At 71.4% G+C, this 44,815-nt stretch carries 48 protein-coding genes and 1 tRNA gene (1 of these 49 running past the window's edge); 19 read left to right on the top strand and 30 right to left on the bottom strand.

What is annotated here, in order from left to right; translation table 11 throughout:
* Positions 1-375: 375 nt before the first annotated feature.
* A complete protein-coding gene (locus tag HHX31_RS31755) occupies positions 376-726 on the top strand; it encodes a hypothetical protein (protein WP_169953159.1) in 351 nt (116 codons plus the stop codon).
* A gap of 124 nt (positions 727-850) precedes the next feature.
* Here HHX31_RS31755 and HHX31_RS31750 read toward each other — a convergent pair.
* The 3 genes from HHX31_RS31750 to cysS all read right to left on the bottom strand — a co-directional run bounded on the left by HHX31_RS31750 (position 851) and on the right by cysS (position 3,348).
* Positions 851-923 (bottom strand) — tRNA-Thr (locus tag HHX31_RS31750).
* A 51-nt stretch (positions 924-974) separates the two neighbouring features.
* Complete coding sequence (gene rlmB, locus HHX31_RS31745; protein ID WP_169953157.1) at positions 975-1,931, bottom strand: 23S rRNA (guanosine(2251)-2'-O)-methyltransferase RlmB; 957 nt, start codon at positions 1,929-1,931, stop codon at positions 975-977.
* A 22-nt stretch (positions 1,932-1,953) separates the two neighbouring features.
* Positions 1,954-3,348, bottom strand: coding sequence for a cysteine--tRNA ligase (cysS, locus tag HHX31_RS31740; protein WP_169953155.1), 1,395 nt, complete (start codon positions 3,346-3,348; stop codon positions 1,954-1,956).
* 443 nt (positions 3,349-3,791) lie between these two features.
* Here cysS and HHX31_RS31735 point away from each other — a divergent pair, with 443 nt between their 5' ends.
* Entirely contained in the window at positions 3,792-5,318 is a 1,527-nt protein-coding gene (locus tag HHX31_RS31735) for a DUF2637 domain-containing protein (RefSeq protein WP_169953153.1), read from the top strand.
* A gap of 75 nt (positions 5,319-5,393) precedes the next feature.
* Here HHX31_RS31735 and HHX31_RS31730 read toward each other — a convergent pair whose 3' ends face one another.
* The 3 genes from HHX31_RS31730 to HHX31_RS31720 all read right to left on the bottom strand — a co-directional run bounded on the left by HHX31_RS31730 (position 5,394) and on the right by HHX31_RS31720 (position 6,813).
* The gene (locus HHX31_RS31730) at positions 5,394-5,663 is read right to left on the bottom strand and encodes a GlsB/YeaQ/YmgE family stress response membrane protein (protein WP_169953151.1); all 270 of its coding nucleotides are present in this window, start codon (positions 5,661-5,663) and stop codon (positions 5,394-5,396) included.
* Positions 5,664-5,854: 191 nt separating this feature from the next.
* Positions 5,855-6,313 (bottom strand): 2-C-methyl-D-erythritol 2,4-cyclodiphosphate synthase, encoded by a 459-nt coding sequence (gene ispF / locus HHX31_RS31725; RefSeq protein WP_169953149.1) that lies wholly within the window; start codon positions 6,311-6,313, stop codon positions 5,855-5,857.
* Positions 6,314-6,330: 17 nt separating this feature from the next.
* Positions 6,331-6,813: a CarD family transcriptional regulator gene (locus HHX31_RS31720; protein ID WP_030510364.1), complete on the bottom strand. Its 483-nt coding sequence runs from the start codon at positions 6,811-6,813 to the stop codon at positions 6,331-6,333.
* A gap of 257 nt (positions 6,814-7,070) precedes the next feature.
* Between HHX31_RS31720 and HHX31_RS31715 the strand changes: the two genes are divergently transcribed.
* On the top strand, positions 7,071-7,730 hold the full coding sequence (locus HHX31_RS31715) for a copper chaperone PCu(A)C (RefSeq protein WP_311932410.1): 660 nt from the start codon (positions 7,071-7,073) through the stop codon (positions 7,728-7,730).
* A 93-nt stretch (positions 7,731-7,823) separates the two neighbouring features.
* Here the strand turns inward: HHX31_RS31715 and HHX31_RS31710 are convergent, their stop codons facing one another.
* Together HHX31_RS31710 and HHX31_RS31705 are read right to left on the bottom strand one after the other, a co-directional pair.
* A complete protein-coding gene (locus tag HHX31_RS31710) occupies positions 7,824-8,513 on the bottom strand; it encodes a response regulator transcription factor (RefSeq protein WP_169953147.1) in 690 nt (229 codons plus the stop codon).
* Positions 8,510-9,619 (bottom strand): cell wall metabolism sensor histidine kinase WalK, encoded by a 1,110-nt coding sequence (locus HHX31_RS31705; RefSeq protein WP_249347225.1) that lies wholly within the window; start codon positions 9,617-9,619, stop codon positions 8,510-8,512. The genes HHX31_RS31710 and HHX31_RS31705 overlap by 4 nt, the downstream gene beginning before the upstream one ends.
* A gap of 184 nt (positions 9,620-9,803) precedes the next feature.
* On the opposite strand from HHX31_RS31705, the gene phoU reads away from it, so the two are divergent.
* Positions 9,804-10,463 carry a phosphate signaling complex protein PhoU gene (gene phoU / locus HHX31_RS31700; protein WP_169953146.1) on the top strand — a complete coding sequence of 220 codons (660 nt, stop codon included), beginning with the start codon at positions 9,804-9,806 and terminating at the stop codon, positions 10,461-10,463.
* Positions 10,464-11,119: 656 nt separating this feature from the next.
* Positions 11,120-11,998 (top strand): hypothetical protein, encoded by an 879-nt coding sequence (locus tag HHX31_RS31690; RefSeq protein WP_169953142.1) that lies wholly within the window; start codon positions 11,120-11,122, stop codon positions 11,996-11,998.
* A 52-nt stretch (positions 11,999-12,050) separates the two neighbouring features.
* Here the strand turns inward: HHX31_RS31690 and HHX31_RS31685 are convergent, their stop codons facing one another.
* From HHX31_RS31685 to mshA, 3 genes are all read right to left on the bottom strand, one after another.
* Positions 12,051-12,794: a phosphoglyceromutase gene (locus HHX31_RS31685; protein ID WP_169953140.1), complete on the bottom strand. Its 744-nt coding sequence runs from the start codon at positions 12,792-12,794 to the stop codon at positions 12,051-12,053.
* 39 nt (positions 12,795-12,833) lie between these two features.
* Positions 12,834-13,319 carry a YbjN domain-containing protein gene (locus tag HHX31_RS31680; RefSeq protein WP_169953138.1) on the bottom strand — a complete coding sequence of 162 codons (486 nt, stop codon included), beginning with the start codon at positions 13,317-13,319 and terminating at the stop codon, positions 12,834-12,836.
* A gap of 173 nt (positions 13,320-13,492) precedes the next feature.
* Positions 13,493-14,806: a D-inositol-3-phosphate glycosyltransferase gene (gene mshA / locus HHX31_RS31675; protein ID WP_169953136.1), complete on the bottom strand. Its 1,314-nt coding sequence runs from the start codon at positions 14,804-14,806 to the stop codon at positions 13,493-13,495.
* A 99-nt stretch (positions 14,807-14,905) separates the two neighbouring features.
* Here mshA and HHX31_RS31670 point away from each other — a divergent pair, with 99 nt between their 5' ends.
* From HHX31_RS31670 to HHX31_RS31660, 3 genes are read left to right on the top strand one after another with little or no spacing between them, the layout of a single operon-like run.
* Positions 14,906-15,682 carry an SDR family NAD(P)-dependent oxidoreductase gene (locus HHX31_RS31670; protein ID WP_169953182.1) on the top strand — a complete coding sequence of 259 codons (777 nt, stop codon included), beginning with the start codon at positions 14,906-14,908 and terminating at the stop codon, positions 15,680-15,682.
* Positions 15,679-16,488 (top strand): class I SAM-dependent methyltransferase, encoded by an 810-nt coding sequence (locus HHX31_RS31665; protein ID WP_169953134.1) that lies wholly within the window; start codon positions 15,679-15,681, stop codon positions 16,486-16,488. Before HHX31_RS31670 ends, HHX31_RS31665 begins: the two co-directional genes overlap by 4 nt.
* Before the next feature lie 29 nt (positions 16,489-16,517).
* On the top strand, positions 16,518-17,042 hold the full coding sequence (locus HHX31_RS31660) for a GNAT family N-acetyltransferase (RefSeq protein WP_169953133.1): 525 nt from the start codon (positions 16,518-16,520) through the stop codon (positions 17,040-17,042).
* Between the two features lie 16 nt (positions 17,043-17,058).
* Here HHX31_RS31660 and HHX31_RS31655 read toward each other — a convergent pair whose 3' ends face one another.
* Entirely contained in the window at positions 17,059-17,577 is a 519-nt protein-coding gene (locus HHX31_RS31655) for an O-acetyl-ADP-ribose deacetylase (RefSeq protein ID WP_169953131.1), read from the bottom strand.
* Positions 17,578-17,628: 51 nt separating this feature from the next.
* Here HHX31_RS31655 and HHX31_RS31650 point away from each other — a divergent pair, with 51 nt between their 5' ends.
* From HHX31_RS31650 to HHX31_RS31630, 5 genes are all read left to right on the top strand, one after another.
* The gene (locus HHX31_RS31650) at positions 17,629-17,985 is read left to right on the top strand and encodes a BlaI/MecI/CopY family transcriptional regulator (protein WP_169953130.1); all 357 of its coding nucleotides are present in this window, start codon (positions 17,629-17,631) and stop codon (positions 17,983-17,985) included.
* Entirely contained in the window at positions 17,982-18,896 is a 915-nt protein-coding gene (locus tag HHX31_RS31645) for a M56 family metallopeptidase (RefSeq protein ID WP_169953128.1), read from the top strand. Before HHX31_RS31650 ends, HHX31_RS31645 begins: the two co-directional genes overlap by 4 nt.
* 68 nt (positions 18,897-18,964) lie before the next feature.
* Positions 18,965-19,399 (top strand): helix-turn-helix domain-containing protein, encoded by a 435-nt coding sequence (locus HHX31_RS31640; RefSeq protein WP_169953126.1) that lies wholly within the window; start codon positions 18,965-18,967, stop codon positions 19,397-19,399.
* A 3-nt stretch (positions 19,400-19,402) separates the two neighbouring features.
* Positions 19,403-19,771 (top strand): hypothetical protein, encoded by a 369-nt coding sequence (locus tag HHX31_RS31635; RefSeq protein ID WP_169953124.1) that lies wholly within the window; start codon positions 19,403-19,405, stop codon positions 19,769-19,771.
* Positions 19,772-19,956: 185 nt separating this feature from the next.
* Positions 19,957-20,298 carry a DUF2516 family protein gene (locus HHX31_RS31630; protein WP_169953123.1) on the top strand — a complete coding sequence of 114 codons (342 nt, stop codon included), beginning with the start codon at positions 19,957-19,959 and terminating at the stop codon, positions 20,296-20,298.
* Positions 20,299-20,305: 7 nt separating this feature from the next.
* Here the strand turns inward: HHX31_RS31630 and HHX31_RS31625 are convergent, their stop codons facing one another.
* Positions 20,306-21,277 carry a magnesium transporter CorA family protein gene (locus HHX31_RS31625; RefSeq protein ID WP_169953121.1) on the bottom strand — a complete coding sequence of 324 codons (972 nt, stop codon included), beginning with the start codon at positions 21,275-21,277 and terminating at the stop codon, positions 20,306-20,308.
* Between the two features lie 91 nt (positions 21,278-21,368).
* Positions 21,369-21,785, bottom strand: coding sequence for a VOC family protein (locus tag HHX31_RS31620; RefSeq protein WP_169953119.1), 417 nt, complete (start codon positions 21,783-21,785; stop codon positions 21,369-21,371).
* 110 nt (positions 21,786-21,895) lie between these two features.
* Between HHX31_RS31620 and HHX31_RS31615 the strand changes: the two genes are divergently transcribed.
* Entirely contained in the window at positions 21,896-23,500 is a 1,605-nt protein-coding gene (locus HHX31_RS31615) for a DUF2207 domain-containing protein (protein WP_169953117.1), read from the top strand.
* A gap of 23 nt (positions 23,501-23,523) precedes the next feature.
* Here the strand turns inward: HHX31_RS31615 and HHX31_RS31610 are convergent, their stop codons facing one another.
* Complete coding sequence (locus HHX31_RS31610) at positions 23,524-24,465, bottom strand: asparaginase (protein WP_169953115.1); 942 nt, start codon at positions 24,463-24,465, stop codon at positions 23,524-23,526.
* 45 nt (positions 24,466-24,510) lie between these two features.
* On the opposite strand from HHX31_RS31610, the gene dtd reads away from it, so the two are divergent.
* Positions 24,511-24,936 (top strand): D-aminoacyl-tRNA deacylase, encoded by a 426-nt coding sequence (dtd, locus tag HHX31_RS31605; protein ID WP_169953113.1) that lies wholly within the window; start codon positions 24,511-24,513, stop codon positions 24,934-24,936.
* Between the two features lie 143 nt (positions 24,937-25,079).
* Here dtd and HHX31_RS31595 read toward each other — a convergent pair whose 3' ends face one another.
* From HHX31_RS31595 to HHX31_RS31555, 9 genes are all read right to left on the bottom strand, one after another.
* Positions 25,080-26,165, bottom strand: coding sequence for a folate-binding protein YgfZ (locus HHX31_RS31595; protein ID WP_169953111.1), 1,086 nt, complete (start codon positions 26,163-26,165; stop codon positions 25,080-25,082).
* A gap of 65 nt (positions 26,166-26,230) precedes the next feature.
* The gene (locus HHX31_RS31590; RefSeq protein WP_169953110.1) at positions 26,231-27,805 is read right to left on the bottom strand and encodes a fused response regulator/phosphatase; all 1,575 of its coding nucleotides are present in this window, start codon (positions 27,803-27,805) and stop codon (positions 26,231-26,233) included.
* Complete coding sequence (locus HHX31_RS31585; protein WP_169953108.1) at positions 27,802-29,550, bottom strand: ATP-binding protein; 1,749 nt, start codon at positions 29,548-29,550, stop codon at positions 27,802-27,804. Before HHX31_RS31585 ends, HHX31_RS31590 begins: the two co-directional genes overlap by 4 nt.
* Complete coding sequence (locus HHX31_RS31580; protein ID WP_169953106.1) at positions 29,550-30,545, bottom strand: ATP-binding protein; 996 nt, start codon at positions 30,543-30,545, stop codon at positions 29,550-29,552. The genes HHX31_RS31585 and HHX31_RS31580 overlap by 1 nt, the downstream gene beginning before the upstream one ends.
* A gap of 8 nt (positions 30,546-30,553) precedes the next feature.
* Complete coding sequence (locus HHX31_RS31575) at positions 30,554-30,937, bottom strand: anti-sigma regulatory factor (protein ID WP_169953180.1); 384 nt, start codon at positions 30,935-30,937, stop codon at positions 30,554-30,556.
* Between the two features lie 14 nt (positions 30,938-30,951).
* The gene (locus tag HHX31_RS31570) at positions 30,952-31,317 is read right to left on the bottom strand and encodes an STAS domain-containing protein (protein WP_211590595.1); all 366 of its coding nucleotides are present in this window, start codon (positions 31,315-31,317) and stop codon (positions 30,952-30,954) included.
* A complete protein-coding gene (locus tag HHX31_RS31565) occupies positions 31,317-32,153 on the bottom strand; it encodes an STAS domain-containing protein (protein ID WP_311932401.1) in 837 nt (278 codons plus the stop codon). Before HHX31_RS31565 ends, HHX31_RS31570 begins: the two co-directional genes overlap by 1 nt.
* Positions 32,154-32,238: 85 nt before the next feature.
* The gene (locus HHX31_RS31560; RefSeq protein WP_169953102.1) at positions 32,239-32,652 is read right to left on the bottom strand and encodes a Fur family transcriptional regulator; all 414 of its coding nucleotides are present in this window, start codon (positions 32,650-32,652) and stop codon (positions 32,239-32,241) included.
* A 381-nt stretch (positions 32,653-33,033) separates the two neighbouring features.
* Positions 33,034-33,525 (bottom strand): FABP family protein, encoded by a 492-nt coding sequence (locus HHX31_RS31555; protein WP_169953100.1) that lies wholly within the window; start codon positions 33,523-33,525, stop codon positions 33,034-33,036.
* A 202-nt stretch (positions 33,526-33,727) separates the two neighbouring features.
* On the opposite strand from HHX31_RS31555, the gene HHX31_RS31550 reads away from it, so the two are divergent.
* The gene (locus HHX31_RS31550) at positions 33,728-34,090 is read left to right on the top strand and encodes a DsrE family protein (RefSeq protein ID WP_142564919.1); all 363 of its coding nucleotides are present in this window, start codon (positions 33,728-33,730) and stop codon (positions 34,088-34,090) included.
* A gap of 31 nt (positions 34,091-34,121) precedes the next feature.
* Here HHX31_RS31550 and HHX31_RS31545 read toward each other — a convergent pair whose 3' ends face one another.
* The 5 genes from HHX31_RS31545 to HHX31_RS31525 form a co-directional block, all read right to left on the bottom strand.
* Positions 34,122-34,829 carry a type 1 glutamine amidotransferase gene (locus tag HHX31_RS31545; RefSeq protein WP_169953099.1) on the bottom strand — a complete coding sequence of 236 codons (708 nt, stop codon included), beginning with the start codon at positions 34,827-34,829 and terminating at the stop codon, positions 34,122-34,124.
* On the bottom strand, positions 34,819-36,093 hold the full coding sequence (locus tag HHX31_RS31540) for a MurT ligase domain-containing protein (RefSeq protein WP_169953097.1): 1,275 nt from the start codon (positions 36,091-36,093) through the stop codon (positions 34,819-34,821). Before HHX31_RS31540 ends, HHX31_RS31545 begins: the two co-directional genes overlap by 11 nt.
* 93 nt (positions 36,094-36,186) lie before the next feature.
* Entirely contained in the window at positions 36,187-36,741 is a 555-nt protein-coding gene (locus HHX31_RS31535) for a DinB family protein (RefSeq protein WP_169953095.1), read from the bottom strand.
* Positions 36,742-36,772: 31 nt separating this feature from the next.
* Complete coding sequence (locus HHX31_RS31530; protein WP_169953094.1) at positions 36,773-39,862, bottom strand: ATP-binding protein; 3,090 nt, start codon at positions 39,860-39,862, stop codon at positions 36,773-36,775.
* Positions 39,863-39,958: 96 nt separating this feature from the next.
* The gene (locus HHX31_RS31525; RefSeq protein WP_169953092.1) at positions 39,959-41,887 is read right to left on the bottom strand and encodes a hypothetical protein; all 1,929 of its coding nucleotides are present in this window, start codon (positions 41,885-41,887) and stop codon (positions 39,959-39,961) included.
* Positions 41,888-42,031: 144 nt separating this feature from the next.
* Here HHX31_RS31525 and HHX31_RS31520 point away from each other — a divergent pair, with 144 nt between their 5' ends.
* The 3 genes from HHX31_RS31520 to HHX31_RS31510 are packed head-to-tail and all read left to right on the top strand — an operon-like array spanning position 42,032 to position 44,291.
* On the top strand, positions 42,032-42,691 hold the full coding sequence (locus HHX31_RS31520; protein ID WP_169953090.1) for a hypothetical protein: 660 nt from the start codon (positions 42,032-42,034) through the stop codon (positions 42,689-42,691).
* Positions 42,688-43,365 (top strand): DUF4352 domain-containing protein, encoded by a 678-nt coding sequence (locus HHX31_RS31515; protein WP_169953088.1) that lies wholly within the window; start codon positions 42,688-42,690, stop codon positions 43,363-43,365. The genes HHX31_RS31520 and HHX31_RS31515 overlap by 4 nt, the downstream gene beginning before the upstream one ends.
* Positions 43,362-44,291 (top strand): hypothetical protein, encoded by a 930-nt coding sequence (locus HHX31_RS31510; protein WP_169953086.1) that lies wholly within the window; start codon positions 43,362-43,364, stop codon positions 44,289-44,291. The genes HHX31_RS31515 and HHX31_RS31510 overlap by 4 nt, the downstream gene beginning before the upstream one ends.
* Here the strand turns inward: HHX31_RS31510 and HHX31_RS31505 are convergent.
* Positions 44,245-44,815 carry the 3' end of a hypothetical protein gene (locus HHX31_RS31505; protein WP_169953084.1) on the bottom strand. It continues 755 nt past the right edge of the window, so only the last 571 of its 1,326 coding nucleotides appear in the window; the start codon falls outside the window, past its right edge; it ends in the stop codon at positions 44,245-44,247. The genes HHX31_RS31510 and HHX31_RS31505 overlap by 47 nt on opposite strands.

Here is a 44,815-nt window from a genome sequence, read left to right as displayed (position 1 = left end):
CCCGCGACGCATGTCAGGGCGGGGACCAGCTATGAACACGAGCTGGGAGCTACACCACCGACATCACGCCGGTCCTCCAATCTGCGAGCTCACTCGCCGCAAGCGACTTCGTGTCGCAACGTCTGCCGTCGACCCGCCCGAAGGGGAAGCGGGCCAAGACCTGCTCGGCTTGTTCCGGGTCGATGGCGGGCGGGGTGATCAGGCTTCCCTACGACCGGCAACGCTGAGCAGGTCCCTGGCGATCACCCTGGAGCAGCAGCGCCCCCGCCGGGGGCTGGGTTTGAATTGATCCCTCTATAGCGAAACTCTAGGTTCGGAGCCGTGACAGATGATCTGGTCAGATCGGCGAGATCGCCTACGAGGTTCCCGTTACGAGTGACATTCGTCGGGTGGTCTCTGATCGCCGCGGTGCTGTCGTGGGTCGCCGCGTTCTTCGCTTGGCTCCTGGTCAGCTTCTCCCTGGAGATGGACGAGTGCGGTCTTGATCCACTCACGGAGCACGAGACGGAGAAGTGCGCTCCCGTCAGCCAATGGGCAAGCGTCACAGCATTTGCCTGGGTCGTCAGTCCACTCGTCTGGCTGCTGGCCGGACTCTCTCTGTGGCTGGCGCCCAAGCGCCTCATCCGCACCCGACGGCTCGCGGCATGGGCCATGCCCGCACTGCCGGTCTTCGTCATCGCGGCCCAGGTGCTTGTGTCTGTGCTGTACGGACCGCTCCCTGCTTGAGCGATCGAACAACCGTCGCTCGGATGAGCCTGGCTGGTGACAAGCTGCGGATGTTGCTGCATTTCGCAGCTGTACGGAGATCACAAAGGCCCCTCGCGATGATCGCAAGGGGCCTTGAGCTGCGAGCCGCCTTGGGGAATCGAACCCCAGACCTTCTGTTTACAAGACAGATGCTCTGCCGATTGAGCTAAGGCGGCCTGTTACCCAGACGAGTTTAGTGGGCCGACGGCCTCACCGTCACGGTGAAATCACCGGCGGCGGTGGCGAGCGACCTCGTAGAGGGCGATCCCCGCGGCCACACCGGCGTTCAGCGACTCGGCGGCGGCGTTCATGGGGATCCGGGCGATCTGGTCGCACGACTCCCTGACGAGGCGGGACAGGCCCTTGCCCTCCGAGCCGATGACCACGACGAGCGGCTCGGTCGCGAGTTCGACGTCCGCGATGTCCACCTTGGCGGTGCCGTCGAGGCCGACCACGAACAGGCCCTCCTCCCGGTACGCCTGGAGCGTCTGGGTGAGGTTCGACGCGCGGGCGACGGGCAGGGTCGCGAGGGTGCCGGCCGAGGTCTTCCAAGCGCCGGCGGTGACGCCCGCCGAACGACGGGACGGGACGAGCAGCCCGTGCGCGCCGAAAGCGGTCGCCGAGCGAGCGATGGCGCCGAGGTTGCGCGGGTCGGTCACGCCGTCCAGGGCGACGATCAGCGGCACCTCGGCGGCGTCCCTGGCCCGCTCGACGAGCTGCTCCGGGTGGGCGTAGTCGTACGCCGGGACCTGAAGTCCGATGCCCTGGTGAACCGTGCTCTCGGTGAGCCGGTCGAGCTTGTCCCGCGTGACTTCGAGCAGCGCGATGCCACGGTTGGCCGCGATCTTGATGGCCTCGCGGACGCGGTCGTCGTTGTCGACCCGCTGCGCCACGTACAGGGCGTTGGCGGGGACGCCGGCACGCAGTGCCTCGACCACGGGATTGCGGCCGCCGATAACCTCGGGGCCGTCCTCCCTGCGCGTACGGCTCGGCGTGCGCGAGGACGAGGCGCCGCCCCGCGACTCCCGCTCGATCCGCTCGGCGCGGGCCTTGTCCTTGTACCAGTGCCGCATCTCCGCCGGCGGCGTCGCTCCCCTGCCTTCGAGGGAGCGGCGAACCTTGCCGCCCGAGCCCCTCGTGGACCCCTGCTTCTTCGACGGCTTCCCTGAAGCCCTACCCGCCATGGTCTCTAGCGTAGGGCCACGCCTACTGTGCCAGCTCCCATCGTGGGCCCTGCGGGGTGTCCTCAACCACGATTCCGGCCGCGGCGAGCTGGTCGCGGATCGCGTCCGCAGCCGCGTAGTCCTTGCGGGCTCGCGCGGCCTGCCGCTGCTCCAGCGCCACGGCCACGAGCGCGTCCACGACCTCACGCAGCCCGGAGTCACCGGTCGAGCGCCACTGCTCCGACCTGGGGTCGAGGCCGAGCACGTCGAGCATGTTCTGGGTCTCGGCGAGCAGCCGGGCGACCTGCTCCTTGTTGCCCTGGGCCAGTGCGACGTTGCCCTCGCGGACCACCTCGTGGATCACGGCGAGCGCCTGCGAGACGTTCAGGTCGTCGTCCATGGCGTCGACGAACGCCTGCGGCAGCGGCGCGGCGGCGTCCACGTCGTGGATCACCTCGGCCGCCCGCGTGACGAACCCCTCGATCCGGCGGTATCCGGCCGCCGCCTCCTGGAGCGCCTCGTCGGAGTAGTCGATCGCCGAACGGTAGTGCGCCGCGACCAGGTAGTAGCGCAGCTCGACCGCCCGCACCTTGCGGAGCATGTCGGGGATCAGCAGCGAGTTGCCGAGCGACTTGCTCATCTTCTCGCCGCCGAGCTTGAGCATGCCGTTGTGCAGCCAGTAACGCGCGAAGCCGTCGCCCGCCGCCTGCGACTGGGCGATCTCGTTCTCGTGGTGCGGGAAGATCAGGTCGACGCCGCCGCCGTGGATGTCGAAGGTGCCGCCGAGATACTTGGTCGCCATGGCCGAGCACTCCAGGTGCCAGCCGGGACGGCCCCTGCCCCACGGGGTCGGCCACGTGGGCTCACCGGGCTTGGCGCCCTTCCACAGCGCGAAGTCGCGCGGGTCGCGCTTGAGCGAGTCGGTGTCGGTGTCACCGGCCGCCCACATGTTCTCCAGCTTCTGGTTGGAGAGCTTGCCGTAACGGTCGGCGTAGGAGACCACGTCGAAGTAGACGTCGCCGCCGGCGGGGTACGCGTGCCCCTTGTCGATCAGCCGCCGCATCAGCTCGATCATCTCGGGCACGTGGCCCATGGCGCGGGGCTCGACGGTCGGCGGCAGGCAGCCGAGCTGGTCGTACGCCCAGGTGAAGGCGCGCTGGTTGCGCTCGGAGACGACGAACCACGGAACGCCTTCGGCGGCGGCGACCCTGATGATCTTGTCGTCGAGGTCCGTGACGTTGCGGCAGAAGGTCACGTCGTAACCCTCCCGCGTCAGCCACCGGCGGAGAACGTCGAAGTTGACTCCGGACCTGATGTGGCCGATGTGCGGCGGAGCCTGAACGGTCGCACCACACAGATACATCGAGACCCGGCCGGGCTCGACCGGTACGAATTCACGGACCGTACGCGTGCTGGTGTCGTAGAGGTGCAGGCTCACGAAGGCAAGGCTAACGCCTGACGGCGTGGCACAGGGCTACTTGGGCGTCTGTGAACGGCATGGTGTGACCGATCATGGAAACTTCTGGCACATAAGTCCCGATATAACCGGAGACAAAATCCGTCACGATCCCGTACGGCCGTCCGAGCGCCCGTCTCACAATACGCGCGGGGCCTGCCGGACACAGACCGTCACGGAGATCACGGAGACCACGCCGCGAGCGAGCGAAGGCGGCCTGCGGAAGACAGGGCGGCAGTGCCCCCGGACGTAGGCCGTGAGCGCCGCGTCACTCCCGCGACCTGCCGTGGTCCTGTTCCGCGCATACCGCGCAGACCGGGCGAACCGGCCCGGAGAATCCCGACAGAGCACCCGATTCCGACACGAAACGGGAGATCACGCAGGTGCGATCAATCGTCACTCCCATTCTGTAGGCTCGAAAGGCCATGGACGTGACTCCCCCCGGCGCGGCAGGCACGGCCTCCCGCCCGTCCCGAACCACCCCCTCCCGGATCCCGCTGGTGCTGCGCCGCCTCGCCATCGGCCTCGCGGGGGCCGCCCTCGCGGTGCTCGCCGGCGCCGCCTGCGCGCTGTCCTTCGACGACCTGCGCACTCTGGCGCTCTCCGGGCGGGCCGAACCCCGGCTCGCCTACCTTTACCCCGCGACGTTCGACGTCCTGCTGGTCGTCGCCCTGGTCAGCGTGCCGGTGCTCCGCGCCGCGCGGTTCCTCGTCCGGTTACAGGCGGGCTTCGTCCTGGTCCTGCTGCTGGTGTCGGCCGCCGCCGCGAACGCCGCCACCGCCGTCGGCGTCTCCTTCGATCCTGACGCCGCCGCTCTCGTCGTCGCGTTGCTGCCCTGGGTGATGCTCTCCGCCGGACTGTGGCTGCTGCTGCTCCTGCTCAAGCACGTGCGCACCAACCGGGCCGACCTGGACGGCGACTCCGACGATGATCTCGTGCCCTTCGTGGGCGAGCGGGAGCCCAGGGCCGCCGCCACCGCGCCCTATCCGGTCCCGGCGAACGAGCGGCCGGCGATCGCGCACGCCGTCACCGAGGAGCACGGCGCGCCGCCTCTGCAGCCGGTCCCCGAGGCCGTCGCGCCCCCCGGCTATGCCCCGCCGGTGCCGGTCAGCCCGGTCTCCGAGACCGTCGCGCCGCCCGAGTACGCCCCGCCGTTGCCCATCACCCCGCCGCACGCCGACGACGAGGCCCTTCGTCCCGCGACTCCGGACACCGTCGAAGAGGACGTACGGCTGCCGCAGAGGGCGGATACCGCCGCCACGGTCGAACCGGAGACGGACCAGGCACCGGACAGGGCACAAGCCGAAGCAACGGACCAGGCGACGCCGGACGAGGCCGAGTCCCTGCCGGTCGTCCCTCCGACCGCCGCGCCCGGCACGCCGCCCGTGACCGAGCCGGCACCTGAGCCCATGACAGACGCGACCGTGACGGATCATGCGGTCGCCGACGAGACGGCGCCGGGCGGGCGTGCTAGCGACGCGGAGCCCGCCGACACGACTCCCGGCTCAACCCCCGACAGGGCCACCGGCGCGGCGACCGAGCCGACCACCGAGCCGACCACCGAGCCGAGCACCGAGCCGACCGCTGAGCCGACTCCGGAGGCGGCCGCCGCTCCCGCGCCTGACGCCGACCCGGAGGACCGCCCGGCGCGGCAGCCCCGCAGGAACCGCCCGGTGCGCTGGGGCGACCTCGTACGGCCGCACACCGGCGACGTCCTCGTGCACCCCCGGCCGAAGCCGGAGGAGCCCGCCGGCGCCGAGCCCGCAGAGGACGAGTCGGGCGTCGACACCCAGCCGCTCCGCCAGATCAAGGACGTGCCGGATCCGGCCCACACTCGGGACAACGCCGATCCCGACGAGGTGAGCGGGACCGCGCAGGCGGCCGACGACGAGAGCGTTCCGCTCGCACCTCCATCCGGCCGGCTGCGCAGCACGCCACGCCCACCCGACTGACCACGAGCCGGAAAGCGTGCGGGCCCGCCCGGCTGGGGAGCCGGGCGGGCCCGCACGCGTTGATGGGGTGAGCTCTTACACCCGCGTACCTCGCTTGAGGCCGGCGACGATGCCGACACCGACGACGGCCAGTACGACCTGCATGACGAGTTCGATCCAGTCGATGCCATCCGTCGTGGCAACACCCATGACCTGGGCGATGGCGGTACCGATGAGCGCCGCGACGATGCCGACGACGATCGTCAGGATCCAGCCGATCGGCTGGCGGCCCGGCAGAAGCAGCCGGCCCAGAGCGCCGATGACCGCACCGATGACGATGGCGCCGAGAATGGACTCGATTGTCATATCGACCTCCCGTTGAGGGTGACCCTTTCATCCTCGAACAGTGGAGTACCCCATGCGACGGGAATATGCGCGCCATGAAAGAAAAAAGAGGACGGCGGCTCGATTCCGCGCCTGGTTCGAGCCGCCGCCCACGTGTTAGTGAGACGCGCCTGGTCTCAATCAGGTTGGCACGTCCGATTGGAACGGAACATTCACGCCTGGAGGATCAAAGCGGTCGCGATGGCCGCCACGCCCTCGCCTCGCCCGGTGAGCCCGAGGCCGTCGGTCGTGGTCGCGCTGACGCTCACCGGCGCCCCTGCCGCGGCCCCGAGCGCCTTCTCCGCCTCCGTACGGCGAGGCGCGACCTTGGGACGGTTCCCGATGATCTGGACCGCCACGTTGCTTATCTCGAATCCGGCCGCCCGCACCTGGCGGGCCGCCTCCTCCAGGAGGGTCACGCCCGCGGCGCCCGCCCAGCGCGGGTCGGATGTGCCGAAGAGCGCGCCCACGTCTCCGAGCCCGGCTGCCGACAGCAGCGCGTCACAGCAGGCGTGTGCCGCCGCGTCGCCGTCGGAATGGCCGGCCAGCCCGGTCTCGCCCGGCCAGAACAGCCCGGCGAGGTGGAGTTCCCTGCCTGACGCGAAAGGGTGGACATCGACTCCGATGCCCACCCTCGGTGATGTGATGTTCAGGAGTTCAGCACCTCGTCGAGCAGGGCCTCCGCCTTGTCCTCGTTGGTCTTCTCCGCGAGGGCGAGTTCGCTGACGAGGATCTGGCGCGCCTTGGCGAGCATCCGCTTCTCACCGGCGGACAGGCCGCGCTCCTTGTCGCGCCGCCAAAGGTCGCGCACCACCTCGGCCACCTTGTTGACGTCCCCCGACGCCAGCTTCTCAAGGTTGGCCTTGTAGCGGCGGGACCAGTTCGTGGGCTCCTCCGTGTGCGGCATGCGCAGCACGTCGAACACCCGCTCGAGTCCTTCCTGGCCGACAACGTCGCGCACACCGACGAGTTCGGCATTTTCCGCTGGCACCTGTACGGTCAGGTCGCCCTTGTCGACCTTCAGCACCAGGTAGGTCTTTTCCTCACCCTTGATGGTTCGGGTCGTGATGGCCTCGATACGAGCAGCCCCATGGTGGGGGTAGACGACAGTGTCGCCGACCTGGAAAGTCATGTGACGAGTACCCCTTCCGCTGTACTCCAGGGTACCACGCGGTTACCGCCTCCCGGAACAGTGAAAGAAACATAACTGCAGGTCAAAGCCTCGTTTTGGGACTTGACAAGCTATCCACTCTGTGAATCGCCCTATCGGACATACCGGGTGACCTGCGGTCCTGCGACGCGTGGACCGGGAGCCGACGCCGGACCGGTGACCGGCGCGGATAAGGTGATTGCTGCCCATACACGTGTGTACCAAGGAGACCTCGAACCGTGACCAGCAGCCGTCGCAGGGCGATCGCCATTGCCGGGCTCCTCGCCGCCGCCATCCCTGCACTGGCCGCGTGTGGCGCCGGTTTCGACGCCAACACCGCCGCGCCGTACGCCCCGAACGAGGCGGGTGTCCTCTACGACAGCGACGGCCCAGGCAAGGCCTACGGCAAGAACGGCGTGATGATCCCCCAGGCGTTCATCCTTGGGCCGGACTCCGGCGAGCAGCTCGCCGCCGGGGCGTCGGCGCCGCTCCACCTGACTCTCGTGAACAGCACGGAGACCGCCGACCAGCTCACCAGCATCGTCCCCGAGGAGCAGAAGGCCACCTCGGTCACGGTGCAGAGCCCCATCGACCTCCAGCCGGGCACGCTCGCCAAGACCCCCGGGGTCACTGTCGACGGCCTGAAGACGGCGCTGCGCGGCGGGGAGAGCATCAAGCTCACGCTCCACTTCAAGAACGCCGGCGACGTCGCTCTCAACGTGCCCGTCATCGCCCGCAGCCGCGAGTTCGCGACGCTGCCGCCCGCGCCGACGGCGGCGCCGTCGGCCGCGCCCACGAGCACGCCCGCCGCCACGGACACCCCGGCGGCGACGGACGCCGCGAACCCGGAGAGCACCGCGGCGCCGTCCGAGGGCGCGACCGCCACGGGCACCGAGTAACGGTCCGCAAGACGCCAGGAGCCCCCGTCCACGCCGGACGGGGGCTCCTGTGCCACGCGGAGGGTCCGTACGGACTCAGCGGTCCGTACGGACTCAGTCGTCGGAGGGGTCGAACTTGTAGCCCAGGCCGCGCACGGTGAGGATGCAGCGCGGGTTGGACGGGTCGGCCTCGACCTTCGCCCGCAACCGCTTGACGTGCACGTCCAGCGTCTTGGTGTCGCCCACGTAGTCGGCGCCCCAGACCCGGTCGATGAGCTGGCCGCGGGTGAGCACCCGCCCGGCGTTGCGCAGCAGCACCTCGAGCAGCTCGAACTCCTTCAGCGGGAGCTGCACCTGGCGGCCGCGCACGGCCACGATGTGCCGGTCGACGTCCATGCGCACCGGTCCCCCGGCCAGGACCGCCGACTCCACCTCTTCTACGTCGCCCTGCCTGCGCAGCACCGCGCGGATGCGCGCGACGAGCTCGCGGGACGAGAACGGCTTGGTCACGTAGTCGTCCGCGCCCAGCTCAAGGCCGACGACCTTGTCGATCTCGCTGTCCTTCGCGGTCAGCATGATCACGGGCACCTTGGAACGCTGCCGCAGCGAGCGGCACACCTCTGTTCCCGGCAGGCCCGGGAGCATCAGGTCGAGCAGGACCAGGTCGGCGCCGTTGCGGTCGAACGCGTCGAGAGCCTCGGGGCCGGTGGACGCCACCGCGACCTCGTACCCCTCTTTTCTGAGCATGTAGGACAAGGCGTCCGAGAACGACTCCTCGTCCTCGACGACGAGCACCCGAGTCACTTAGCGGCCTCCTGGGGGATGGTCGTGCTTGGTACCGGGACCGCCTGACCGCCGAACGCGGGAAGGCGAAGAGTGAAGGTCGAGCCGGAGCCTTCCTTGCTCCACACGGCGACCTCGCCGCCGTGCGCCACCGCGACGTGCTTGACGATCGCGAGGCCGAGTCCGGTGCCGCCGGTCGCCCGCGACCGGGCCGCGTCGACGCGGAAGAACCGCTCGAAGATGCGCTCCTGCGCGCTCTCCGGAATGCCGATGCCCTGGTCGCTCACGCTCACCTCGACGGTGTTCCCGGCCGGTCTGGCGCTGATCACGACGCGGGTGTGCTCGGGGCTGTAGGCGACGGCGTTGTCGATGAGGTTGCGCAGCGCGGTGACGAGCAGGTCCTCGTCGCCCCAGACCTTGAGGCCCTCGGTGCCGCCCGCGACGAGCGTGATGTCCTTAGCCGAGGCCTTCGTGTTGCACCGGTCGATGGCCTCGTGGACCGTCTCGTCGACCGGCACCTGCGCGGGCGCCGGCACGGGCTCGCCGCCCTGGATGCGCGACAGCGTGATCAGGTCCTGCACCAGGTGGGTCAGGCGGGCCGCCTCGTGCTGCATGCGGCCGGCGAACCGCTTCACGGCCTCGGGGTCGTCGGCCGCGTCCTGTATGGTCTCCGCGAGCAGGCTGAGCGCGCCGACCGGCGTCTTGAGCTCGTGGCTGACGTTCGCGACGAAGTCCCTGCGCACCGCCTCGACGCGCTGCCGTTCCGTCTGGTCCTCCGCCAGCACGAGCACCTGCCCGTGGGAGCCCAGCGGAGCCACCCGCACCGCGAACGACGTGGACTCCTGCCCGAACTTGCGCCCGGCGGTCTCTATCTCGCTCTCGCGGATCTCGCCGTCCCTGCGGACCTTCCTGGCCAGCGCGAGCAACTCGGCGGCCATCAGGGACTCGCCGCGTACGAGGCCGAAGGCGCGCGCGGCGGAACTGGCGCGCAACACCCGGTCCTCGCGGTCGAGTACGACCGCTGAGGAGGGCAGCACGGCGAGCACCGACGCCACCCCGGGAGGCAGGCCGTCGTCCACCGATTCCGACGCGCGGGGCCTGTCCGCCTGCCGCCGGATCGCGAGCATGACGAAGGAGCCGGCGACGAATCCGCCCATCGCCGCCAAGCTCGCCAGCAACTCGTTCACATTCAGCAGCCTAGGCGGCGTTTTGGGTTGTTCCACCTGCCCGACCTGGCCTAACTCTCTGTTTCCGGAAAAGTTCATCCGGCGGTTGGAATTCGTTCATCGGCCCGCGCGTAGCGTTGCGGCCATGCGCGACGCCTATCACGAAGAGCTTGCGGCCCTGACCGACCGCCTGGTGGAGATGACCCGCCTGGTGCGGTCGGCCATGTCGAGGGGAACGACCGCCCTGCTCGACGCCGACCTGCAGCTGGCGGAGAGCGTCATCTCTCAGGACAACGAGGTCGACCGGCTGCACCAGGAGCTCGAAGCCTCGATCTTCGAGCTGATGGCCACGCAGCAGCCGGTGGCGGTCGACCTGCGTACCGTCATCACCGCCCTGCGGATGGCCGCCGACCTGGAGCGTATGGGCGACCACGCCGAGCACATCGCCAAGCTCGCCCGCATGCGCCACCCCGAGTCCGCCATCCCGGCCGAGCTGCGCGACACGTTCGTCGAGATGGGCGCCATCGCCGAGAACCTGATCACCAAGGCGGGCAGCTGCATCGCGTCCCGCGACATCGAAGTCGCCAAGGAGCTGGAGGAGGACGACGACGCGATGGACCGCCGTCACCGCCGCCTCTTCCGCACCCTGCTCTCGAAGGACTGGGAGCACGGCATCGAGGCCGCGATCGACATCACGCTGGCCGGCCGCTATTACGAGCGATACGCCGACCACGCCGTACGTGTGGCCCGCGACGTCGTGTACCTCGTCACGGGCACGCGCGACGCGGACGCCCTCGCCGGCTGACACGGCGGCGTACGGGGACGCGATAGCCCCGGTCCTCGGGGGGCCGGGGCTTTCGCGTGCCCCTCGAATCGCCGGAATGCGCATCGTTTGTCGCACGTGGCGGATACTCTTCGCTCCCGTGCCGAGACGATCATGGATGCTTTGGGTGGCGGCGACGCTGACCTCAGTCGCTCCTTCCCTCTTCCTCTGGGTCATACGGACCCTTACCGGCGACGACGGCATCCGGAGCTACGTGTCGATGTCCATGGGCTCCTGCCTCGGGTGGGACATCCACAACCAGGTCTCCCCCTGGATGTATCCCATCAAGGCCGTTCCCCTCTTCTCGTACGGTGGGGCGCCGCTCATCGTCCTGGGCCTCGCGGGCTGGTGTCTGAGCCTGCGGATGGGGCGGGCCGGGCTCGGCAGGATCATCGGCCGTTGCGTCGCCGTCGTGCTGCTCGCCATCAACCTCCCCGACTTCCTGCTTCCCACGCTGGACGCGGCGCTCGGCCCCGCGTGCACGCAGATCTGGGGGCCGCCCGAGCTGCTGTCCCAGCGGTTCGCGTGGGGGCTCTACGACTGCGTTCCGCCGATCCTCGTCCTGTTCGCCGTACGCGCTCCCCGGCGCGTACGTACGGCGCGGCCCGCTCGCCCGTACGACCGCCGCCGTTCTGGCGGTGACCGCGGTCGTCCTGCTCCCTGCGGAGTCGGCCTCGCCCGGCAGGGTGAGCACCAAGCGGGAACTCGACTGTGCCGGATTCGGCGACGGCACGGTCAAGGGGCTGAGCGAGACGGACAAGCGCTTTCTCTGCGCGGTCCGCGGCTACGACCCTCCGTACGACTCCGGTGTGGCCGGGTGGGACGAGGTCTCCGACCAGGACATCATGGCCCAGGGGCACCACCTGTGCGCGCTGGCGACCCGGCACGGAGGCGACATCGGCGCCCGGGCCGTCCAAAAGGCGCCCCAGGCGTCCCTGGCGTATGCGCTCGCGCCCCTGTGCCCGGCAGTAGCCCGCGCGCAGCAGGCGGAGGCCGACCGGCGGCAGGCGGAATCGGACGCGTACGTCGCCAAGAAGGAGCGGGCCTGCGCGGCGCACCCGCGGCACCGGCCGAAGATCGGGCCCGTACGGCAGCGCCGGGCCACCTTGTGGACGGACTTCTGGACCATCGACGGCTGGGAGGACGGCTACGAGGGCGATCCCCCGGACCTGGTGGAAGACCTGGTGGGAAGCGGCCGGGGCGCGCTGGCGATCTGGGCCGCCGACGAGGGTGGCCATGCTTGTGTGACGGTCGAGTCCTACACCCGGCGTCCGCCGCTGGAGACCGGAGGCTGGGAGGAAGTGGTCGAGGTCGGCTACGAGAGCCCGACCGGGTCCCTGGAGATGCAGGGCATCGATGGACCGGTCACCGTACGCGGCCCGGGTTCCTACCGGGTCAGGGTCCACCTGCGCGGCCGCAAGCTCGTCTACCAGGTCGCCTATCCCCCGGACGGCGCTGTGGAACTCCTGGTCCAGGTGTTCCCCGGTAAGGCGAAGAAACCTGTCGTCTACAGATGACCGAAGGCCGCGCCCCGACAGCGGGACGCGGCCTTCGTGACAGAGGTGAGGGTTACTTCTTGCCCTGGTTGGCGACGGCCTCGATGGCGGCCTTGGCGGCCTCCGGGTCGAGGTACTCGCCCTTGCCCACGGGGCGGAAGTCGGCGTCCAGCTCGTAGCGCAGCGGGATGCCGGTGGGGATGTTCAGGCCCGCGATGTCCTCGTCGCTGATGCCCTCCAGGTGCTTGACCAGCGCGCGCAGCGAGTTGCCGTGCGCCACCACCAGCACCGTGCGGTCCGCGGCCAGGTCGGGGACGATCTCGTCGTACCAGTACGGCAGCATCCGCACGACGACGTCCTTGAGGCACTCGGTGCGCGGCAGCAGCTCCGAGGGCAGGAGGGCGTAGCGGCCGTCGCCGGCCTGGGAGTACTCGTCGTCGTCGGCGATCGGCGGCGGCGGCACGTCATAGGACCGGCGCCACAGCATGAACTGCTCGTCGCCGAACTCGGCGCGGGTCTGCGCCTTGTCCTTGCCCTGGAGCGCGCCGTAGTGGCGCTCGTTCAGCCGCCAGGAGCGCTTGACCGGGAGCCACAGCAGGTCGGCCGCCTCGAGCGCGATGTTGGCGGTCCTGATGGCCCGGGTGAGCACCGAGGTGTGCACCACGTCGGGCCGGATGCCGGCCTCCAGGAGCAGCTGACCGCCGCGCCGCGCCTCCTCCTCGCCGGTCGGCGAGAGTGTGACGTCCACCCAGCCGGTGAACAGGCCTTTGACATTCCATTCGCTCTCGCCGTGCCGCAGCAGCACCAAAGTCGCCATGCTGCCAATCCTATCGGCGTGCGGCAGACGTCCCGTTGGTCAGGACTCGACCACCCGCGCGAACGCCTGGAGGTTGGCCAGCGACTCGCCGCGCTTGACCCGCCACTCCCACTCGCGCCTGATGGACGTCGCGAAGCCCAGTTCGAGGGCGCGGTCGAACGACTCGTCCGAGTAGGTGAGCACGCAGCCGAGGACCCGGTCGATCTCCTCCTCGGTGACGGCGTCCAGGGGCAGCCGGCCCACCAGGTGCACGTCGCCCGTGGCGTCGACGGCGAAGTGGACGCCGTACATCGAGCCGTTCTTGTGCAGCAGCCAGCGGTAGAACTCGGCGTGGTTCTCGTCGGGCTGCCGGCAGAAGAACGCCTCGATGTTGAGCGCCTGGTCGCCGACGACGAGCCAGGTCAGAGTGGCGAGCTTGTGCTGGCCCGGCAGCTTGACCAGGAACGCGCCCGGCTTCGGCCGCTCGTAGGACAGCTCGGCGGACTCCAGCGCCGACGCGATGACGGCTTCCAGATCCGGTCTCATACGCCCCACCCTAAGTCGTGTTTCAAAAGCCATGCCCTGCTGCGCGGGGTCCAGGCGGCGCCTCGCGGCGTTGTCGTCGTCGCCCGTAGCCTCCGAGCTACGAGCTCCTCATCCGCCTTGCGATGCATCCACCTGGATCCCCGCTCGCGACGGACAGCACTTTTTCAACACTCCTACGAGTTCACCGCGATGGGGGTCCGGTGGAGCTGGGCCATGGCGCCGGCGTACACCTCCGCCAGCCGCGCGGCGGTCGCCGACCAGCCGAAGGCCGTGGCGTGCCCCACGGCGCCCGCGGCGAGCTCGGCGAGCCGGTCCGGACGCCCGGCCAGCCGGGCGAGCTCCCGCGCCCAGTCGTGCGGGTCGTGTCCGCTCACCAGAACACCGGACACGCCGTCCTTGACGGCCGTGCGAAGGCCGCCGACCGCCGCGGCGACGACCGGCGTGCCGCACGCCTGCGACTCCAGCGCGACCAGTCCGAACGACTCGTTGTACGACGGCACCACGGTCACGTCCGCGGCGCGATACCAGTCGGCCAGCTCCCGCTGCGGCGCGGGCGGCGCGAGCCGTACGACGTCGGCGATGCCCAGTTCGGCCGCGAGGTCGCTGAGCAGGGAGGGACGCGCGAGGCCGTTGCCGCTGGGCCCGCCCACGCAGGCCACGACGAGCCGCGACCGCAGCGAGGGATCCTCCACGAGCATCCGCGCGGCGGCCCTGAGCAGCACGTCGGGCGCCTTGAGCGGCTGGATGCGGCCCACGAACAGCAGCACATGCGCGTCCTGCGGCAGTCCGAGGCGGTGGCGGGCGGCGCCCTTGGACGCCGGCTGGAAGACGGCGAGGTTCACTCCGGGGTTGACGACCGCGACCCGTTCGCGCGGCGCCCCGTAGAGGCTGATCAGCTCCTCGGCCTCGGCGGCGGTGTTGGCGACCAGGCGGTCGGCGACGTCCACGACCTGCTCCTCGCCGAGCACGCGCATCGCGGGCTCGGGCTTGTCGCCCTCGGCGAGCAGGAGGTTCTTCACCTTGGCCATGGTGTGCATGGTGTGCACGAGCGGGACGCCCCAGCGTTCCTTGGCCAGCCACCCCACCTGACCCGACAGCCAGTAGTGCGAGTGGATCACGTCGTACCTGCCGGGGTCGTACATCGCCTCGGTGCGCAGCACACCGGACAGGAAGCCGCACAGCTGCCCGGGAAGGTCGGCGCGGTCGAGCTCCTCGTACGGCCCCGCCGTGACGTGACGGACGAGCACCCCCGGGCTCAGCTCGGCGACCGGAGGCAGATCGCGGGCGGTGCGCCGGGTGAATATCTCCACCTCGACGCCCATCGCCGCGAGCCGCTTGGCGACCTCGAGGATGTAGACGTTCATGCCGCCAGCGTCCCCGGTACCCGGCTGGTCCAGCGGGGACGTGTGCACGCTGATGGTCGCGACGCGGTTGACCCGACGCCGTAACACCGACACCCGAACCACCTCCGAAAGCGTTATAACCATCGAAATCATCACTGGATTCCCCGACATCGGTGAGTTCTGGGTCCTGAGAGGATGTCGGCTGCCCATCGGAGCGGCGTGGAAGGACGAGAAGCGGTGACGATGACCAATCCCGCGGCGGCCGAGCCCGCGGTCAGGACCGCGGTGGTGACCGGGGCCAGCAGCGGCATCGGCGAGGCGACGGCCCGCAGGCTGGCCGCGGAGGGATACCGGGTCGTGGCGGCGGCGCGGCGACGGGACCGGCTCGACCGGCTGGCGGCCGAGGTGCCCGGTGTGCGCCCGGTGACGCTGGACGTGACCGACCAGGCGTCGGTGGACGCGCTGGCCGCCTCGCTGGAGCGCTGCGACGTCCTGGTGAACAACGCGGGCGGTGCGTTCGGCGGCGAGACGGTGGCCGAAGGCCGGGTGGACGACTGGCAGCGGATGTACGACGTGAACGTGCTCGGCACCCTGCGCGTGACCAGGGCCCTGCTGCCGAAGCTGATCGAGTCGGGAGACGGCGTGCTGGTGATGCTCACGTCGACGGCGGGGTTCGTGTCGTACGAGGGAGGCGGCGGCTACTGCGCGGCCAAGCACGCGCAGACCGCGATGACCGAGACCCTCCGCCTGGAGCTGTGCGGCGACCCGGTGCGGGTCGTGGAGATCGCGCCGGGCATGGTGATGACCGAGGAGTTCTCCGTCACCCGGTTCCGGGGCGACGCCGAGCGCGCCGCCCAGGTCTACGAGGGCGTGCCCGACCCCCTGACCGCGGACGACATCGCCGACGTGATCGCCTTCGCGGTGACCCGCCCGTCCCACGTGAACATCGACAGGCTGGTCATCCGGCCGCGTGCGCAGGCGGCCCAGCACAAGGTGCACCGGGTCGCGCCCGCGACATGAGACCGGTCCGCCCCGTGGGGACGGTCACGCGGGGCACCACCGGGCACAACCGGCTGCGCCGCTGCGACCGCTGGATCGCCGCCGTGTACGGCCCGCTGCTGCGCTCGGCCCGCGCGGGGGCCGCGCCACTCGTGGTGGACCTCGGCTACGGCGCGTCCCACACCACGACGACGGAGCTGTTCACCCGGCTGCGCCGGGTCTGCCCCGCCGTCGAGGTGGTGGGCGTGGAGATCGCCCCCGAGCGGGTCGCCGCGGCGAAGCCGTACGAGCGGGAGGGGCTGACGTTCGTCAGGGGCGGCTTCGAACTGCCGGTGCCCCGCCCGCCGATGATCGTGCGCGCCTTCAACGTGCTGCGGCAGTACGGCGAGGCGGAGGCCTGGGAGCACTGGGACAGGCTGCGGGCCGCTCTGCATCCCATGGGCGTGCTCGTCGAGGGCACCTGCTCGGAGGTCGGCCACCGGGCGACCTGGGTGGCGCTCGGCGCGGGCGGACCGCGCACGCTCACCTTCGCGGCCCGGTTCACCGGCTTCGAACGCCCCTCCGACCTGGCGGAACGCCTGCCCAAGACGCTGATCCACCGCAACGTTGCCGGCGAGCGGATCCACGCGTTCCTGACGGACTGGGACCGCGCCTGGGCGACCTGCGCCTCCTTCGGCGCGTACGGCACGCGGCAGCGCTGGCTGCGGACGGCCGAACTGCTGGCCCAGGACTGGCCGGTGGAGACGGCGCCCCCCACCGGAGGCCGGGGCCGGTGGCGGCTCGGCGAGCTCACCCTGCCCTGGAGCAGCGTCTCCCCCCGCGGTTGACGAACGGAGCGGTTGGTAACGTCCGGGCCATGCGCTTCGTCCTCGACCCCGAGATGACCCCCGAGCTCTTCGAAGACCTCCTGACCTGCTGGGCGGAGGTCACCAACGAGGACGGCGCGGTGGGCTTCGTGCCTCCGGTGACGCCGGAGGACATCAGGCCGACGGCGGACAGGACGTTCGCCCGCACCCGCTCCGGCGGCGGGCCCGCGGCGCCCGACCGCCTCCTCGCCGGCTTCGACGACGACGGCGTGGGCGCCTGGCTCATCCTGGGCGACAACGGCTCGGGGCTGCGTACGCACTGGCGCTGGGTGCTGCGGGTCATGGTCCGCCCCAAGCACCAGGGCAGGGGGTACGGCAGGGCGCTGCTGCGCGCCGCCGACGACGCCGCCAGGTCCCTCGGCCTGGAGGCGCTGCAGCTCACCTGCCGCGGCGGCACCGGGGTCGACCGCTTCTACGCGAGCGTGGGCTACCGGGAGGTCGGCCGGGTGCCCCGCTCGATCCGGGTGGCCCCCGGTGACGACCGCGACGAGATCTACATGCTCAAGTGGCTCTGAAAGCTTGAGCCAATGGTTATCCGATGTCCCGCAGGGCCGACTCGAACACCGCATAGGCTGCGGTACTGAACAGCACGAAACGCACCTCTTCCACCACGGTGGGGGCCGCCTGCCGCACCGCGGTGATCGCGATGTGGGCGGCGTCCTCCATCGGCCACCGGTAGATCCCCGTGGAGATCGCGGGGAACGCCACCGTGCCGGCGCCCAGCGCGTCGGCGACGACGAGCGACTCCCGATAGCAGGAGGCGAGCAGATGGGATCGGTCCTCGCTCCGCGAGTGGACGGGCCCGACCGTGTGGATGACCCACCGCGCGGGCAGGCGCCCCGCGGTGGTCGCGACGGCCTGCCCGGCCGGCAGGCCCCTGCCGTACCGGGACGCGCGCAGCGCCCGGCACTCCTCCAGGATCGCGGGGCCGCCGCGCCTGTGGATCGCGCCGTCGACCCCTCCGCCGCCCATCAGGGACGAGTTGGCCGCGTTGACGATCGCGTCCACGCGCTGCTCTGTGATGTCTCCCTCGACCAGAACGATCTTCATGCCTCTCACCTCTCTACAAGACGTAGTACTACCCCGAGTAGGCTTGAAGGCGTGAAGGGATTGGGAGAGCTCGAACGCAGCATCATGGACATTCTCTGGGCGGAGAACGTCCCGTTGACGGCACGCGAGGTGGGCCGCCTCATCGAGGACCGCGACCTCGCGCCGACGACTGTGATGACCGTGCTCGACCGGTTGTCCCGCAAGGGCTTCCTCACGCGCACCCGGGACGGCCGCGCCTGGCGCTACCAGCCCGCCGCGAGCCGTGACGCGTACGTCGCCGAGCTGATGCTCGAAGCCCTGGACATGACCGGCGACCGCGACGCGGCGCTGACCCGCTTCGCCCGCGCCGTGTCCGGGTCGGAGGCCGAGATCCTGCTGAAAGCCCTGACGGAGCTGGAGGAAGAGTGATCGCGGCGGCGGTCCTGGCGACGCTCGCGCTGGTCTGCGCGGTCGCCGCGTGGCGGCTGACGCTGGCGCGCTGGACCTGGCGTGCCCCGCGCACGGCGATCCTCCTGTGGCAGTCGCTCGGGCTGACCTGGGGGCTCGCCTCCATCGGCGCCCTGCTCGCCTTCGCTCTCGACCCCTACCGCAAGGGCGTGCTCCACGGCCTCGCGGAGTTCCTGCTGAGCGTGGAGTTCGGCGTGCGGACGCCGTACGACTATCTCCGCCTGGCCGCGCTGGTCGCCGGCCTGTCGCTGCTCGCCGTGCTGATCGCCCTGCCGCTGGCGGCCGGGGCCCAGACGCTGCGCGCCCGCCGCCGTCACCGCCTGCTGCTCGCGCTGGTCGCCAGGGACGAGCCCGCCGTTCCCGGGGTGCGGGTGGTCGACTTCCCCGGCGCCGCCGCCTACTGCCTGCCCGGACTGAAGTCGCAGGTCGTCATCAGCGACGGGACGCTGCACCTGTTGTCGTCCGCGGAGCTGGAGGCCGTGCTGGCGCACGAGGCCGCCCATGTGCGCGAGCGCCACGACCTGGTGCTGCTGCCGTTCGCCGCGCTGCGCCGCGCGCTGCCCTGGTCGAAGCTGGTCAGCGACGCGCAGGCGTCGGTCGAGCTGCTGATCGAGATGGCCGCCGACGACCGCGCCCGGCAGCGGTGCTGCCCGCGCAGGCTGGCCACGGCCCTGCTGCGTTTCGGGACCTCGGCCGCGCTGCCCACGCCGCAGGGCGCGCTCGGCGCGTCCGCGTCGTCCGGCGTGATGGCCCGGGTCGACCGGCTCGTACGGCCCGAGGTGGCGCTTCCCGCGGCCCACCGCTTCCTGATCCTGGCCGGGTCGGTGGTGCTCGCCACCAGCGCCCCGCTGCTTTGGCTGCTTCCTGGGTGAACCTTGGGTGCTAGCTGGCGTTAGCCACTGAGTTTGCAATTGCAAGCAGTGCGAGGCAGACTGGGGGCATGGAACTGCCCAAGGTCGCCTCGCTCGGTGAGTACATCCGCCAGCAGCGTCAGCAGGCGAAGATCTCGCTTCGTCAGCTCGCCGCGCAGGCCGGGGTGTCCAATCCCTACCTGAGCCAGGTTGAACGGGGCCTGCGCAAGCCGAGCGCGGAGATCCTGAACCAGATCGCGAAGGGTCTGCAGATCTCCGCCCAGGCGCTCTACGTCCAGGCCGGCCTCATCGAGGACCGCGAGCCGCACAGTGACGTGCTGGCCGCGGTCCGGGCGGACGTCACACTCACCGGACGGCAACGCCAGGTGCTGATCGACATCTATGAATCGTTCCGCAAGGAGAACCAGGCCGACACCGCCCAGCCGCCGCAATCGGCTGAGCATTTGGGGGACGACCCGGTTCTCCCGCGCGACGGCATCGCACCGAATTCGAGGGAAGGATAGCCCATGACCATCACGACCCAGGCCAAGAAGATCACGGAGTCCAAGCCGTTCTACGCGCTCACCGGCGCCGGCGACTACGCCGTGGAGAAGGCCCGCGCCTACGCCGGCACCGTCCAGGACAGGGCCGAGGCCGTCGCCAAGGACCTGCCGGAGAAGGCCAAGGGGTACGCGGACGCCGCCGCCGCCCGCATCACCCGGCTGTACGACGACCTGGCCACGCGTGGCCGCAAGGTCGTCAGCCGCGTGAGCGGCGAGGCCGCACTGGAGCTGACGGAGGTCTCGGAGACCGCCGAGCCGGCGATCGCCGCCGAGAGCACCGCCAAGCGGACCTCGTCCGGCCGCACCCGCGCCACCACCGGGGCCCAGAGCTGATCCTCAGGCCACACGAGTGACACCGCGGCTCGCCTTCCCGTAGGGGAGGCGAGCCGCCGCCGTCACCGCCCGCTTTCCGTACGGGCTGGACGTTCCCCCGGAGCCCGGCCTCGCGCACCGGCCCACGTGTCGGCGCGGCCCATTAGTCTGGGGGCGTCAGCGACCGTGACCATGTGGGAGAGTCCATGCCCGGGCCCGTGTACGGCATCCTCGATATCGTCTTCTGGCTGCTTTCCATCGGGGCCTTCATCCTGTCCGGCTGGGCGCTGGTGCACGCCCTGCGGATCCCCGCGCGCGCCTTCCCGGCGGCGGGCAAGCAGACCAAGCCGCTCTGGCTGATCATCCTCGGCCTCGCGACGCTGTTCACCTTCGCCGGCGCGGTCAACTACATGGGCATGGGGATGGGACTGCCCAACATCTTCACGATCGCCGCCGTCATCGCGGCCGGCATCTACCTCGCCGACGTGAAGCCCGCGGTCAACGGCTACCGCAGCGGCGGCAACCAGGGGCCGTACGGTCCCTGGTGACCCGGGCTCAGAGCCAGTCGCGGGCCCGGAACACCCGGTAGAGCGTCGCCGAGGCGACAACGATCAACACGGTGGACGACAGGAACCCCCACAGATGCCCGAAGCCGGGAAACGGGATGTTCTGGCCGTAGAAGCCGGTGATCAGGGTCGGCACCGCGATGATCGCGGCCCAGCTCGTCACCCGCTTCATGATGAGGTTCATCCGGTTGCTCTGCATGGTCAGGTGCGTCTCGCGGATGTTGCTGACCAGGTCGCGCAGCGACTCCGTCCACTCCGTGGCCCGCAGCACCTGGTCGTACACGTCCTGGAAGTACGGCGCCATCTCGCCGTCGCCGATCAGGCCGTTGCGCCGCATGAGGGAGTTCACGGCCTCCCGCATGGGCATCACGATGCGCCGCAGCGTGACCAGGCTCTTGCGCAGCTCGAACGTGCGCCGCTGGTCCTCCGGGCCGACCGGCCGGTCGCCGAACACCGTCTCCTCCAGGACCTCCACCTGCTCGTCCATGGCCTCGACGGTCTCGAAGTGGCTGTCCACCACGTAGTCGAGCAGGCCGTGCAGCAGGAACGCGACGCCGTGCCTGGCCAGGTCCGTCCCCTCGTCCCAGCGCCGTAGCACCTGCTCGACGGAGAAGTCGTCCGTCTGCCGTACGGTGACCAGCGCGTTCCTGGTGACGAAGGCGGCCGCGGGGGCGATCCGCACCCGGCCGGACTCGGCGTCGAAGGCCGACGCGTAGACGCTCAGGAACATGTGGCTGTCGTAGACGTCGAGCTTGGGCCGCTGCCGGTGCTGCAGCGCGTCCTCCACGGCGAGGGCGTGCAGGCCCAGCTCCTCGCTGATGGCCTGCAGCTCCTCCTCCGTCGGAGCGCACATGTCGAACCACACCACGGCCGTCGGGTCCTTGACGAGCTCGGAGACGTCGCCCACCGGGAAGCCCTCGGCCTCCAGGTTCCCGTGCCGGTACAGCCGGGTGTGTCCCATGGACGGTTACCCTACCGACCGGGCGGGCCCCGCCGAAGGGGCGCGCTCCCTGCCTTCCGCCGGAAGGGCGCCCCTGTCCCGCACGGCGGCGTCAGCCCTTCGCGGCCTGCTGGAAGCGGATCATGTTGCCCGCCGGGTCGCGGAAGGCGCAGTCGCGGACGCCGTACGGCTGGTCGACCGGCTCCTGCAGGACCTCGGCGCCGGACGCGCTGATCTTCTCGAAGGCGGCGTCGCAGTCCGGGGTGGCGAAGACGACGGCGCGCAGCATGCCCTTCGCGAGCAGCCGGCTCATCGCCTCACGGTCCTCGGGAGAGGCGGAGGGGTCGGCGTCGAGGGTCTCCAGGACGATGTTGACGTCGGGCTGGGACGGCGGCCCCATGGTCAGCCAGCGCGCCGCCCCGTACGCGACGTCGTTGCGCAGTTCGAGGCCGAGCACGTCCCGGTAGAAGGCGAGCGCGGCGTCGCCGTCGTCGATCGTGACATAGCAGTAGTGAAGGGTGAGTTCCATGCGTACGACGCTACGGACGGCGGTGGCCGCCGCGCTTCTCGATTCCTGACCGGTCCGGAGGTCCAAATGCGATCACCCTGGGATCAAGGGGACCGCTAGGGTTGTGGCTCATGGTGGATCTCGCGCGCCGGCTCGGACTCGCGGCACTGCTCGCCGTCCTCGCCGCCTCCCCCGCGCACGCCGTGACATCGGGAGCCTCCGCACCTGCCAGGACCGAGGTGACGATGGAGCTCCGCGAGAACGGGGTGCTCCACGTGAAGGAGACGATCACTCCCGCGAGCGAGACGGTGCGGCGCACGCCTCCCGTCCGGACCCGCCACGACGACGGCCACGACCGCGTCTACCGCATCTCGAACGTCAAGGGCGGCTCGTACGACGGGGAGACCCTGACGTTCAAGGGCACCGTCGAGTACGACGTGACCGGTGCCGTGACGCCCACGGCGTCGGGCGAGGAACTGCGCTGGTTCGCGGTGTCCGGTCCCGTGGGGGAGGCCGTCGTCACCGTGACGGGGCCCGGCCGGGTGCAGAACCTGTCGTGCTTCGCCGGTGACCTCAGCTCCGCCATCGGCTGCACCGGCGCCACGATCGAGGAGACCGGCGCCAGCGCCACCTTCGAGCAGCAGAACCTCGCGGAGGGCGAGACCCTGACGGTCCTCGTCGGCTACCCCAAGGGCGCGACGGGAGCCGGCCCGATCCTGGAGCGCAGGTTCGAACTGTCCACCGCCTTCACGCTGAACGCGGTGACCGGCGGCTCTCTGGCGGCCCTGCTGGTGCTGCTGCTCGGCGGCGTGGGGCTGCTGTACTGGACGCGCGGCCGCGACGCCCGTGTGGTCGGCAGCGAGTCCGCCCCGCTCAGCGGTCTCCGCGACGGGCACTTCAGCCCGCCGGACGGCGTGCGCCCCGGGCAGATCGGCACGCTGTTCGACGAGCAGGCCGACGTGGTGGACGTGACCGCGACCATCGTGGACCTCGCCGTCCGCAACTTCCTGCGGATCGACGAGCGGCCGCGGCACACCTACGACACCCCCGACTGGTGCCTGGTCAAGCTGCCCGGCGCCCCGATCGGCGAGTTGCTGCCCTACGAGCGCGCCCTCTACGACGCCATCTTCGACGGCCGCGACCGGGTGCTGCTGTCCGAACTGCACGGGTCGTTCGCCGCCCGCCTGGCGTCGGTGCGCGACGCGTTGTACCAGGACGTCGTGGCGCAGGGCTGGTTCGCGCGGCGGCCCGACTCCACCCGGTCCCGCTGGACGACCATCGGCCTGACCGTAGTCGCGCTCGGAGTGGTCGCCACCGTGCTGCTCGCCTGGTTCACGACGTACGGCCTGCTGGGACTCGCCCTGATCATCGCGGGGGCCGCCCTGGCCTCCGGCGCCCAGTACATGCCGGCCAAGACGGCGAAGGGCGCCGCGGCCCTGGCGCACACGCTCGGCTTCCGGGAGTACCTCGCCAGGGCGAACGTCGACGACGTCCCCCCGGGCCAGCGCGTCGAACTCTTCTCCCGCTACCTGCCGTACGCGGTGATCTTCGACAACGTGGACCGCTGGGCGCGGGTGGTCAGCTCGTTCAACGGCGACGGACGGCAGACCGACCACCTGTACTGGTACCAGGGCCCGGCCGAGTGGGACCTGTCCAGGTTCGCGGACTCGATGCGCACGTTCGTCATGAGCACCTCAGGGGCGATCTCGACCTCCCGCCAGTTCCGCTCCCTGTAGGCGGGTCGGTCCCCGGGTAGCCGTCAGGCCGGGCGGACCCGCACCTCGCCGACCGGCGCCCCGCCGCCGAACAGCGGGGCGGTCGCGAGCCCGGCCAGCTCAGGGGCGTCGATCCCGGCGGCACGCAGCGCGGCGACGGTGACCGGCACCCTGGCCCTGCCGCCGCCGTCCACGATCTTCACGGCGCCGGCGCGGCCCTCCGCGTCGGCGAAGGCGTCGAACGCCTCCGCGCCCGACTTCACCAGCAGCCCGGGGACGGCCCGCATCAGCAGGTTCTCGGCCCGGGTCGTGCCGCTCGTCCACTCCGGGTGCGCGCGCATCGCGTCGGCGACGCGCCGCTCCGGGGTGCCGGCCGGGGCAAGCGTGAGAGCGCGGAAGGCCCGCGCCACCCCCGCGAGCGAGACGAAGAACAGCGGCGCGCCGCAGCCGTCGACGCCGGTCGCCGCGACCCGCTCCCCGGTGAGCTCCTCCACCGTCGCGCGGATGGCCCGCTGCAGCGGATGGCCGGGATGGCGGTAGTCGTCGAGCGGCCAGCCGTTGACCTCGCAGGTGGCGAGCATCGCCGCGTGCTTGCCCGAGCAGTTCATGAGGATCCTGCCGGCGTCGCCGTGCTCCCGCAGGATCCGGCGGCGCTCCTGCTCGTCGAGCGGCAGGTCCTCCGGGCAGCACAGGAACGTCTCGTCCAGGCCCACGCCCGCGAGGATCTTCCGTACGCCGTCGATGTGGAACGGCTCGCCGCTGTGGCTCGCGGCGGCGAGCGCGAGCAGTTCGCCGTCCAGCGGCAGGCCCGCGCGTACCATCGCGAGCGCCTGCAGGGGCTTCACGGCCGAGCGCGGCGACGCCAGGCTGGAGGTGTCCCCGCACACCAGGACGGGTGCGCCGTCCGTCCCGATCACGTGCACGCGTGCGCGATGCACCGACTCGACGAACCCCGACCGGACCACCTCGACGACCATCTCCGACATAGCGGGCAGTCTATGGAGGCCCTGGACGTGGCAGAATTCGGGGCCATGCGTGCGGTCGTTCAGCGGGTCAGCTCCGCGTCCGTTGTGGTGGATGGTCAGATCGTCGGCGCCATCGACGAGCCCGGCCTGCTCGTGCTCGTGGGCGTCACCCACACCGACGGGCGCGCCGAGGCGGCCAGGCTCGCCGCCAAGCTGTGGGGGCTGCGGATCCTGCACGGCGAGAAGTCGTGCTCCGACATCGGCGCGCCGCTGCTGGTGATCAGCCAGTTCACGTTGTACGGCGACGCCCGCAGGGGCCGCAGGCCCACCTGGCAGGCCGCCGCCCCCGGCCCGGTGGCCGAGCCCATGGTGGACGCCGTCGTCGCCGAACTGCGGGCGCTCGGCGCGCGGGTGGAGACCGGCGTCTTCGGCGCGGACATGAAGGTCACCCTCACCAACGACGGCCCGATCACCCTCGTCCTGGACGTCTGACCGCCGGGCCGAGTTCGGCCTGCGGCTCGGCCGGGTGAGCTCCGTGGACGACGTGATCCTGAACGCGGCGGGCGCCGTGCTCGCCGCGCTCTGCACCCGGCGGTGGTGGGCCCGCCGCCGGGTCGCGTCCCCGTAGACGGGAGCTACCGGATGCGCCGGCGGAGGGCAGGGTCGATCTTCACGTTCCGCCCGGCGTCCGGCGGGACGACGACCTCCTGGCTCGCGGCGACGCCGCCGGCCAGCAGGTCGATGTCCACCGGGACCGTACGCTTCACGACCGCCAGGGCGATCGGGCCCAGCTCGTGATGGCGGGCCGACGAGCCCACGAAGCCGATCTGGCCGGGCTCGGCGGAGCCCTCTACCGCGGCCTCCGGCTCGGCCTCGACCGGCGTGCCGACGCCGAGGGTCACCGGTGCGCCGTGCGGGGGCAGCTCGTCCACGCTGCCGTCGAGATGCAGGAAGACCAGGCGGCGGGGCGGATGACCGAGATTGTGGACCCGCGCGACCGTCTCCTGCCCTCGGTAGCAGCCCTTGCCCAGATGGACGGCCGCCCCGATCCACCCGACCTCGTGGGGGATCGTCTTGTGGTCGGTCTCGAACCCGAGCCGGGGCACGTGCGCGGCGATGCGCAGCGCCTCGTAGGCCCACAGACCGGCGGGCCGCAGGCCCAGCTCGTCCGGCAGGCCGCCCAGCCGCTCGCGCGGCACGAGCAGGTCGCCGCCGAGCGCGACGGCCCCCTCCACGGTCACACCGGGCGTCTCAGGGCTCTCTGCCGGCGCGAGGCTCTCTGCCGGATCCGGCGGGGCGACGGAGACCACCGCGTAGTCCGAGGTGACGTCGGCGACCTCGACCCGCAGCATGAACCGCATCTTCTCCAGGAAGGCCACCAGCTCGGCGGACGCGCCGGGCTCCACGTGCGCCCACACGGCCTCGCCGTCGTCCATCAGCGTGAGATGGTGCTCGACGCGGCCCTGCGGGTCGAGCAGCAGCGTCTGGGTGGGCACACCCGGCTGGAGCGTGTCGAGCTTCTGCGAGCTGAGGTTGTTGAGCCAGCTCAGCCGGTCGGGTCCGCTGATCCGCACGACCTCGCGGTTGCTCCGGTCGACCAGCGCGCGCCCGCCGGCCAGCGCCCGCTGCTCGGCGTAGGGATCACCGTAGTGGGCCGCGACCGTCTCGTCCGGCGCCTGCGCGGCGACCGCGCCGTGTGTGTCAAGCAATGGGCTCCGCATGCGTCCAAGGCTATTCGGTCCCCCGCGTCCCCCGCGGCGACGGCCGGGTCCCCTGTGGACAACCGTCACACCGGCACGCGGCGGAGGGCGACCAGCGCCACGTCGTCCTCGCGGGCGCCGAAGGTGGCGATCAGCCGGTCGCAGAAGACGTCCAGGTCGTCGCCGACGTCCTCGGCCTCCTTCCTGGCGACCTCCAGGCTCTCGTCCAGCAGTTTGTCGCGGTCCTCGATCAGCCCGTCGGTGAACAGCAGAACGGTCGCGTTCTCCGGCAGCCTGACCCGGTCCACCCGGTACCGCTCGTTCACGACACCGAGCAGCAGGTCGCCGAACCTGTGGTACGCCGCTCCCGTCCCGGCGAGCAGCGGCGGGATGTGCCCGGCATTGACGATCTCGCTCTCCCCCGTCGCCGGGTCGATCAGCATCAGGCAGACGGTCGCCGTCATGCCGGGGTGATAGCGCAGCAGGACCGCGTTGAGCAGGGCCATCGACCGGGCCGGGTCGACGGAGTCGATCACCGAGGCCCGCAGCGCGTAGCGGAGCTCCGCCATCACGGTGGCGGCGTGCAGCGAATGGCCCTGCACGTCGCCCAGTGCGACAAGCACGCGGTCGCCCAGAGGCAGCACCTCGTAGAAGTCGCCGCCCACCTCCACGTTGTCCACCGAGGGCCGGTAGCGGACGCTGACCAGCAGGCCGGGAGTCCGGGGGATCGCGTCGGGCAGCAGGCTCCGCTGCAGCGTGAGCGAGATCATGTGCTCCTCGGCGTACGCGCGGGCCGCGTCGACCGCCAGCGCCAGCGCCTGGCCGAGCTGCCGCAGCAGGCTCAGCTCCTCGCCGTCGAGCCGCGCCCCCGTCTCCACCCCTACGTACACCGGCGAGCGGCCCGTCTTCGTACGGCACAGCACGCCCGACACGCGTGCGAGCACGTCGCTGTCGGGGACGACGCGGGCCCAGGCCTCGCTGTCCACCTCGAACACGCGCACGCCGGCGGCCTCGCCGATGGAGAAGGCGCACAGCCGCTCCAGCGTGTCGGGGTGCACCGGCCTGGGCGCCGCCGGCTCGCCCGGCCGGGCCGCGAACCTGCGCAACCGCCCGTCCGGTGGGACCGCCAGCACCCGCGAGTAACGCTCAAGCAGCCGGGAGCAGCCCTCGGCGGCCACCGTAAGCAGCCGCTCGAAGTCCTCCGCCTCGTTCATCGCCAGCGTGATCTCGGCCAGCTCGCTCAGCCGGGCCGCCATCCGCTCGGCCCGCTGCCGCGCGCGGTAGTACCGCAGGGTCGCCAGGACCGTCGCGGTGAACTCGTCGGGCTGGATGGGCTCCGACAGGTACGCGTCCGCTCCGCGCTCCAGCCCTTCGGCACGGTCGGCCGGGGTGATGGCGTTGCCGGAGACCTGGATCACCGGGATCGAGGCGGTCAGCGGATTCGCCTTGAGTTTCTCGCAGACCTCCATGCCGCCCAGATCGGGCATTCGCACGTCGAGGATGACGAGGTCGGGCCTGAGCGCGTCGACGACGGCCAGCGCCTCCTCGCCGCCGCCTGCCTCGACCACCCGGTGCCCGGCGCGGCGCAACCAGCTCGCCAGGATGTACCGCTTTGTGGGGATGTCGTCCACGACCAGCACCGTCGCCGTGTCGTCATTCATGAGCCCGCACCTCCCGGCGTGCGCTCCCGCGCGTCGTGCACGGCCTCCCGGACAGCGTCGAGCAGCAGATCCCTGCGCAGCCCGTGCTTGGGCAGCACCGGGCAGGCCGGCGCAGGGTGGGCCGGCGCAGGGTGGGCCGGCGCAGGGTGGATCGGCGCAGGGTGGATCGGCGCAGGGTGGTCGGAGGCCACGGACACGACGACCGCGGGGATGCCTCGCAGGCTCTCGTCCTCGGCCATCTCGTGCAGCAGCGCCGTGCCGTCCAGGCGCGGCATGAACAGGTCGACCAGGACCACGTCAGGAGGGCTCTCGCGCATGACGGCGAGGGCCTCCACCCCGTCGGCGGCCTCGTCCACCGCGGCCGCGAACCCGAAGAGCATGCGCCGCGCCACGGCGCGGAACCCCTCGTCGTCGTCGATCACGAGCACCCGGCCCACCTCGGGCTCGATCATCCGGTGCGGCACCCGCAGCGTGGCCGTGGTCCCCTCGCCCAGCCTGCTGTCCAGCTCCAGCGTGCCGCCGATCGCCTCCGCGAGCCTGCGGGCGTACGAGAGACCGAGGCCGCTGCCCTTGGCTCTGAGCTGCAACGGCCCCGGCACCTGGTAGAACTCCTCGAAGACGCGCTCCAGGTGCTCGGGCGGGATGCCGACGCCGGTGTCGGTGACGGTGAAGACCGCCTCCGCCCTCGCCGAGTCCAGGACGACCGTCAGGCGGACCTGCCCATACTCGGTGAACTTCAACGCGTTCGAGAGCAGGTTGCGCAGGATCGTGGTCAGCATGGCCTCGTCGACGAACAACTCGCCGACCTCGTCCGACACGTCGACCGACAGCTCGACCTCGGCCCGCCCCGCGGGCTGGAGCGTCATGCGCAGTCGCTCGGCCACGGCGACCACGTCCACCGCCGACGGCTGCGGGTCCAGCCGGCCGGACTCGGCCTTGGCGAGGTCGAGCAGCTCGCCCACCAGCGCCAGCAGGGTCTCCGCCGAACCGCCGATCAGGGTGATCTGGTGCTCCTGCTCCTCGCTGAGCGGTTCCGCGCCCGTGCCGAGCAGCAGCCGCACCAGGCCGATGATCGAGGTCAGCGGCAGCCGCAGCTCGTGGCTCACGCTGGCCCAGAACCGCTGCCTGGCCTCGGCCGCCCGGCGGAGCTGGGCGGACTTCTCGTCCAGCTCGCCGTACAACGCCACGACGCCGCGGTTGGTCTCCTCCAGCTCGGCCGACAGCTGGTTGTACAACGCCAGCACGCCCTGGTTGGTCTCGGTCAGCTCCGCGTTGAGCCGCAGCACCTCCTCCAGGGTGGCGGCGAGCTCCCTGTTCTGCTCGCGCAGCACGTCCAGCGCCGTGCTGGGCGGCGACCGGCGGGCCAGCTCCGCGCGGATGCCGTCGAGCGACCGGCCCCTGTGTCCCCCGGGCACCCGCTTGACCAGCGTGACGCACCGGTCCTCGACGGAGAGCGCGGCCAGGTCGACCATGCGGCCGGCCAGCTTCAGGCCCTCCCCCGGCCACACGCCGGCGTCGTGGTAGCTCACCGTGATCACCAGGCGGTCCTCGGTCAGCTCGAAGACGACGTCGCTCCGCGCTCCGTTCGCCAGCGCCTCACGGCCGATCTCGCTGAGCGCGGTCGCCACCCGGATCTGGTCCTGCGATTCGAGTCCCACGAGTTCGGCGATCTGGCGGCCCAGTTGCCGTACGGCGAAGACGTCCTGCTCCCTGCCGATCTCCGCGCGGGCGAGGACGCTGTCCATCACTGCCCCTGTTTCACGGCCACGACGCAGGCGTCGTCCCTGCGGCTGCCCGCGTCGCGCAGCAGGGTCGCGCCCACCACCGCCGGGGAGTGGGCGAACAGCCCCGGGTAGGAGACCGGATCCCAGCGTTCCGTGAGGCCGTCGGTGTGCAGCACCACCGTGGCGTGCGGCGGCAGCCCGTACTCGTACTGCCGGGGACGCCTGCCCACGTGCCCGGCGATGCCGGGCAGCGAGATCATCCCCTGGCGCCCTTCCGCGTGGGCGATCCAGCCCGAGACGTTGCCCAGCCCGGCGAACGTGACCTTCTCGCGGCCGACCCGCACCACCGCGACCGCACCTCCCCTGGTGTGGCCCAGCCCCCGGTGCAGGCGTTCGAGAGCGACGGCCGGCGGAGCGTACGGGTCCTCCGCGAAGATGCGTACGGCCTCCCTGGAGGCGTGCGCGGCGGGGCTGCCGTGACCGAGCCCGTCGCACACGAGCACGCTGATCGCGTCGCCCGTGTCGGCGAAGGCGAAGGCGTCGCCGCAGACGGTCTCCTCGCCGATCGGGCGGCGCAGCCCGCTCACCCGCAGCGGGGGGCCGGGCAGTCCGTCCCGGGTGAAGTGCAGGGCCAGCACGGTCCCCCTGCCGGGCATGGAGTGGACGTCCCAGCCCGTGGCCATGCGGGCGATCGCCCCGAGGCCGATGCCGAGCGTGCCCGAGGTGGAGTAGCCGTCTCTCAGCGCGCTCACGAGGTCGGCGATCCCCGGGCCCCTGTCGACGGCCACGAGTTCGACCGCGCCAGGCCGCTCCGGATGAGGGCGGACCAGGACGGCGCCCTCGTCCGCGTGCTTGACCAGGTTGGAGACCGCCTCGGTGACCGCCACGGCCAGCTGGCCGGTGCGGCTCTGGTCGAACCCGGCGGCCCCGGCCAGCGCGACGGCCGCCCTGCGCACCGCGCCGATCACACTCGGGTCGTCGGTGCGGACCCACACGTCCTCGTGCCGGTGCGTCATGGCCCGCATCACCGGGCCCACTTCGTCACCGTCACGCGGGTGCCCTCGCCGGGAGCGGAGACGAGGTCGAACTCGTCGACGAGCCGCCGCGATCCGCTCAGCCCGAGCCCCAGGCCCCCGCCGGTGCTCCAGCCCTCGGTCAGCGCCTGCTCGAGATCGGGGATGCCGGGCCCCTCGTCGCTGAAGACGAGCCGCAGCCCCGGCCGCCGCGCGCCGTGCAAGACCTCGATGTGCACCCTGCCGCCGCCCGCGTGCACGAGGGCGTTCCTCGCCAGTTCGCTGGCGGCGGTCACGATCTTCGTCTGGTCGACCAGGGAGAGCCCTATCTCCGCCGCGAGGCCTCTGACCTTCTGACGTACGAGTACGACGTCACCGTTGGTGGCGATGGGCATCTCCGTCGGCCCGTTCACCCGGCGGTGCCCCTGACGTGTTCCAGCGCCGCGACGCCCTTCTCCAGGTTGAGCGCCGTACGCACGCCGCCCAGCGAAAGGCCGAGCTCGACCAGTGTGATCGCCACCGCGGGACGCATCCCGACCACCACGGTCTCGGCGTCGAGCATGCGGGTCATCGCGGCGATCGTGGACAGCATCCGGCCGATGAACGAGTCGACGATCTCCACGGCCGTGATGTCGATGATCACTCCTCGCGCTCCGGAGGAGACCACCCTGTCCGCCAGATCCTCCTGCAGCGCCAGCACGCTCTGGTCGTCAAGGTCGATCTGGATCGAGACGATCAGGATGTCGCCGAGCTTGAGGATCGGCACGCGTTCCATCAGGGACGCTCCGCCCTGACCGCGATCCGCGCCCGCTCGGCGCCCGTGATCTCCACGCCGCTCCGCCGCAGCGCGTACGACAACGCGTCGGCCAGCGAGGCCTTGGTGACGATGTCTCCGAACTCGATGCCCAGCGTGACGATCGTGTGCGCGATCTGCGGGCGGATGCCGGAGATCACGCACTCCGCGCCCATCAGACGGGCCGCGACGACGGTCTTGAGCAGGTGCTGGGCGACCTGGGTGTCGACGGCCGGCACGCCGGTGATGTCGATGACCGCGTGCTCCGAGCCCGTCTCGACCAGCGTCTGGAGCAGCTTCTCCATGACGACCTGGGTGCGGGCCGAGTCGAGCGTGCCGACGAGCGGCACGGCCACGATACCCTCCCACAGCTTCACCACCGGCGTCGACAGTTCGAGCAGTTGCTCGGCCTGGTCCAGGATGATCTTCTCGCGGGCGGCGGTGTAGGTCTCGAAGGTGTACAGGCCGAGATCATCGACGAGCTGGGAGAACCACACGAATCCGCGCAGCGCCTCCGGGCCTCCGTCGGCCTCGGCCGCCTCGTACAACGCCTCCTTGAGCGAGAACACCATCCGCGCGGTGTCGGAGGGCGTGTGTCCCTGCCGGACGCGGGCGCGGGAGAGCTCGGCGAGCAGCCCCCGCACGTCGGCGAAGTCTCCCGCGCCGTCAACGAGCGCGGTGCGCAGGGCCTGGTAGAGGTCTCGGAGTTCGTCCGGGGACGCTCCGGACAGTTGGGTCCATCGCCGGAGCAGCCGCTCCTCTTCGGACAGGAAGAGATCCACTATGCGCCGCTTGGCGGCCTCGTCGGGAACGGTCACCCTCATCTCCTGACGAATCGGTGCACTGCTCCACTCGTCACGGTACCGGCTCCACGACAAAAGCCTGGAAGTGGACCATAAACGGTCAAATACGACATTTACGGCATTGGCCAAAAACGGTGAGATGGCGAACGTCGGTGGCGAAACCGAGCTCGGCGTCGAGGGCGGAGACCAGGCCGTCCACCATGCCGGGCGCGACCTCGCTCACCTCTCCGCACCCCCGGCAGACGAGATGGACGTGGTCGGCCTCGGAGGCGAGGTGATAGGTGGGGGCGCCGTGCCCCAGATGCGTGTGCGTGACCAGCCCGAGCTCCTCCAGCAGCTCCAGGGTCCGGTAGACGGTCGAGATGTTCACGCCCCTCGCCGTCCGCTGCACGCGCGCACAGATGTCCTCGGGCGTGGCGTGCCCGAGCTCGGTGACCGCTTCCAGCACGAGCTGACGCTGGGGGGTGATCCGGTAGCCGCGCGCCCGCAGCTCCTCGTGCCAAGTCTCGGCCATGTCCCAGAGTTTAGGCCGTGCCCGGGTGCATCTCCCCTGCCGTCGCAGGAGGAGCGGAAAATCGCCCCGTTAATCGTTTGCCCGCCCCCGCACCGCTCGCATAGCGTGAAGGCACGCAGAAGGGAGGTGGTCCAAACAATGGTTGATCATTCTTGGGCTAGCGAGGTGGCTGTCCGCTAGGGCTCGTCCATCTGGGCCTTCCGTCTGGATGTCCGACGACGTCCCGGCGAATCCTCGACAGACACCGGAACCCCGGGCAGCCGGCGGCTGCGGACGGCTCCCGTCCCGGCCATGGTCCAGCCGGCCCGCCTCTCTCAGGAGGCGGAGCGCGCCCGGGGTTCTTTTTCTTTTCCGCCCTGTTTCTTCTGGCTCGTCTGCGCCCTATTCGGCGAAGTCGCCGACCCGCTTCAGCTCCGCAGAGGCGTGCGACTGCAGCGGGTGCCCCATCGCCGACATGTCGTACGCGTACATGAGGTTGCCGTTGACCAGGCCGTAGAGCCGGTGGCCCGCGTTGTACTCCTTGGCCGTCGTGGTGCGCGCCACCACGTCCGTACGCAGCTCGATCTTGTGGAAGACGACCTCCCCCACGTAGATCTCCACGATGCCGGTCGGGTGCGCGAGACACACCTCGAGTTGCCGCTCGGGCTGGATCCTCCAGAACCCCGTCTCGGTGGACAGGGGCCGCACCTTGGCGCCCTCCGCGTCGAGCAGCCACGTGCGGCTCTGGTAGGTCAGGAACGGCTTCCCGTTGTGCCCGAAGACGATCTCCTGGCCGAAGTTGGCGCTCTCCATGGTCGGGTAACCGATCACCCCGGCCCCCTCCCAGCGGCCCAGGAGGAAGGCGATCGGCTCGAGGTCGGGATGTACGTCCATGGACACGAGCTTAGAGCCGTGCGCACGGCCCCTCACACCTTGCGCGGAAGCGCCCGGCCGGGTGGGCGGGCGGCAGCGCGGCGCCGATCCCGGCGGACTAGGCTCTCAGTGCCGCGACCGCGGGACTTCGCCCGGACGGAGCGGTGTCAGGACCGGTGCGCCGTTCCTGGCGACGCGACGGGCGAGGCGGGAGGGCACGGACATGGCACGATCACTCGTGATCAAGGTGACGGCGGGCGCGGACGCCCCGGAGCGCTGCAACCAGGCGTTCACGGTCGCGGCGGCCGCGCTGGCGAGCGGAGTCCCGGTCTCGCTGTGGCTGACCGGCGAGTCCTCGTGGTTCGCGCTGCCCGGCCGGGCCAAGGAGTTCGCCCTCGCCGAGGCCGCTCCGCTCGAGGACATGCTCGACGCCGTGCTGGCCGCCGGCCGGGTCACGCTGTGCACCCAGTGCGCCGCCCGCAGGGGCATCACCGTGGACGACGTGATCGACGGTGTGCGCATCGCCGGGGCCTCCACTTTCGTCGAGGAGGCCCTGGGCGAGGGCGTGCAGGCGCTGATCTACTGAGCGACCGCCGACGCGTCCGCCGGGTGACCCGTCAGCCGGGCAGCACCGTCTGCAGGCGTTCGTCGCGCAGCGCCTGATACCAGCTGTCGTCGATCGGCGGCAGCGGCCCCGTCACCCAGCTCAGCAGCAGGTCCGCCAGCGCGGGGTTGCGGGCGAGCGCCGGGCCGTGCAGGTAGGTGCCGATGACGCGGCCCGCGTAGCAGCCCTCCGTGCCGTCGCCGTTGCCGGTGCCGACGATCGTCCGCGACAGCGGGCGCACGCCGGCGCCGAGCCTCGTCACACCCATGTGGTTCTCGAAGCCCGTCAGCGTGGGCAGCCCCAGCGCGGGGTCGACCTCCGCGGCGAGCTCGCCGACCGCGCGCCGCTCGCCCCGCCCCGAGCTGATGTCCAGCAGCCCGAGGCCGGGCACCGGCTGGCCCTCCTCGCCGCCGAACACCGTGCCCATGATCTGGTAGCCGGCGCAGACCGCGAGCATGGCCGCGCCCCGCTGGATAGCGGCGTGCAGGCCGCCGTCCCGGCGCAGGCGCTCGGCCCCGAGGATCTGCGGCCGGTCCTCGCCACCGCCGATCAGGTAAACGTCGCCCTGCTGCGGCACCGGGTCGGACGAGCGCACGTGGATGGTCCTGGTCCTGATGCCCCGGGCCCTGGCGCGCTGCTCCAGCACCAGGACGTTGCCCTGGTCTCCGTACGTGCTGAGCAGGTCGGGATAGATCCAGACGATGGACAATTCAGACTGCACGGCCGAACTCCGCTCGGATCTGCTGGAACGCGGTGTAGTTGGCGATCACATCGATCTTGCCGGGCGCCAGCGCCGCCACCGCCCGCTCGAAGGAGTCGCAGAGCTGGAACGGCACCTCGGCGACGGCCAGCCGCAGCGCGAGGTCGCGGCGGCGCTCGCCGGTCACGAGGACGGGCCTGCCGCGCAGGATGCGGTAGTCGACGTCCCACAGCCAGGAGGTGTCGCGGCCGTCCGGCCCCTGGGCGTTGACCGACAGGATGATCGGCAGCGCCGGGTCGGCGACGTCGAACGCCTCCAGCCAGCCGGCCGGGTTCTTGGCCAGCAGCAGCCGCAGCGACCGGCCGTCCCGCTCGACGGTCGTGTATCGCCCCGCGACCGAGGTGACCGTACGCAGCCGGGGCAGCGCCCGGCCGGGGTCGAGGCCGAGCGTCTCGGCGACCGCCAGCGCCACGGCGGCGTTCGCCCGGTTGGCCTGACCCGGGAGCTGGATGTCCAGGCGCCAGTGCTGGCCGCGCGGGTCGGTCACGTACTCCCCGTCGAGCACCCAGTCGGGCTCGGGCCTGCGGAAGCTGCACTCACGGCACGCCCAGCGCGTGTCGGCGAGCTGGGCCGCGGTGAGGCCCTGACCGCCGTGGCCGAATCCGGCGCGGTCGAGCGGGCCGCCGCACTCGGGGCAGCACCAGGAGTCCTCCCGCCAGCGCTGTCCCGCGGCCACCCAGGTGACCCGCGCCGCGGTGGACGCGCCCCAGGTCACCAGCGGATCGTCGCAGTTGGCGATAACGTGGGTGGGCCTGCCGGCGAGCGCGCGGCGCCACTTCTGCGCCAGCAGCCAGATCTCGGCGGCGCGGTCCATCTGGTCGCGGCTGAGGTTCATGAGGCAAACGACGCCGGCCTCGGTGGTGTCGAGGACCTCGGGGAGGTACTTCTCGTCCACCTCCAGCACGCCGTACGGCGCGGCCTTGTTGGAGGCGAGCGCCGACACGTGCCCGGCGGGCATGTTGGCCCCGAACGCGTTCGTCGCCACGTCGCCGAGCTCCTGCAGCGCCGAGGTAATCAGGCGCGTGGTCGTGGTCTTGCCGTTAGTGGCGCTGACCAGGACGAGCTTGCGGTCGGCCGCGAGCTTGCGCAGCAGGTCGGGCTCCAGCATGAGGCCGACCCTGCCGCCGATCACCGAGCCGTCGCCACGCCCGGTGGCCCTGGACAGCGTCGCGGCCGTGCGGCCAAGGGCGCTGGCGAGCTGCGCCCGCATCGGAAGCTGACTCATGACGCGATCCTAACCGCGCCCGGAGCCCGCCCCGACGTAGCGGTGCCCGCCGCGCCCCCGCGCCGGTCGTCTCGCCGGGGACCTCCCGCCGCCCTATGCCGTTCCGGGAGAACCGGGCCGCCGGGCTCGGTAAAGGTCGCGGAGCAGCGCGACCTCGGCCCCGTGGTGGATGACTTCCCGGTTCACATGCAAGATCACGTCGGCGAAGGGGAAGTGGCCGTCGAGCGTCCCCGGCGGGCCGTCGCTGCGCCGCGCGAGCATGCTGTCGTCCGCCGCGGCGAGGCCGGCGGTCCAGTCTGCGTACGCGCCGTCCAGCCAGGTCAGTCCCTCGGCCGCGGTCGGCCCCGGCCACCGGATCCGGTCCATCGTCAGCGTGCCGTCGCCGAAGTGGAAGTCGGCGCGCTGCGCGAGCGTCTGCCCGATGTGCGCCAGCCGCCAGGCGATGGTGGTCAGCGGCGCCGGGTCGGGCGCCGGGAACTCCCAGTCCAGTGCGAAGGCGCCGTCGGGCCGCGCGCGGATCGACCAGCATCCCTCCGCCGGTTCCCACAGGTACTCGGCGTCGGTGAGGCCCGCCAGGCGTGGCCGTAGCTGATGCTCCCAGTGCCAGGTGAGCTGGAACGCGAGTCGCTGCAAACGGCCGGCGGGCATGGGCTCTCGGGCCTCCGTACGGGTTGGGGGGTCACGCCTCGAAGGTGAGCTCGGCGGGGGTGTCCCCGTCGAAGGGCAGGACGAAACGGCGCGGCCAGGACAGCACGGTCTCCAGCCAGCCCGCGCTCATCGTCTGGGCCACGTACTTGACCCGTTCGCGCGGCTCGACTCCGATGGCGACCGTCGTCACGTCACGCTGGATGCCCTCGTGCTCGTCGTCGCCCAGGATGACCCGCCAGGCCAGGGCGCGGTTGCGGTCCACCTCCATCGACAGCGGATGGTGGCGCAGCGCCTTGGCGCGGTGGCCGAGCAACTCCGTGCGCACGCCGACCGCGACCCCGCCCTCGGCCGGCTCCGCGCCGTTCACCCCCTGGTGGGGGTACGGCCGGCCGGCCGGGTCGGTGCCGAACAGCGGATACTCCATCGCCGGGGCGGGACTGCGCAGGTTGGGCGCGGGATGACCGAGAGGGAACAGCCGGTCCACCTCGTGCAGCCAGCGGACCTGCGGGATGACCCAGGCGGCGCCCGGCCGGTCGCCCGCCCGCATCGGCGGGTCGCCCTCCGCGCCGTCGGCCTGGCCCGCGGCGAGCAGCCCGGCGGCGACCTCGGCGGCCTTCTCGGTGAGCAGCGCCGGGTCGAACCAGGTGCGCAGCGACCACGCGCGCCGCGAGACCGACCGCTCGACCAGCGTGGCCAGCAGGCACTCGCGCCGCTTGGCCGGCAGCTCCGCCCAGATGTCGGCCAGCACGCGCGGCACACCCGGCAGCGACCGGTTCGTCACGAACGCCAGCACGACCGTGTCGGTCCAGATCCGCAGCCAGGCCCACTCAGGGGCCACCGCGAGCAGGTCGGCCTCGCGCAGCTCGACCAGTGTGCAGGCCTTCCCCGTACGGCACTCGCGCCCGCAGGCGGCCGAGCGGCGGCCGCAGATGGGCGGCACGGGTCCGAGCGTCTCGCGCTCGCGGTCCTCGCCCAGCGGCACCTGGATGCGCAGCGGGCGGTCCATGCCGTCGGCGAACACCGCCGCGAAGCCCGGCTGGAGCGACACCACCTGACGCGACTGGTCCTCGCTGAGGTTCATCGCGGCGCCGACGAGCGCCCGGTCGTCCTCGGCGGGGAGCCGGTGCACCACCTTCAGCGCCGTGTTCTTGACGACGTCGGAGACGAGCTTGGTCGGGATCTGCTCGGCCACGATGATGCCCTCGCCGTACGCCCGGATCTCGGCGAGCATCCCGGCCAGCAGTTCGACGGCGTGCGTGGAGGCCCGCTGGGAGCCCCGGTCGCGCAGCAGCCGGTGGGCCTCCTCGATGACGATGACGTGTCGCAGGCCGCCCGCGCCGTCCTCCCCCCGGGGCTCGGAGCGGGCGCGCATCCGCAGGTGCTCGACGATGCGGATGATCAGCGTGCCCATGAGGAACGCCTTGTCCTCGTCGTTGGCCACGTCCTCGATGGCGAGCACGACGTTGCGCTGGAGCAGGCCGCCGATGTCGGCGGGGTGGCCGCCCTCGAAGAACCGGCCCGCGCTGCCCACCCGCAGGCTGCGCAGGCGCAGGCTGATGAAACCCTCGACGTCGGCCTGGACCTCGTTGCCGTACCCGATCTCCTGGATGACCTCCAGCGCGTGCTGCTGGAGCTGTTCCAGGGTCGGCACGGCCGGCTGCACGGCCGCCCCCGGGATGCCGCCGCCGGTCACCACGTCCCAGCCGTTGGCCTCGTAGACGCGCTGCAGCGCCAGCGACATGATCTGCGGGAACGGCTCCTCCGCGTCGAAGGCCGCCATGAACAGCGCCCTGACCATGTCGATGTGGGCCTGCACCGGGTAGCCAGGCTCGGGCGCGAGCGGGTTGACGCTGATCGGCACGTTGTCGGGCGCCGAGGGGTTGATGACGGTCAGCGGCGCCAGGTGCTCGACCCGGCCGGCCATCGCGGCGTACTCCGACTTGGCAGGCTCGATGGCCAGCCACGGGATGCCCGCCTTGGTGAGGTGCTCCAGCAGGTGGCGTACGGTCTGCGACTTGCCCGAGCCGGTGGCGCCGGTGACGAAGGCGTGCCGGTTCAGCGTGGCGAGCGGCACGCGGAACGTGCCGACGGCGCGGTCCTGCGCGTCGACGATCGCGCCGAGGTCGACGGTCTCCACCGAGCCCTCGACCTCGGCCTCGCTTGTCACGTCGAAGAACCCCGCGTCGAGCACCCGGACGCCCGGCACCTCGCGGCGCGGCAGCCCGGCGAGCGCGGCGAGCGCCCCGGCCGTCGCCGCGAACGGCGCCGCCGCGCCGTCGGCGGAATCCTGGAGGTCGACGGTCAGCGCCTCGCCGAAGCCGTACACCGAGTCGCAGGCGCCGTCGCCGGTCAGGGCGGGCAGCGACATCGCGCTGCGCAGCCGGTAGGGGTGATGGCTCATCTCCACGGAGCCGACCAGCACCGGGGCGATCTGGCGCAGCTCGTCGGGGCCGGCCGCGCCGGCGAGCACCCGGACGTTCCACAGCCCGGCCTCGCGGAAGGCGTCCAGCTCCTGCATCCTGCGCTCGGCCCGCTCGGCGTCGAACCGGGACCGCTCAGACGCGTCGCCGTACTGGCGCAGCACGTTGAGCTGGGTGCGCAGGTGGGCCACCTCGGCGTCGAGCAGGTCGGTCGGCTCGGCGACCACCACCCACGCGAACGGCCTGGACATGAGCGTGACCAGTGTCGACTCGAACAACGTGGGCCGTTTGGTCTCGTCCGGCTCGGGCTCGCGCCTGCCGTAGAGCGGCGGCGCCTGGCGGCCGGGGCACGGCGTCCACACCAGGTCGGCGAGGTCGGCCAGCCACTCGTCGCCGATCTCCACGCCGCGCGCCCCACCGGGGAACAGCAGCGGCTGCGGGCCGGTGACCGGCGGCTCGGGGGCCGCCGCGGCGCGCCGCGGCGGCTTGGGCGGCGTGAGCGGCCCCGCGTTGGTGATGAGCTCCAGCGGCGCGCCCGAACCCCGCGACAGCCAGCCGATGACGAACGGCCGGTTGCGCTGCGCGGCGGACAGCACCGCGGGGAGCACCGTGACGAAGTCCCACTCCGCGGACGAACTACGCGACGGCGCCGTGATGGCCTGGATCCGGTACCACGGCCCGCTCAGGGGGAACGCGTGCATGAGACCCCTCGATTGACGACGAACAGGGGAGAGACTCCATCAACGATCACGCTCGCACGGCCGGGTTGACGATGCCCTTACTCACAACGGACGGTGTCATGGCCGCTTACGCCAGTCGAGGCGGGGCGGCGGCGGCCCCAAATTGGGCGGCACGTCGGGCAGCGTGGGCTCCTCCGTCTCCGGCTCCGGTTCCGGCTCCGCCGGCGCCAGGGCCGCCCGCCGGATCTCCTCGAACTCCCCGAGAGTCGTCTTGGGGAAGGTGAGTATCGCCGGGTTCGCGTCGGCGAGGCGCACCTGGCGTCCCTCCGCCGTCGAGTAGGTGATGATCACCGAGGTCGTGGGGAGCTGCTGGAGCTGGTGCGGCTCGACCAGGAACTCCCGCGACCGCTGCAGGACGCCGTCGGCCATGGTGGGCGCGTGCCGCCCCCACTCGGTCGACTCGGTGATGTCCTCCCGCAGGTCGCCCTCGCCCATCTCCTCCCCCTCCGTACGGCTCTCGCCGACGGTGGAGGTGTAGAAGCCGCTCGGGCCCTTGACCGACGAGCTGAACGTCTCGGTGAGCTGGGCGAGCTCCAGGCGGTGTTCCGTGCCGACGTGCTCGCTGGCCACCCGGGCGTCCTCGGCGTTGCCCAGCCGCATGAACGCGACCGCCGCGTGCCCCCGGCCGAGCCGCTCCCGCACGGTCGGGGTGAGGCTGCGGTAGGTGAGCACGAGCCCGGTGCGCGAGGTCTCGCAGGCGTCCATGAGCCGGTCGAGCACGTCGCCGCGCAGCTTGTCCGCGCCCGCCACGATGATCGTGTGGTACCAGGGCCGCTCGCTGGCCGGCGACTGGCGCAGGATGTGCGTGAGCGCGGTCGCGACGTACGTCCCGAGCACCCGGTTGCCGAAGACCCCCGCCTGCCGGTCCATGGTGACGACCCGCAGCCGCGCGGGCGGCAGCCGTACGGCCTCGGAGCCCAGCGTCTCCAGCTTGCGCAGCTGGGACTCCATCGCCCAGGCCCGCTCGATGACCACCCGGTCGGCCACGCCCCGGCCGAACAGCGTGCCGATGCGTTCGAGCTGCGACGCGGTGAGCAGGCCGTCCTTCATGTCGTCGCGCGGGTCGCCGACCTGCGCGAGTGCCCGCAGCGCCGCGGTGACCTGGCTGATCGTGGCATTCTCGCCCAGGACCTCCAGCACGCGCTCCAGGATCGCGTTGTCGAAGCCGATGTCCCTGCTGGTCTCCTCGCTGACGCTCACCACGTGGGCGAGCACGTCGGCGAACGCCTCAGGCTTGAGCGTCGAGCCGAGGTCGAGCCGGGGCAGGTCCACCGGCAGCACCCAGACGAGCGGGTCGTCCCCGCCCCGCCGGGCCAGCTCGATGAGGTCCTTGGCGATCGCGCCCTCCGACAGGTCGAGCACGGTCAGGTGCCCGCCGCTGTAGAGGCGCGTCGCGCCGATCAGCGTCACCAGGGCGGACCAGCCGGTCAGCGTGCCCCCGGCCACGTCGACGCGGTCGATGTCGTCGGGCACCGCCACGGCGTACCAGTTGATCTGCTGGTCGAAGCGGCTCTTCTTCTCGGCCCAGTCGCGGTATTTGGCGGCGTGCTCCTCCTGCGCCGTGACGATCTCCCGCTGGCGGCGCTCCTGCTCCCGCAGCGCCTTGCGGCGGCGTGCCGCGAGCCGCTCGTTGACCGTTCGGTCGCCCTGCCGGATGGCGTAGGTGCAGATGGCGGCCACACCGCCCGCGGCGACGAGGCCGAGCATCACGAACGACCAGGTGAGCAGTTCGGTCACGCCGAGGATCAAAATCCCCGCCGCCACCACGGCCATGAACGTACGGAAGATCCGCACAGGACGGTTGAGCAGGTCCTTCTGCAGCCGCTCCCGGTGGACCCACTCGGTGTCCACCGGAGGCTCGGTGACGTCCTCTCTGGCCGGTCGCTTCGGCGGTGGCCCTGGATCCGGGTACAGCAGCGCGTACTGCCAGCCCAGGTAGATCCGGTCCGCCTGCAACTGGGCATGCTCGGGGTGCGGGTCGCCCACAGGCCCTCCATGTCCGCCTCGGTCACAGCGTAGGAGCTGGAAGCCCTGTCAGGGCGGGCTTCTCGCCATTCGGACGTATTTCCGCCGAGCGACCCAACCAATGCGACCAATGGGACAACTGAGGTCGTACTACGATCGATGGCCATGACGTCATCCCCCAATGGCGCCCGCCGACGACGCCCGGTCCTCGTCCCGGTCGCCTCCGCGCTGGCCGTGGTGGGCATCGGCGTCACCGCCGCGTTCGGCGGCTTCAGCGAGGCCCCGGAGAAACCCCCGGCCACGGTCTCGCCCGGCGACACGATCGACCAGGGACAGTTCCGCACCGAGTTCATCAAGGCGATCGACACCACGGAGCAGGGCGACTTCGGCTCCACGAAACGCTATCTGGAGCTCGTGCTCAAGGTCACCAACGTGGGCAAGGAGACCGCCTCGGTCGGCATCGTCCGCAGGCCGGGCGACCCGATCTCGCCGGTGACCGGCTTCGCCGGCTCTCTCCTGCGCACCCAGCCGGAGATGAAGACCGAGTACGGCCCGCAGGTCTCCGTGCTGAGCCGCGGCATCGAGAGCAAGCAACTCCATCCCGGCATCACCACCACCGTCGTGGTGAAGTACGAACTCGACCCCGCCGCCACCGCGCCCGCGCAGATCAGCCTCGACCTGGGGTCGTTCGTGTACGAGAAGATCGGCCTGCGCGACCAGACCCACTACTGGCAGCTCGTCGGCGAGTGGGACGGCGACGGCCCGTTCGAGCCGGAGGTCACCTCGCGGATCACCCTTCCCGTACGGAAGGAGAACGGCTCATGACGCTCACCCGGGCGGGCAGGCGCGCCGCACGCCATTCCGCGGCCGGCCGGGATCCCCGGCGCGGAGCAGGGCGGCGGATCGCGGCCGGGCTGGCGGGGATCGCCCTCGCGGCGGCGGCCGTCTACCTGCAGCAGAACCACGCGATGCCCTTCGAGCAGCGCGTGTCGTCCATCACCTACAAGGGCCGGATCGGCGAGATCGTGGAGACCAAGCGCTTCACGGTGAAGGTCCAGTCGGTGGCCGCCGCTCGCGCCGTGGACACCACGGACTACAGCAACAAGGTGTCCAAGGTGGAGACGAGCAACATCTTCCTCCTGGTGGACGTCTCCGCCACGAGCGCCCGCGAGCCGATGCGGCTGAGCTCGCTGGGCCCGCCGGTCCTGCTGACCGAGGACGGCCGCCGCTATCGGCCCACCGACAAGGTGGCCGACTCTCTCACGCTCTTCAACAGGTGGATCCAGCCCGGTTTCTGGGTCAGCGGCCTTCTGGTCTTCGAAGTGCCCAGGGACGCGGTGCCCGGCGCGTCCCTGGTCTTCATCCCCCCCAACTCCGCGATAGTGGTCGACACCTTCGCCCCGGAGGCTCAGGTGGATCTCGGACTGTCCGGGGCCGCGGCCGACCGCCTGCTCTCGCAGGCGGAGGACTACCACTCACTGGTGAGCAAGAGCCCATGACCGAGACGCCCAGGGGTGAGACCCCCCAGAGAAACGGCCGGGACTGGTTCGCTCCCCCGGCCGAGCAGCCCACCGACATCACCTACGCGGGCTCGCTGCCGCGCCCCGCGCCCATCGCGCCTCCGTCCGTGCCCATCCCCGGCACGCTCGCGTCGCCCGGGGACGTGCGCGTCTGGCCGCCGCCGGAGCCCGAGGGGGAAGGGGAGGACCGCTCGACGCAGCCCTTCCCCGCGCTCCGCACGAACCGCCAGCCACCGCCGGCGGCCCGTCCGGCTCCCCCTGCCGTCCCCGCTCCCACGGCTCCCGCCGCTCCCCCTGCGGATCCGGTGGCTCCCCCTCCCGCCGCCGAGGCGCCCCCCGCACGCAAGAAGAGGACGGGCCTCCTGATCGGGGGGACCGTGCTGTCCGTCGTGCTGGCCGTCGGGGCGCCGACCTGGTTCGGCTACGGCGTGTACCAGTACGGCAGGCCCAGCGACGTCGTGCACGTCGTCCAGCCGGGCCAGGCGGGTGTCTTGCAGCACGTGTCGTGGCGGGTGAGCGTCGAGAAGATCAAGGATCCCACCGGCAAGCCGGACACGTCCGACCGCCAGTGGCTGAAGGTCGTGGCGACGCGCACCGCGCTCGACGGCGAGGGCGCGATCCGGCACGGCGCCCCGCAGATCACCTTCACCGACCGCGCAGGCCGGACCTGGCAGGCGGAACCGATGAAGGACGAGACGCCACCGGACGCGAAGGAGAACAAGGTCGGCACGCCGTACCGGATGGAACTGGTGGGCGTGGTCCCGCGTTCCGCGGCGGACGAGGCCGAGGTCCTCCTGCGGCCGAGTACCTACCGGGACGTCCCCGACCAGTCGGCCGCGGACGCCGTCGACGCCGCCTTCAGCTCGACGGAGAGGGCCGATCAGGTTCTTCGGTTCCGCCGGTGAGCCGTCGGCGGGTCGCGGCGATGTCGAACGCCGCCGCGATCAGGCACATCGTCACCAGGGTCACGACCAGGTCCGACACGTAGGCGATCGGCTCGCCGGTCACGAACCACAGATACGGCTCCTCACTCGCGGTGAGATAGCGGCCGGCCCTGGTGAGATAGTCGCCGCCGATGTGCACCCCGACGTAGCACAGGGCGAACAGCCCGAACAGCGGGGCGCCCCCGCGCGCCGTCAGGCGCAGGGAGTTGAGCAGCGGGATCCAGCGGCCGGTCCAGCCGGCGCTCAGCTTGATCAGCGCCAGCCGCGTCCAGTCGTGGGTGCGCTCCAGGTGCGCCGACGCCGCCCGCTCCAGAGGGGTCCCCCTGATCGTGGTCCTGGTGTCCTCCGCGTACGCGCCGTACACGAGGATGCCGACCGTGAGCCACGCGAGCGGGATGACAAGGGCGTCGATGACGTGCGGCCAGACGGCGCCCAGCCACTCCGACACCTGCTCCCACCCCGGGACGCCCTCCTTGGCCTTGGCC

Origin of the sequence: Microbispora sp. H11081, assembly GCF_012999535.1 — a bacterium.
Lineage (GTDB): Bacteria > Actinomycetota > Actinomycetes > Streptosporangiales > Streptosporangiaceae > Microbispora.
The sequence above is the reverse complement of the archived record's forward strand: the minus strand, read 5'-3'. Positions and strand labels throughout refer to the sequence as shown.

Excerpts from the sequence above, each read along its gene's own strand:
- HHX31_RS31540 (WP_169953097.1), bottom strand. The coding sequence starts at position 36,093 with ATGAGTCAGCTTCCGATGCGGGCGCAGCTCGCCAGCGCCCTTGGCCGC.
- mshA (WP_169953136.1), bottom strand. The coding sequence starts at position 14,806 with ATGGTTATAACGCTTTCGGAGGTGGTTCGGGTGTCGGTGTTACGGCGT.
- HHX31_RS31655 (WP_169953131.1), bottom strand. The coding sequence starts at position 17,577 with ATGAAGATCGTTCTGGTCGAGGGAGACATCACAGAGCAGCGCGTGGAC.
- HHX31_RS31635 (WP_169953124.1), top strand. The coding sequence starts at position 19,403 with ATGACCATCACGACCCAGGCCAAGAAGATCACGGAGTCCAAGCCGTTC.
- HHX31_RS31670 (WP_169953182.1), top strand. The coding sequence starts at position 14,906 with ATGACCAATCCCGCGGCGGCCGAGCCCGCGGTCAGGACCGCGGTGGTG.
- HHX31_RS31570 (WP_211590595.1), bottom strand. The coding sequence starts at position 31,317 with ATGGAACGCGTGCCGATCCTCAAGCTCGGCGACATCCTGATCGTCTCG.
- HHX31_RS31580 (WP_169953106.1), bottom strand. The coding sequence starts at position 30,545 with ATGACGCACCGGCACGAGGACGTGTGGGTCCGCACCGACGACCCGAGT.
- HHX31_RS31615 (WP_169953117.1), top strand. The coding sequence starts at position 21,896 with ATGGTGGATCTCGCGCGCCGGCTCGGACTCGCGGCACTGCTCGCCGTC.
- HHX31_RS31730 (WP_169953151.1), bottom strand. The coding sequence starts at position 5,663 with ATGACAATCGAGTCCATTCTCGGCGCCATCGTCATCGGTGCGGTCATC.
- HHX31_RS31590 (WP_169953110.1), bottom strand. The coding sequence starts at position 27,805 with ATGAATGACGACACGGCGACGGTGCTGGTCGTGGACGACATCCCCACA.
- HHX31_RS31640 (WP_169953126.1), top strand. The coding sequence starts at position 18,965 with ATGGAACTGCCCAAGGTCGCCTCGCTCGGTGAGTACATCCGCCAGCAG.
- HHX31_RS31515 (WP_169953088.1), top strand. The coding sequence starts at position 42,688 with ATGACGCTCACCCGGGCGGGCAGGCGCGCCGCACGCCATTCCGCGGCC.
- phoU (WP_169953146.1), top strand. The coding sequence starts at position 9,804 with ATGCGCGACGCCTATCACGAAGAGCTTGCGGCCCTGACCGACCGCCTG.
- HHX31_RS31510 (WP_169953086.1), top strand. The coding sequence starts at position 43,362 with ATGACCGAGACGCCCAGGGGTGAGACCCCCCAGAGAAACGGCCGGGAC.
- HHX31_RS31595 (WP_169953111.1), bottom strand. The coding sequence starts at position 26,165 with ATGCGGAGCCCATTGCTTGACACACACGGCGCGGTCGCCGCGCAGGCG.
- HHX31_RS31620 (WP_169953119.1), bottom strand. The coding sequence starts at position 21,785 with ATGGAACTCACCCTTCACTACTGCTATGTCACGATCGACGACGGCGAC.
- HHX31_RS31530 (WP_169953094.1), bottom strand. The coding sequence starts at position 39,862 with ATGCACGCGTTCCCCCTGAGCGGGCCGTGGTACCGGATCCAGGCCATC.
- HHX31_RS31585 (WP_169953108.1), bottom strand. The coding sequence starts at position 29,550 with ATGGACAGCGTCCTCGCCCGCGCGGAGATCGGCAGGGAGCAGGACGTC.
- rlmB (WP_169953157.1), bottom strand. The coding sequence starts at position 1,931 with ATGGCGGGTAGGGCTTCAGGGAAGCCGTCGAAGAAGCAGGGGTCCACG.
- HHX31_RS31680 (WP_169953138.1), bottom strand. The coding sequence starts at position 13,319 with ATGAGACCGGATCTGGAAGCCGTCATCGCGTCGGCGCTGGAGTCCGCC.
- HHX31_RS31735 (WP_169953153.1), top strand. The coding sequence starts at position 3,792 with ATGGACGTGACTCCCCCCGGCGCGGCAGGCACGGCCTCCCGCCCGTCC.
- HHX31_RS31575 (WP_169953180.1), bottom strand. The coding sequence starts at position 30,937 with ATGCCCATCGCCACCAACGGTGACGTCGTACTCGTACGTCAGAAGGTC.
- HHX31_RS31555 (WP_169953100.1), bottom strand. The coding sequence starts at position 33,525 with ATGGACGTACATCCCGACCTCGAGCCGATCGCCTTCCTCCTGGGCCGC.
- dtd (WP_169953113.1), top strand. The coding sequence starts at position 24,511 with ATGCGTGCGGTCGTTCAGCGGGTCAGCTCCGCGTCCGTTGTGGTGGAT.
- HHX31_RS31625 (WP_169953121.1), bottom strand. The coding sequence starts at position 21,277 with ATGGGACACACCCGGCTGTACCGGCACGGGAACCTGGAGGCCGAGGGC.
- HHX31_RS31705 (WP_249347225.1), bottom strand. The coding sequence starts at position 9,619 with ATGCTCGCGATCCGGCGGCAGGCGGACAGGCCCCGCGCGTCGGAATCG.
- HHX31_RS31720 (WP_030510364.1), bottom strand. The coding sequence starts at position 6,813 with ATGACTTTCCAGGTCGGCGACACTGTCGTCTACCCCCACCATGGGGCT.
- HHX31_RS31665 (WP_169953134.1), top strand. The coding sequence starts at position 15,679 with ATGAGACCGGTCCGCCCCGTGGGGACGGTCACGCGGGGCACCACCGGG.
- HHX31_RS31520 (WP_169953090.1), top strand. The coding sequence starts at position 42,032 with ATGACGTCATCCCCCAATGGCGCCCGCCGACGACGCCCGGTCCTCGTC.
- HHX31_RS31535 (WP_169953095.1), bottom strand. The coding sequence starts at position 36,741 with ATGCCCGCCGGCCGTTTGCAGCGACTCGCGTTCCAGCTCACCTGGCAC.
- HHX31_RS31685 (WP_169953140.1), bottom strand. The coding sequence starts at position 12,794 with ATGGCGACTTTGGTGCTGCTGCGGCACGGCGAGAGCGAATGGAATGTC.
- HHX31_RS31550 (WP_142564919.1), top strand. The coding sequence starts at position 33,728 with ATGGCACGATCACTCGTGATCAAGGTGACGGCGGGCGCGGACGCCCCG.
- HHX31_RS31660 (WP_169953133.1), top strand. The coding sequence starts at position 16,518 with ATGCGCTTCGTCCTCGACCCCGAGATGACCCCCGAGCTCTTCGAAGAC.
- HHX31_RS31630 (WP_169953123.1), top strand. The coding sequence starts at position 19,957 with ATGCCCGGGCCCGTGTACGGCATCCTCGATATCGTCTTCTGGCTGCTT.
- HHX31_RS31560 (WP_169953102.1), bottom strand. The coding sequence starts at position 32,652 with ATGGCCGAGACTTGGCACGAGGAGCTGCGGGCGCGCGGCTACCGGATC.
- HHX31_RS31610 (WP_169953115.1), bottom strand. The coding sequence starts at position 24,465 with ATGTCGGAGATGGTCGTCGAGGTGGTCCGGTCGGGGTTCGTCGAGTCG.